The sequence below is a fragment of the Massilia aurea genome, from assembly GCF_014200505.1.
GTDB classification, from domain to species: domain Bacteria; phylum Pseudomonadota; class Gammaproteobacteria; order Burkholderiales; family Burkholderiaceae_D; genus Telluria; species Telluria aurea_B.
In genome coordinates this window covers 913,749-971,419 of the sequence record NZ_JACHBX010000002.1, presented here as the reverse complement: position 1 = coordinate 971,419, position 57,671 = coordinate 913,749, and the positions used below count along the sequence as shown (strand labels likewise).

The 57,671-nt window shown below is 63.6% G+C and carries 47 protein-coding genes, 1 pseudogene and 1 riboswitch (2 of these 49 cut by a window edge); of the genes and pseudogenes, 31 read left to right on the top strand and 17 right to left on the bottom strand.

Annotation, left to right across the window (positions count from 1 at the left end; all coding sequences use genetic code 11):
* The 8 genes from HD842_RS13665 to HD842_RS13630 all read left to right on the top strand — a co-directional run.
* Positions 1-273, top strand: the end of a protein-coding gene (locus HD842_RS13665; protein ID WP_183555224.1) for a DUF6701 domain-containing protein. Its footprint begins 2,466 nt before the window's first position; 273 of the gene's 2,739 nt are visible here — the last part of the coding sequence; the start codon falls outside the window, past its left edge; the stop codon is at positions 271-273.
* On the top strand, positions 270-743 hold the full coding sequence (locus HD842_RS13660; protein ID WP_267875174.1) for a pilus assembly FimT family protein: 474 nt from the start codon (positions 270-272) through the stop codon (positions 741-743). Before HD842_RS13665 ends, HD842_RS13660 begins: the two co-directional genes overlap by 4 nt.
* Positions 733-1,176 (top strand): type IV pilus modification PilV family protein, encoded by a 444-nt coding sequence (locus HD842_RS13655; RefSeq protein ID WP_183555222.1) that lies wholly within the window; start codon positions 733-735, stop codon positions 1,174-1,176. The genes HD842_RS13660 and HD842_RS13655 overlap by 11 nt, the downstream gene beginning before the upstream one ends.
* Positions 1,173-2,054 (top strand): prepilin-type N-terminal cleavage/methylation domain-containing protein, encoded by an 882-nt coding sequence (locus HD842_RS13650; RefSeq protein ID WP_183555221.1) that lies wholly within the window; start codon positions 1,173-1,175, stop codon positions 2,052-2,054. The genes HD842_RS13655 and HD842_RS13650 overlap by 4 nt, the downstream gene beginning before the upstream one ends.
* Positions 2,051-2,578, top strand: a complete 528-nt coding sequence (locus HD842_RS13645) for a pilus assembly PilX family protein (protein ID WP_183555220.1) — start codon at positions 2,051-2,053, stop codon at positions 2,576-2,578. The genes HD842_RS13650 and HD842_RS13645 overlap by 4 nt, the downstream gene beginning before the upstream one ends.
* A gap of 113 nt (positions 2,579-2,691) precedes the next feature.
* Entirely contained in the window at positions 2,692-3,606 is a 915-nt protein-coding gene (locus HD842_RS13640; protein WP_183555219.1) for an AraC family transcriptional regulator, read from the top strand.
* Positions 3,607-3,681: 75 nt separating this feature from the next.
* Complete coding sequence (locus HD842_RS13635; RefSeq protein WP_183555218.1) at positions 3,682-4,314, top strand: HAD hydrolase-like protein; 633 nt, start codon at positions 3,682-3,684, stop codon at positions 4,312-4,314.
* 77 nt (positions 4,315-4,391) lie between these two features.
* Complete coding sequence (locus tag HD842_RS13630) at positions 4,392-4,808, top strand: hypothetical protein (RefSeq protein ID WP_183555217.1); 417 nt, start codon at positions 4,392-4,394, stop codon at positions 4,806-4,808.
* Between the two features lie 52 nt (positions 4,809-4,860).
* Here the strand turns inward: HD842_RS13630 and HD842_RS13625 are convergent.
* Both HD842_RS13625 and folE read right to left on the bottom strand, forming a co-directional pair.
* Positions 4,861-5,136: pseudogene (locus HD842_RS13625) on the bottom strand (transposase); the annotation flags it as partial.
* Positions 5,137-5,223: 87 nt separating this feature from the next.
* Complete coding sequence (gene folE / locus HD842_RS13620; protein WP_183555215.1) at positions 5,224-5,790, bottom strand: GTP cyclohydrolase I FolE; 567 nt, start codon at positions 5,788-5,790, stop codon at positions 5,224-5,226.
* 143 nt (positions 5,791-5,933) lie between these two features.
* On the opposite strand from folE, the gene HD842_RS13615 reads away from it, so the two are divergent.
* Positions 5,934-6,794 carry a hypothetical protein gene (locus tag HD842_RS13615; protein ID WP_183555214.1) on the top strand — a complete coding sequence of 287 codons (861 nt, stop codon included), beginning with the start codon at positions 5,934-5,936 and terminating at the stop codon, positions 6,792-6,794.
* A gap of 14 nt (positions 6,795-6,808) precedes the next feature.
* On the opposite strand, the gene nudC is transcribed toward HD842_RS13615, so the two are convergent.
* On the bottom strand, positions 6,809-7,630 hold the full coding sequence (gene nudC, locus HD842_RS13610; RefSeq protein WP_183555213.1) for an NAD(+) diphosphatase: 822 nt from the start codon (positions 7,628-7,630) through the stop codon (positions 6,809-6,811).
* A 444-nt stretch (positions 7,631-8,074) separates the two neighbouring features.
* On the opposite strand from nudC, the gene HD842_RS13605 reads away from it, so the two are divergent.
* Positions 8,075-8,899 carry an AraC family transcriptional regulator gene (locus tag HD842_RS13605; RefSeq protein ID WP_183555212.1) on the top strand — a complete coding sequence of 275 codons (825 nt, stop codon included), beginning with the start codon at positions 8,075-8,077 and terminating at the stop codon, positions 8,897-8,899.
* A gap of 105 nt (positions 8,900-9,004) precedes the next feature.
* On the opposite strand, the gene HD842_RS13600 is transcribed toward HD842_RS13605, so the two are convergent.
* From HD842_RS13600 to HD842_RS13590, 3 genes are all read right to left on the bottom strand, one after another.
* Positions 9,005-10,165: an MFS transporter gene (locus tag HD842_RS13600; RefSeq protein WP_183555211.1), complete on the bottom strand. Its 1,161-nt coding sequence runs from the start codon at positions 10,163-10,165 to the stop codon at positions 9,005-9,007.
* A 587-nt stretch (positions 10,166-10,752) separates the two neighbouring features.
* On the bottom strand, positions 10,753-11,178 hold the full coding sequence (locus HD842_RS13595; RefSeq protein WP_183555210.1) for an organic hydroperoxide resistance protein: 426 nt from the start codon (positions 11,176-11,178) through the stop codon (positions 10,753-10,755).
* A gap of 213 nt (positions 11,179-11,391) precedes the next feature.
* Positions 11,392-12,402, bottom strand: a complete 1,011-nt coding sequence (locus HD842_RS13590) for a LacI family DNA-binding transcriptional regulator (RefSeq protein ID WP_183555209.1) — start codon at positions 12,400-12,402, stop codon at positions 11,392-11,394.
* 268 nt (positions 12,403-12,670) lie between these two features.
* On the opposite strand from HD842_RS13590, the gene HD842_RS13585 reads away from it, so the two are divergent.
* From HD842_RS13585 to HD842_RS13570, 4 genes are all read left to right on the top strand, one after another.
* Positions 12,671-15,094: a TonB-dependent receptor gene (locus tag HD842_RS13585; protein ID WP_183555208.1), complete on the top strand. Its 2,424-nt coding sequence runs from the start codon at positions 12,671-12,673 to the stop codon at positions 15,092-15,094.
* A gap of 86 nt (positions 15,095-15,180) precedes the next feature.
* Positions 15,181-16,524, top strand: a complete 1,344-nt coding sequence (locus HD842_RS13580) for a GH1 family beta-glucosidase (protein ID WP_183555207.1) — start codon at positions 15,181-15,183, stop codon at positions 16,522-16,524.
* Positions 16,525-16,539: 15 nt separating this feature from the next.
* On the top strand, positions 16,540-17,880 hold the full coding sequence (locus HD842_RS13575; RefSeq protein WP_183555206.1) for an MFS transporter: 1,341 nt from the start codon (positions 16,540-16,542) through the stop codon (positions 17,878-17,880).
* Positions 17,877-20,054, top strand: a complete 2,178-nt coding sequence (locus tag HD842_RS13570) for a heme-degrading domain-containing protein (RefSeq protein WP_183555205.1) — start codon at positions 17,877-17,879, stop codon at positions 20,052-20,054. Before HD842_RS13575 ends, HD842_RS13570 begins: the two co-directional genes overlap by 4 nt.
* On the opposite strand, the gene HD842_RS13565 is transcribed toward HD842_RS13570, so the two are convergent.
* Positions 20,030-20,284, bottom strand: a complete 255-nt coding sequence (locus tag HD842_RS13565; RefSeq protein WP_183555204.1) for a hypothetical protein — start codon at positions 20,282-20,284, stop codon at positions 20,030-20,032. The genes HD842_RS13570 and HD842_RS13565 overlap by 25 nt on opposite strands.
* A gap of 188 nt (positions 20,285-20,472) precedes the next feature.
* On the opposite strand from HD842_RS13565, the gene HD842_RS13560 reads away from it, so the two are divergent.
* The 8 genes from HD842_RS13560 to mnhG all read left to right on the top strand — a co-directional run bounded on the left by HD842_RS13560 (position 20,473) and on the right by mnhG (position 27,564).
* On the top strand, positions 20,473-21,060 hold the full coding sequence (locus tag HD842_RS13560; protein ID WP_183555203.1) for a hypothetical protein: 588 nt from the start codon (positions 20,473-20,475) through the stop codon (positions 21,058-21,060).
* A 130-nt stretch (positions 21,061-21,190) separates the two neighbouring features.
* Complete coding sequence (locus HD842_RS13555; RefSeq protein ID WP_183555202.1) at positions 21,191-21,472, top strand: hypothetical protein; 282 nt, start codon at positions 21,191-21,193, stop codon at positions 21,470-21,472.
* Positions 21,473-21,477: 5 nt separating this feature from the next.
* Positions 21,478-24,393: a monovalent cation/H+ antiporter subunit A gene (locus HD842_RS13550; protein ID WP_183555201.1), complete on the top strand. Its 2,916-nt coding sequence runs from the start codon at positions 21,478-21,480 to the stop codon at positions 24,391-24,393.
* Positions 24,393-24,737, top strand: a complete 345-nt coding sequence (locus HD842_RS13545) for a Na+/H+ antiporter subunit C (RefSeq protein ID WP_183555200.1) — start codon at positions 24,393-24,395, stop codon at positions 24,735-24,737. Before HD842_RS13550 ends, HD842_RS13545 begins: the two co-directional genes overlap by 1 nt.
* Positions 24,734-26,416: a monovalent cation/H+ antiporter subunit D gene (locus tag HD842_RS13540; protein ID WP_183555199.1), complete on the top strand. Its 1,683-nt coding sequence runs from the start codon at positions 24,734-24,736 to the stop codon at positions 26,414-26,416. The genes HD842_RS13545 and HD842_RS13540 overlap by 4 nt, the downstream gene beginning before the upstream one ends.
* Positions 26,413-26,931, top strand: coding sequence for a Na+/H+ antiporter subunit E (locus HD842_RS13535; protein ID WP_183555198.1), 519 nt, complete (start codon positions 26,413-26,415; stop codon positions 26,929-26,931). The genes HD842_RS13540 and HD842_RS13535 overlap by 4 nt, the downstream gene beginning before the upstream one ends.
* Positions 26,915-27,193 (top strand): K+/H+ antiporter subunit F, encoded by a 279-nt coding sequence (locus HD842_RS13530; protein WP_183555197.1) that lies wholly within the window; start codon positions 26,915-26,917, stop codon positions 27,191-27,193. Before HD842_RS13535 ends, HD842_RS13530 begins: the two co-directional genes overlap by 17 nt.
* A complete protein-coding gene (gene mnhG / locus HD842_RS13525; protein ID WP_183555196.1) occupies positions 27,190-27,564 on the top strand; it encodes a monovalent cation/H(+) antiporter subunit G in 375 nt (124 codons plus the stop codon). The genes HD842_RS13530 and mnhG overlap by 4 nt, the downstream gene beginning before the upstream one ends.
* Before the next feature lie 101 nt (positions 27,565-27,665).
* Here mnhG and HD842_RS13520 read toward each other — a convergent pair whose 3' ends face one another.
* The gene (locus HD842_RS13520) at positions 27,666-27,893 is read right to left on the bottom strand and encodes a hypothetical protein (RefSeq protein WP_183555323.1); all 228 of its coding nucleotides are present in this window, start codon (positions 27,891-27,893) and stop codon (positions 27,666-27,668) included.
* On the opposite strand from HD842_RS13520, the gene HD842_RS13515 reads away from it, so the two are divergent.
* The 5 genes from HD842_RS13515 to HD842_RS13495 all read left to right on the top strand — a co-directional run bounded on the left by HD842_RS13515 (position 27,892) and on the right by HD842_RS13495 (position 36,628).
* A complete protein-coding gene (locus HD842_RS13515; RefSeq protein ID WP_183555318.1) occupies positions 27,892-28,365 on the top strand; it encodes a gluconokinase in 474 nt (157 codons plus the stop codon). The genes HD842_RS13520 and HD842_RS13515 overlap by 2 nt on opposite strands.
* A 97-nt stretch (positions 28,366-28,462) precedes the next feature.
* Entirely contained in the window at positions 28,463-31,459 is a 2,997-nt protein-coding gene (locus HD842_RS13510) for a TonB-dependent receptor domain-containing protein (RefSeq protein WP_183555195.1), read from the top strand.
* 12 nt (positions 31,460-31,471) lie between these two features.
* On the top strand, positions 31,472-32,788 hold the full coding sequence (locus HD842_RS13505; protein ID WP_183555194.1) for a gluconate:H+ symporter: 1,317 nt from the start codon (positions 31,472-31,474) through the stop codon (positions 32,786-32,788).
* A gap of 20 nt (positions 32,789-32,808) precedes the next feature.
* Positions 32,809-35,850, top strand: coding sequence for a glycosyl hydrolase family 28-related protein (locus HD842_RS13500; RefSeq protein ID WP_183555193.1), 3,042 nt, complete (start codon positions 32,809-32,811; stop codon positions 35,848-35,850).
* 10 nt (positions 35,851-35,860) lie between these two features.
* Positions 35,861-36,628 (top strand): ThuA domain-containing protein, encoded by a 768-nt coding sequence (locus HD842_RS13495; protein ID WP_183555192.1) that lies wholly within the window; start codon positions 35,861-35,863, stop codon positions 36,626-36,628.
* A gap of 166 nt (positions 36,629-36,794) precedes the next feature.
* Here the strand turns inward: HD842_RS13495 and HD842_RS13490 are convergent, their stop codons facing one another.
* The 5 genes from HD842_RS13490 to HD842_RS13470 are packed head-to-tail and all read right to left on the bottom strand — an operon-like array spanning position 36,795 to position 45,502.
* On the bottom strand, positions 36,795-38,240 hold the full coding sequence (locus HD842_RS13490) for a PepSY domain-containing protein (protein WP_183555191.1): 1,446 nt from the start codon (positions 38,238-38,240) through the stop codon (positions 36,795-36,797).
* Between the two features lie 11 nt (positions 38,241-38,251).
* Positions 38,252-40,345, bottom strand: a complete 2,094-nt coding sequence (locus HD842_RS13485) for a TonB-dependent receptor (RefSeq protein WP_183555190.1) — start codon at positions 40,343-40,345, stop codon at positions 38,252-38,254.
* 8 nt (positions 40,346-40,353) lie between these two features.
* A complete protein-coding gene (locus HD842_RS13480) occupies positions 40,354-40,680 on the bottom strand; it encodes a DUF2149 domain-containing protein (RefSeq protein ID WP_183555189.1) in 327 nt (108 codons plus the stop codon).
* A complete protein-coding gene (locus HD842_RS13475) occupies positions 40,677-41,120 on the bottom strand; it encodes a MotA/TolQ/ExbB proton channel family protein (RefSeq protein WP_183555188.1) in 444 nt (147 codons plus the stop codon). The genes HD842_RS13480 and HD842_RS13475 overlap by 4 nt, the downstream gene beginning before the upstream one ends.
* The gene (locus HD842_RS13470) at positions 41,117-45,502 is read right to left on the bottom strand and encodes a cobaltochelatase subunit CobN (protein WP_183555187.1); all 4,386 of its coding nucleotides are present in this window, start codon (positions 45,500-45,502) and stop codon (positions 41,117-41,119) included. The genes HD842_RS13475 and HD842_RS13470 overlap by 4 nt, the downstream gene beginning before the upstream one ends.
* A 179-nt stretch (positions 45,503-45,681) precedes the next feature.
* Positions 45,682-45,900, bottom strand: a riboswitch (cobalamin riboswitch).
* A 272-nt stretch (positions 45,901-46,172) separates the two neighbouring features.
* Between HD842_RS13470 and kynU the strand changes: the two genes are divergently transcribed.
* From kynU to HD842_RS13455, 3 genes are read left to right on the top strand one after another with little or no spacing between them, the layout of a single operon-like run.
* On the top strand, positions 46,173-47,435 hold the full coding sequence (kynU, locus tag HD842_RS13465; RefSeq protein WP_183555186.1) for a kynureninase: 1,263 nt from the start codon (positions 46,173-46,175) through the stop codon (positions 47,433-47,435).
* Between the two features lie 19 nt (positions 47,436-47,454).
* Complete coding sequence (kynA, locus tag HD842_RS13460; protein ID WP_229424747.1) at positions 47,455-48,345, top strand: tryptophan 2,3-dioxygenase; 891 nt, start codon at positions 47,455-47,457, stop codon at positions 48,343-48,345.
* A gap of 26 nt (positions 48,346-48,371) precedes the next feature.
* Entirely contained in the window at positions 48,372-48,752 is a 381-nt protein-coding gene (locus HD842_RS13455) for a VOC family protein (RefSeq protein WP_183555185.1), read from the top strand.
* 396 nt (positions 48,753-49,148) lie between these two features.
* Here HD842_RS13455 and HD842_RS13450 read toward each other — a convergent pair whose 3' ends face one another.
* Both HD842_RS13450 and ssb read right to left on the bottom strand, forming a co-directional pair.
* The gene (locus HD842_RS13450; RefSeq protein ID WP_183555184.1) at positions 49,149-51,635 is read right to left on the bottom strand and encodes a DEAD/DEAH box helicase; all 2,487 of its coding nucleotides are present in this window, start codon (positions 51,633-51,635) and stop codon (positions 49,149-49,151) included.
* A 654-nt stretch (positions 51,636-52,289) separates the two neighbouring features.
* A complete protein-coding gene (ssb, locus tag HD842_RS13445) occupies positions 52,290-52,796 on the bottom strand; it encodes a single-stranded DNA-binding protein (protein WP_183555183.1) in 507 nt (168 codons plus the stop codon).
* Positions 52,797-53,265: 469 nt separating this feature from the next.
* Here ssb and uvrA point away from each other — a divergent pair, with 469 nt between their 5' ends.
* Positions 53,266-56,127 carry an excinuclease ABC subunit UvrA gene (uvrA, locus tag HD842_RS13440; RefSeq protein ID WP_183555182.1) on the top strand — a complete coding sequence of 954 codons (2,862 nt, stop codon included), beginning with the start codon at positions 53,266-53,268 and terminating at the stop codon, positions 56,125-56,127.
* Positions 56,128-56,188: 61 nt separating this feature from the next.
* Here uvrA and HD842_RS13435 read toward each other — a convergent pair whose 3' ends face one another.
* Positions 56,189-57,211, bottom strand: a complete 1,023-nt coding sequence (locus HD842_RS13435; RefSeq protein ID WP_183555181.1) for a MerR family transcriptional regulator — start codon at positions 57,209-57,211, stop codon at positions 56,189-56,191.
* A gap of 163 nt (positions 57,212-57,374) precedes the next feature.
* A protein-coding gene (locus HD842_RS13430) for a phosphoenolpyruvate carboxykinase (GTP) (RefSeq protein WP_183555180.1) crosses the window boundary here: on the bottom strand, positions 57,375-57,671 show its end. 1,569 nt of this gene lie beyond the right edge of the window; only the last 297 of its 1,866 coding nucleotides appear in the window; the start codon falls outside the window, past its right edge — the gene reads right to left on this strand; its stop codon occupies positions 57,375-57,377.

The following is a 57,671-nucleotide window of genomic DNA, read 5'->3' as shown; positions in this document are numbered from 1 at the left end:
GGCGCCGTCAAGAGTGCCGTGGTGCTGGCCAGTGGTCGCGGGCAAGTCGACCTGACGGGTGACCGGCCCGGCTGGATCGACCTGGCGATCAATCTGGGCAATGATACGCAGCCCCTGCCGTGCAACAACGCCGTGTATCCCAAGAACACCGGTGCTCGGCTGGCCTGGCTGCGCCTGCCCACGGGCTGCGCCGATCCATCGGCGCGCGCGACCTTTGGTGAGCAGTCGGCCGAAGAGCGTCGCATCATCCATGTGCGCCAGGTGTTCAATTGAGCCGCCAGCAGGGTTTCACGATGGTTGAACTGATCACGGTGATGGTGCTGATCGGCGTGCTGGCAGCCTTTGCCGTCCCGCGCCTGATGGGAGACAGCGCGACCGGTGCGGCCCTGTTTGGCGACCAGGTGGCCAGTGGACTGCGCATGGCCCAGAAAAGCGCGGTCGCGCGTCGCCGCACGGTATGCGTGACCACGACGGCAACGACGCTGATGCTGCGCGTGCGTACCGCCGTCGGCAACGGCCCCTGTGGCAACGTGCAGCTGCAGGGCATCACCGATGGTCTGTACGACAGCAAGGAAGCAAATATCGTCATGAGCGGCGCGCCCCCGCTGCTGCTGTTCCGGCCCGACGGCACCATCGATGACGGCAACGGCGTACGCCTGGGCAGGGTCGACATCGCCATCAAGGGTGCTGATGCCATCCGGCGCACCATCACGCTCGACGGAGGCACTGGCTATGTCCATTAAACGCATGGCAGGCACCACGCTGATCGAACTGATCGTCGCAATCGTGATCGTGGGCACCGCCCTGGCGGGACTCGTGGCTGCTTATAACCGCGCCAATATCGCCTCCACCGATCCCTTGATTACCCAGCAAATGCTGGCGATCGCCGAATCGATGATGGAAGAGGTCATGCAAAAGCCGTTTGTCGCCCAGCCGAATCAGGCAGGTCGCCTGTTTTTCAATGACCTCATGGACTACAACGGCTACGGGCCTGTCGCCGTCAGCAATGTCAACGGCGGCGCTGTCCCGGGCCTGGGACGCTATACCGTGCAGGTGCAGGTCAACCAGCAGGCCATCACCGGCGTGGCGGCTGCCGACGCCATGCGCGTCCAGGTCATCGTGCGCGCGCCCGGCGCCCAGGATCTGCGTCTGGTCGGCTGGAGGACGCGTCCATGAGCCATTCCATGCCCTACTCCATGCGCCATCGCGTGCAGCGCGATGGCGGCTTCACGCTGGTCGAGCTGATCCTGGTCATCGTCCTGATCGGCATCATCGGCGGCGTGCTCACGATGCAGCTGGCCCCGGCCATCCAGAGTTACCTCTTGATCAGCCAGCGCGCAGGCCTGACAAGTCAGGCTGACACCGCGCTGCGCAGAATCACCACCGAGGTGCGCGCCGCCGTGCCCAATTCGCTGCGCCTGAATAATCCGCAATGCCTGGACCTCGTGCCGACCCGCGATGGCGGCCGTTATCGAATGGGCCCCGACACGGTCAATCCCAACGACGCCCATATCAACGATGCCGAAACCGGTGCCGCGTTCGATGTGCTCACGCCGCTCAATGCGATGCCGACGCCAGGCGATGCGATCGTGATCGGCAACCGCAGTCCGGACGATGTGTATAACGACTCCAATGTCGGCACGGTCAGCGCGCTGGCCGGGCCATCGCCGAATGCGCAGGCCGGCATCACCCGCATCATGCTGAACGCGCCGATCCAGATTCCCCAAGGGTACGATGGCGGCCGCTTCCTGGTCGTGCCAGGAGCCGAGCGCGTCGTTACTTACGTCTGTACGCAGGGCGTCGACAAAGTAACTGGCAACGGCACAGGCTTCCTGACACGGTTTTCCCGCACCACGCCTGGCGCAACGACGTGCAATGCGCCGGCCGGCACACCGGCCATCGTGGCCACCCGGGTGTCGGCCTGCAGCTTCGTCGTCTACACCAACCAGGGCGCGACCCAGGACAGCGGCTTCGTACAGCTCCAGCTCACGCTGACCGAGCGCGGTGAATCGGTCCCGCTCACGATCGGCACCCACGTCGACAACCTGCCATGAGCCGCTTCCCCATCCTTCCCCGGCACCAGTCGGGCTTCGCCTATATTGCTGCTGTGATCTTCCTGGTGGTGATTGCCGGCATTGCGGTCGTGCTGTTGCGCCTGACCGAGACGCAGCAGAGCACCGTCAACCAGGCCTTGCTGGCCTCACGCGCCAGCCTGGCGGCGCGCGGCGGCATCGAATGGGTCTTCAACAACCCGGTGCAGCGCTGCTCCCAGGCCCCTCTGTCGACCAGCAATGCAGCGCCAGCGGGGGCGGTCAACCATCTCACTGACTTCCGTGCCGAGTCCGGATTCCTGGTCAGTGTCAGCTGTTCGTTTCGCGCCTATAACGAGGGCGAGGCGATCGATGCCAGCGGTAACTCGTCGCCGGTTGTCAAACGTATCTACCGGATCGACGCCGTGGCCTGCAATGGCACTGCCAACACCTGCCCGGACACCGGCAGCGTGCCACGCGCCGATTATGTCGAGCGCGCGCAAGTGGCCACCATCTGCCTGCTGACAGACGGCGCGCCTTGCGTGTGAGTGTTACCGTTGGCAACGGCTGCCCTGCCGGAGGATCGTGCAATCTTCCCGGACCATCGCACGCCCCGCCGGTGTTCTAATGACACGTTGTCCACCGACCCGAGAAACTGTTCATGCAAGCGATCCGCGACCTCGCCACCCAGATTGCGCAGCACGCCCCCGGCGACGGCATGCACCAGAGCCCGATCCCCGGCGTGTGGCTGATCCGCAGCGGCCAGACCACCGAACCGCTGCGTGTCGTGCACACGCCGGCAGTGTGCATCATCGCGCAGGGTGCCAAGCTGGTCTCGCTGGGCGGCACTGACTACCGCTACGACACGGCCAAGTTCCTGGTCGTGTCGGTCGACTTGCCGGTGACCGGCTGCGTGACGCTGGCGACGGAAGATGAACCCTATCTGTGCCTGCGGGTCGATCTCGACGCGCAGTTGCTCGCCGCGCTCGACCTCGAACTGCCAGCCCGGCCGGCCGCGCGCGGCACGCCCCCGGCGCGCGGGCTGTTCCTGAGCGAGACCACGCCCGCGCTGCTCGAGGTCGCCAACCGCCTCGTGCGCCTGCTCGATGCGCCGCACGACATCGCGGTGCTCGCGCCACTGCTGCTGAAGGAATTCCACTATCGCCTGCTCACCGGCGAGCATGCCGACACCGTGCGCCATTGCGCCCGCGGCGATGGCCGCATCGCGCAGGTCACCCGGGCCATCTGCTGGATCAAGGATCACTACAACCGGCCATTGAGCGTCGAGCGCCTGGCTGGCGAGGTGGGCATGAGTTCGTCGACGCTGCACGAGCACTTCAAGACCGTGACCTCGATGAGTCCGCTGCAGTATCAGAAGCAGCTGCGCCTGCAAGAGGCGCGGCGGCTGATGCTCGCCGGGTCGATCGACGCGGCGCGCGCGGGCCATGCGGTGGGCTACGAAAGTAGCTCACAGTTTTCGCGCGAATACGCGCGCTTCTTCGGCCTGTCGCCGGGGCGCGATGCGACGCGGCTGCGCCAGTCGCTGCAGGCGGGCGGCCTGCAGGGGATGCGCTGACAGGGGCGTGCCGGCGACGTGGCGGCGCCGCGGTCTCTATAATCGCCGCATGACTTCTACTCAACTGACCCGCGCATGAGCTATCGCCTGGCGATCTTCGACTTCGACGGCACGCTGGCCGACTCGTGGCCTTTCTTCATGAGCGTGTTCAACGAGATCGCCGACCAGCACGGTTTCCGGCGCGTCGACGCCGCGCAGGCCGAGCAGCTGCGCCACTACGGCCCGCGCGACATCATGCGCCATGTCGGCATGCCGGCCTGGAAGCTGCCGATCGCCTCGCGCTCGTTCATCGACCGCATGCGCGGCGCCACGGGCCGCATCGCGCTGTTCGACGGCATCGCCCACACGCTGCACGAGCTCGACCGCAATGGCGTGCGGCTGGCGGTGGTGTCGTCGAATGCCGAAGACAATGTGCGCCACGTGCTGGGGCCGGAACTGGCAGGCCTGATGGGGCAGTACGAATGCGGCATGTCGATCTTCGGCAAGGCGGCGCGCATCCGCAAGGTCGTGCGCCGTGCCACGGTGCCGGCGATCCAGGCGTTGTATGTCGGCGACCAGACCACCGATGGCGACGCCGCGCGCCGGGCCGGGATCGCGTTCGGGGCGGTCGGCTGGGGCTATGCGTCGATCGAAGCGCTGCGCCGGGTAGCCCCGGAGTGCGAGTTCGGCACGCCTGCGGATCTGCTGTCGCTCGCAAGCCAGGCATAAGCGCCACGGAATTGCCCGGACGCATAGGTCAGTTGCTATACTCGGCAGCAACTGCATCAATGAACAACGGACCTTTCATGCGCCTTCCACTCATCTTCCTGGCTCCGCTGCTGCTGAGCGGCTGCTTCATCGAGACATCGACGTATGTGATCGACCTGAATACCGATCATGCAATCACGCTGAAGGTGGAGAAGGACAATTTCTGGACGAAAGAAGGCACGCTGCGCGTCGTCATGTCGCGCCTGCCGGATTGCCAGCGCCAGTACGAGCTGGGCTCGGTGTGGCTGGCCGACTTGCAGGTCGAGCTGTTCGGCAACGGCAACAACGTCTATACGCTGCGCGCAGACGACCAGGCGTGGCAGATCGACACCACGACCTGTAGCGAACTGAAGGCGCCCGACCCCGATGCCGTTACCGGTCTGCCGCTGGGCATCTTCACGCTGGACAGCGACAACAAGCTCAGTTTCGAGAAGCCGGAAGCTGACAGCAAATAACAGCTCAATAGCGCTGGATCAGCGTGCGCAATCGCGCGAGCTCGATCTCACGGCCTGATTTTTCGAGCACGCTTTCGAGCAGCGACTGGCCGTTTTCACGTTGCATGGTCCACTGCGTGAAATACTCGTGCACCGTGCGCCACGGGGGAAAATCGGGTGGCATCGCGCGCCAGGTGGCGCCCGTGTGCAAAAAATACAACACGGCGCAAAACACGTCGTACAAATCGTGCTTGCGCGGGCGCGTCTTGCGGCGTGCCGCTTCAAGCATGGCGCGCACGCCCTCGAAGTGTTCGCGGGGTATATCGCTGGGGTAGACAGCTCGGTCCATGGGTGACCTCCAAAACAGCTTGGAGGCCCGGATCTGGAACAGGTTCCCTAGCTGTATTTACAGTCTACCCAAAATAATTGAACCTAGCTAGTCCCGCGTTAGCGCCAGGAACTCGGTTCGCAGTGCCAGGTTCGGCTGCAGCTCGCCCAGCAGGGTCGAGGTGATGGTTTCTTCGCCAATGGCGCGGATGCCACGGCTTTCCATGCACAGGTGGCGGCACTTGATGACCACGCCCACTGCTTTCGGTTCCAGCACTTCCATCAGCGCATTGGCGATCTGCATCGTCATGCGTTCCTGCACCTGCAGGCGCTTGGAAAAGATATCGACCAGGCGGGTCAGCTTCGACAGGCCGACGATTTTGCCGTTCGGCAGGTAGCCAACGGTGGCCTTGCCGAAGAACGGTGCCAGGTGGTGCTCGCAATGGCTGTAGACCGGGATGCCGCGCACGACGATCAGCTCGTTGTATTCTTCGGCGCCGTCTTCAAATGCCTTGAGCACTTCCACCGGATTCTGGTCGTAGCCCGACGTCCAGTGCTTCCAGGCCTTGGTCACGCGCGCAGGCGTTTCGATCAGGCCGGGACGGTCCGGATTTTCGCCCAGCGATGTCAGCAGACGACGCCAGTCGTGTTCGGTGAAAGCTTCTTTGTCAGACATGGTGCACCCTAAAATAACGATTGCCGCCAGTATATAGAAAACGTCTGGCCCCGGTCGGGGCTGCCCTATTCTTGCGCTAAATCATCTGCTGCATGCGACATATCTCATAACGTTGAATGCATTACCCGTTCACGGAGAGCGCCATGTTCAGCAGCGCGGTACTGGAAGTGGTCATCGGGCTGGCATTTTGCTACGCCTCCCTGGCGCTGACCGTCACGACCTTGCAAGAGGCCTTGTCGGCCATGTTCCGGCTACGCGCCGGCATGTTGCGCGCCTGTCTCCAGCGCATGCTGCACGACCCGGCTTTCACGGGCATCGCCCGCGCCTTGTACGCACATCCGTTGATCAGCACGCGCACCGACCTCACCGACCCGCACGCGCCGCAGCATCCCGGCCCATCCTACATCGAACCGGCCAACTTCGCGATTGCCCTGATCGACGCCATCCGCGGAGGCGGGGCCGCGCTCGACAGCGCCATTGCCGCCGTGCCCGATCCGCAACTGCGGCGCACGCTGAACACGCTGTACGTGCAAACGGGGGGCGACGTGCAGCGCTTCCAGGCGGCGCTTGGCGGCTGGTTCGACAGCACGATGGCGCGCCTGTCGGGCGCCTACAAGCGGCGCCAGCTGCTGGTGTCGTTCCTGCTGGCGCTGCTGCTGGCAATCCTGCTCAACATCGACAGCATCCACCTGTTCCAGACACTGTGGCGGCAGCCGGCCCTGGCTGCCGGCGTCCATGCCGTGCCTGCCGCGCTCGACGCGAAACTGGTGAACGATCTGGCAACGCTGCCGATCGGCTGGGCCAGCTTTCCGCCGGTGCTCGATGGCGCGTTTGCGCTGCAGGTCACCGGCTGGCTGATCACTGCCAGCACGACGCTGTTCGGCGCGCCGTTCTGGTTCGACATCCTGCAGCGCGCGATCAACCTGCGCAGCACCGGCGCCAAGCCGGCACCGGTGGAGGTCGGACAAGCCATGGCGCACCACGCCGGTCCGGCAGCGCCGTAGCGCCACCTCAGGTGTTACGTGCCGGGTGGCCGGTGCGCGTCGATCAGCACGCTCGAGATCGACATCTGCGGTATCCGCTCCGGCCACTCGTCACCCGGGCCGAACCAGCGCGCCTCGGCGATTTCAGCCGGGTCCACGCGGATCTCGCCGTCCAGATAATCGGCCGTGAACGCCAGCATCAGCGAATGCGGGAACGGCCACGACTGGCTGGCAAAGTAGCGCGGATTGTGCACCCGCAGTCCGACCTCCTCGAACACTTCGCGCGTGATGCATTCTTCGATCGACTCACCCGCTTCCAGAAAGCCCGCCAGCGGCACGAAGCGCTGCGTGGCATGCAGCACGTGCTTGGCCAGCAGCACCTGGTCGCCCTTGCGGATCAACACCATCATGGCCGGCGAGATGCGCGGATAGGCCATGTGACCGCACTGCGGACACTTGAAGCAGCGCTCACCAGTGGCCAGCACGGTGCCGCTGCCGCACACGCCGCAGAAGCGATGGGTGCGTGCCCATTCAGCCACCTGGGCGGCGCGCCCGGCCAGGCCCACCAGCGACTCGTCCATCACGCCAAACAGCGCGCGCAGGCCACGCCACGCATAGCCTGCCGGCAGCGCAGGTTCGGCATCGAGCCAGCCGGTCTGGCAATACCGGCCATCAAGCAGGCCAAGCGGCTGCAAGTGTTCGCGCACCGCGCCGACCTGTTCGAGCACAGCGACGTCGGGTAGCGCTGGCCCGTCTTCGCGCACCAGCAGTTGGCCCTTGTGGAACAGAAAGTTCAGTGGCGCCGGATCGGGATGCGGCGCAAACAGTGGCGTGAAGGAAGCAGGCGTATGCAGCATGATCGATGGGGTGGTCAATGAGATCGCTAAATGATACTGCCTTTCACGGTTCGGGATTCGGTGCGCCCCCTGCCCGTTGACCGGCCCGGCCAACGTGGTGGACGCAGGCCAGCGCGCCTTCAAAGAGGGGTTATTTCTGGTGATGGATGCTTTACATCGGCGTTGCCGGCAGGCGACGGGATCGTGTCTTGAACTGTTCTTGACCCGATGTCATTAACGAAATCGTCCTGGAAGTTGTCTAGTCAGGTTATGTTGCAATTTGCCCCCCCCGCGCTCTGACTTTTGCCTGCTTGGCTGTTGTGTAAGTCATTAATTTATTAGGGAAAATAGTTGGACCACGATATCCAGAAAGCGTTGTATTCGCGCTGAAAATGTCACCAATTTCCACACAGAAATAGCGCTTTTCGTCCAGAATAGATAGCTATCTATCTAAATCGTACTGTCATGGACAAACTGTCATCACTGGTCGGTCGCCATTCATTCAACGCCCGTATTTTCTATAACGGCGCGTTTTGCGATACCAATCAATTCACCGAAAACGGTGTCTCTGGTCAGCTGCACGTGGTGCGCGAAGGGCCGGTCGATTTCATCCATGACGATGGCGAGGTCATCACCGTGACCGAACCGTCGCTGCTGTTCTATCCGCGCGGCGCCAGCCACCGCTTGCACGTGCATCCCGGCCACACCGCCAACCTGCTTTGTGCGCACATCCAGTTCCAGGACGAGATGAGCAATCCGCTGTCGCGCGTGCTGCCCAACTGCCTGGTCATGCCGCTGAGCGAAATTGCCGGACTGCGCTCAACGCTCGACCTGCTGTTCAGCGAAGCCAGCCAGGCTGAGCCGGGCCGCGAAGTGATCCTGGATCGCCTGTGCGATGTGCTGCTGATTCAGGTGATCCGGCGCGAATTCGACAGCGGGCGCCTGTCGCTGGGCCTACTGGCCGGCCTGTCGGACCGCCAGTTGTCACTGGCACTGACGGCCATCCACGAGCGCCCGCATGAGCCCTGGAGCCTGCAATCGCTGGCCAAGGTGGCCTGCATGTCGCGCGCCGCATTCACCGAACGCTTCCGCGACGTGATGGGCATGCCGCCGGGCGAATACCTGACGCGCTGGCGTATCGGCGTCGGCAGCCGCCTGCTGCGCCAGGGCATGCCGGTCAAGCAGGTCAGCAGCCGCGCCGGCTATACCAGCCCATCCACGTTCACGCGCGCCTTCACGACCATGATGGGCGCCTCGCCGCGCGAGTGGCTCAAGCAAGCCGCGGGCTGATCCAGAAACGACAACGCAGACGGGCCTCGCGGCGCCGTCTGCGTTTGTGTTTCGTTTGTATTTTCAAGTCAGGCATGCGGCCATCCAGGCCGCAGCGCATTCAACTTATTTCAGCATGCGGGTACGGCAAGCGACCATCGCGATCACGATCGACAAGGCGCCGATGTAGGCAATGGCTGCCTGCATGCCGATGAAGTGCGCGACGGCGCCGATGGCTGGCGGGCCCATCAGGCTGCCGCTGTACGCCATGCTGGCCACCGCCGCCAGGGCTGCCGGGCCTTGTGCGCCGGCAGCGCTGAACACGAACGGGAACACCAGCGCCAGGCCAACGCCCGCAACAGCGAAACCGATCAGCGCCACATAGGCGTTCGGGGCCAGCACCGCGAAGAACAGGCCGGCAGCCGCGATCATGGCGCCGGTGCTCACCAGGCGCTTGGCGCCATGGCGTTCCTTCAGTTTGTCGCCGAACATGCGCGAGATCAGCATCATCACCGAGAAAGCCGACAGCGACAGCGGCGCCAGACCATCGGATGCACCGAAATGTTCTTTGAGGAACATGCCGCTCCAGTCGGCGATGCTGCCCTCGGCCATCGAACCGAAGAAGCCCAGTAGACCCAGTAGCACCAGCGGACCACGTGGCAGTGCAAACGATTTCTTCTCGACCTGAACGCCCACTTCATCCGCTTCCAGCACGCTGTAGGCCATCCACAGCACGACGGCCAATGGACCGGCCAGCATCAGGAAGTGGGTTGCCGGGGCAATCTTGAGGCTGGCCATCAGGCTGCCCAGCGTGGCGCCCACCAGACCGCCAGCGCAGCACAGACCGTGCAGGCGCGACATTTCCGACTTGCCGCTGACTTTTTCGCGGCGCGCTGCCGCCGAATTCATTGCCACATCAAAGATGCTGGCGGTCACGCCAAGCATCAGCACCGACATCATCAGGCGTGGCACGGTCGGCGCCATGCCGATCGACACGAGCACACTCAGCAACGCCAGGCCCGCGAGCAAGATGGTCTTGCGGGCGCCGAAGCGTTTCATCATGAACGACGAGACCGGATACGACAGCACGGCGCCCAGGCCGCCACAGACCAGCACCATCGACAGTGCCGCATGCGACACATTGACGCCGGCGGCCAGCGCAGGGATACGGCCAGCCCACGATCCCATGATCAGGCCGAACAGTGCGAAGACGAGTGGCAGGGAATATTGCTGGGCTTGTACAAGGACAAACGACGAACGACGCGGCGCAGAAACAGAGGTGTGCATGAAAGCGGTGAAATGTTAAATTTATTGAGGTGTCAAAGGATTGCCAAAGTGCTCTTCAGACGCCAGCCACGGGTGGAATATTTACTTGAGGCATCTGATGGACCGCAATTCTAAACACCTTTTTTCGCTATAGTTTTCTGAGCGGAAAAATATTTTCAACCGTTGTTTTGCACTCACACATAAGAGCCGGAACCGTTAGCTCGGATACATCGAGCGATAGCAATTACACATCAATCATCGAGCAAAAATCCCGTATTTTGCGGTAGATGTAACGATTTATTGCACCTCTTGCGTTACCGCAGCAATTTCAGTTTGCAGGCAGCTATTTGCTGCAGCGCACCAATAAGCGCTGTATTTTGCCGATTTTGTAGTGTCTGCATGCCCCGCTCGGAAAAGCAAACAGGTGCATGAAGCTTTTTCTCGCCAAATAAATTTTCTCTGTCTTATCAACCAGACCATACCCGCCTCAATTGTTAAATCTTGGCTTCAAACTACCGCATATTTTTCGTGCAGCGGCACAAAAAAAGGCTGCCCTCGGGCAGCCTTTTTCGTCATCGACACCATCCTGGTTTCCCAGGCAACGTGTCTTACACCAGTTGCAGCGTCACATCGATATTGCCGCGGGTCGCGTTCGAATACGGGCACACGATGTGCGCGCGGTCGATCAGCGTTTGCGCCTCATCGGCCGGCACGCCTGGCAGGCTGATCTTGAGCAGCACTTCGATACCGAAACCGGTCGGGATCGGGCCGATGCCGACGGTGCCTTCCACCGCGACGTCCGGCGAAATCTTCAGCTTGTCGCGGTTGGCGACGAATTTCATCGCGCCCAAGAAGCAGGCCGAGTAGCCGGCAGCGAACAATTGCTCAGGGTTCGTGCCAGCCAAGCCATTACCACCGAGTTCTTTTGGGGTGGTCAGCTTCACATCCAGTGCGCTGTCCGACGACACGGCGCGGCCTTCGCGGCCACCCGTTGCGGTGGCGTTGGCGCGGTAGAGAACGTTTTCGATTGCCATGATGAGACTCCTTGAAAGGGTGGCGGATGCCCGCCGAACTGTTTAACGCTATTAGATAGCGCGCTATTTAAATGGTTTGCTGCCTTGGCCCGCCGACCCGCTCGCCCGTTCCGGGGTACGTTCGGCGCTGCCATGAACAGCATATTACATAGCTCGCTATTTAATAGCAAGCGATTTTTATGATACGACTTGAGCAAGCCGACTACATGGCGCTCACACCAGCCGCACCGACTCCCGCACGACCAGACTCAACCCCGGAACGTCGGCCGCCGGCTGCTGATGCCCCAGCATCGCCAGCATGCGGCGCCCGATCCCGGTGCCGACTTCATACAGCGGCTGGCGCACGGTGGTCAGCGGCGGCGTCGTGTACATCGAGCTTTCCAGATCGTCGAACCCGACCAGCGAAATGTCTTCGGGTACGCGGATATTGCGGCGGTACAGGGCCAGGCGCGCGCCATAGGCGGTCAAGTCGTTGGCCGCGAAGATCGCGCTGAAACGGACATTGGCCACCAGCAGGCTGTTCAGCGCCAGCAGGCCACTGGATTCGCTGAAGTCGCCCGTCACGACCAGCCGTGGGTCGCTTGGGATGCCGTGTTTGGCCAGCGTGTCGTTGTAGCCTGCCAGGCGCTCGCGCGCGTCGCGATGATCGGGTGGCCCGGCGATATGGGCAATGCGCCGGTGTCCCTGGCTGATCAGGTATTCCACCGCTTCGCAGGCGCCGCCGTAATTGTCCAGGCAAAACGCCTGCGTGCGCTCGCCCTGCACTTCGCGCCCGAACGCCACGATCGGTACGCGGCGCGAAAAGTCGAGGATCTGCTTGTCGCTCATATTGCCGGTCAGAATCGCCACGCCATCGACGCGGCGCCCGATCAACAGTTCGACCCGCTCGGCTTCTTCATCGGCATGCCAGTGGCCACTCATGATCAACAGCGCATAGCCGGAGGCCTTGACCGCATCCTCGATGCCGACCATGGCGCGGTTGAAGTAACCGCTCTCGAGCGACTGGGTCAGCACGCCGATGGTGTTGGTGCTGCCCATCTTGAGGCTTTGCGCCAGACGGTTGGGTTTGTAGTTGAGCTCATCGATGACGCGCTCGATCGTGCGCCGCTTGTCGTCCGACACCTTGGCGGTGCCGTTCAGGAAACGCGAGACCGTGGCCGGCGACACGCCTGCCCTGCTGGCGACCTGGTACAGCGTGGTGATACCGCTCTCGATGTTTTTCATGAAGCGTTCTGGACAGGTCCGGGGCAATTTGTTGCTTGAAGTATATCACGCAGCTTTCCGATAAAACGGCCGCTGAACGATGCTTATGAAACGCTTTCATAAACAATCCGTCGTTGAGCTGCAACAAACCCGCTACTCCCTATCATAAATACTAATTGACATTTTTTTACCGTTGAAATTACTATGAAACCGTTTTCAAGATTGATGAAACCGATTTCTTATCAGTCCTAACGCAAGCAGTACCCATAAAACTATATCGGAGACAAGCATGACAACCATGACGCCCCAACTGGCAGGGGTCCGTACGCCCTCGTCCGCCCCTATCCGCCTGGCCATCCTGACGCTGCTCGCCAGCATCGGTACAGCTCACGCACAATCGGCTTCGGATCCGGCGTCGCCTGCCGCCGCCACCCCGGCAGCAGTCGTCGACAATGGCCGCATCGCCGAAGTGGTCGTGACCGCCACCAAGCGCTCGACCTCGCTGCAGCGCACCCCGATCGCGGTCACCGCGCTGACCGCCGCCACGCTGGCCGACAACCATGTCCAGACCCTGCTCGACGTCGTCGCACTGGTCCCGGGCTTCCAGGCCACGGCCCAGGGTGACCACGGCGTGACCACGATGACGCTGCGCGGCATCGGCAACGACAGCGCCAAGACCGAGTACGCCGATCCTGAAGTCGCTTCGTTCGTCGACAACGTGTATTCGCCACGCGCCGAAGGCGCCACTGCCCTGCTGTTCGACGTCGAAGGCATCGAAGTGCTGCGCGGCCCGCAAGGCACGCTGTGGGGCCGCAACTCCACCGTCGGCGCGGTCAATATCCAGACCGTCAAGCCAGAGCTGAACAGCCGCTCGGGCTATGTTGAAGGTGGTATTGGCGACTACAACCGCATCGGTACGCGCGGCGCGGTCAATGTGCCGCTGTCCGAAACGGCAGCACTGCGCTTTGCCGTCGTGCACGAGCGTCATGATGGCTATGTCGATTACCAGCAATTCCCGAACCCGTCGATCGCGCAACAGCGCGCTGCCTACCTGGCCGCTGGCGGCGCCGCTGCCGGCTTCCGCCCGATCAATCCGAACAACTACGTCTCTGGCGGCGACAAGTACAGCGCCCAGGACCAGACTGCTGCGCGCCTGTCGCTGCTGTGGCAACTGGCGCCGAACCTGCGCTGGAACATCGCCTACGAAAAATTCATCGACCGCGGCACCCCAAGCGCCAACCTGATGCAGACGCCGCGCCCTGGCCAGGACCACTGGTCGACCCTGTCCGACTCGTCGCCGTGGGTCAACCGTGACAGCGACAACGTGCGCAGCCGCCTGAGCTGGGACATCAGCCCTGACCTCGCGCTGCAATACGTGGCCGGCTGGTCCAAGTACAGCGGCGACATGCGTTTCGACCAGGACGGCGGCACGATCGTCCCGACCTCGATCATCTCGGGTGGCAAGTTCCAGGAACACACCACGACCGACTCCAACTACCGCAGCTTCAGCCACGAAGTCCTGCTGCAGTCGGTCGGCACGCGCGCCATCGACTGGCAGGTCGGCGCCTACTACGGCAAGGAAAAGAACAATATCCGCTTCGACATCGGCGGCATGAACGGCACCGAAGATGGCACCGTGGCATGGCAGGGCTCGTTCATCCAGCCGGACCAGACCGTGGAAAACTCGGCCGTCTTCGGCCAGGCCACGTGGAACCTCACCGACGCCTGGCACCTGACCGGCGGCGTGCGCTACACCCACGACAAGCGCGTCCACATCGGTGGCCGCGGCTACACCTGGGCGTACGACGCCAGCGCGCCACAACTGCCACTCAATCCGCAGATCGATCCACGCGATCCGGTCAACGGCTACCAGTCCGGCGTACCGAACGATGGCCGCTACAGCGACAACAAGGCCACCGGCCTGCTGCGCGTGAACTACGACATCGACCGCAGCAACATGGTGTATGCAAGCGTGTCGACCGGCTACAAGGCGGGCGGCGTGCAGGATCGCGGCTTGCCGTACCAGCCAGAGACGCTGACCAACTTCGAGATCGGTTCGAAGAGCACCTTCATGGATGGCGCACTGCGTATCAACAACGCGCTGTTCTACATGGACTTCAAGGACTTCCAGTTCAATTCGCCGGTCAGCTTCTCCGACGGCAGCCGTGGCCTGGCCATCGAAAACGCCGATGGCGCCAAGGTCATGGGCCTGGAAACCGAGATCGCCGCCCGCATCGCAAAAGACGGCCGCCTGTCGATCGCGCTGGCCGTGCTCGACACCAAGCTCGGTCACCTGGTCGCCGGCTCGAACGACTACGCGCTGCCACCGTGCACGGTCGACACCCGCATCGAGACCTGCCTGGACGTGAGCGGTCACAAGCTGCCGCACGCACCGAAGTTCTCGACCACGGTGCAGTACCAGCACACGTTCCGCCTGGCCGATGGTGCTACCCTGGTGCCGCGCATCACGGCGCGCTATGAGGATGACGTCAGCCTGAGCGTGTTCGACCTGGGTCCGGAAGACCGCCAGAAAGCCTACGCCAGCGCCGACCTTGGCCTGCGCTACGCGAAGGACAAATGGTGGGTCGACGCCTTCGTGCGCAACGTCGGCGACAAGAAGATCAAGACCAGCGCCTTCAACGGCTTCGGCCCTTGGCTGGCGCAGTACAAGCCACCCCGTACGGTTGGCGTGAATACCGGCTTTGATTTCTAAAAGCTGAAGCATGGCAAGCGCGCCCGGTGGGCGCGCTGCTTTTTTTGTTTGACCTGAATCTGCCCCAGCAGTGATCCGAGAGTTCCATGACCAACAGCCCCGACTTCGACTTCCGCAACAACTTTCCTTCCGACTTCACCTGGGGCGTGGCCACCAGTTCCTTCCAGATCGAGGGCGCTGCCGCCGTCGATGGCAAGGGGCCGTCGATCTGGGACACCTTCTGCCTGGACCAGAACAATATCAAGGACGGCAGCGACGGCATTGTCGCCTGCGACCACTATCACCGCTACCAGGAAGACGTCGGCATCATGGCCTCGATGGGCGTGGACGCCTACCGCTTCTCGTTCGCCTGGGCGCGCGTGCAGCCGGATGGCAAGGGCGCCTGGAACGAAGCAGGCTTCGATTTCTATGACCGCCTGCTGACCGAACTGGAAAGCAAAGGCATCCGCGCGCACGCGACCCTGTACCACTGGGACCTGCCGCAAGGCCTGCAGGACGATGGCGGCTGGCTCAATCGCGAGACCGCCTACCGCTTCGCCGATTACGCCCGCGAGATCGCGCGCCGCTTCGGCAACCGGATCGAGGCAATCGCCACCCACAACGAGCCGTGGTGCACGGCCAACCTGGGTTACGGCAATGCGCAGTTCGCGCCCGGCGTGGCCGACCTGAAGCAATCGATCCAGGTCTCGCACCACCTGCTGCTGTCGCACGGGCTGGCCATGAGCGCGATGCGCGAAGTCGGCAGCAGTGCGCAGCTGGGCATCGTGCTGAACCAGTGGACCGCCGATGCGGCCACCGATTCGCAGGCCGACCGCGACATGGCCGAATTCGAGTACGCACGCTCGGTGCAGTGGTTCATGGACCCGATCTTCAAGGGCCGCTATCCGGAACTGGCGCTGCGCGGCCATGGCGAGAACGCCCCCGTCGTTGCTGACGGCGACCTGGCCATCATCCACCAGAAGATCGACTTCCTCGGCTCGAACTACTACTTCCGCTCGTGGTGCAGCGCCAGCACGCCGCCCGTGCCGGCACCGGCGCGCCACGGCGTGACCGACATGGGCTGGGAAATCTTCCCTGAGGGCTTATCCGAACTGCTGCTGAAACTCAAGGCCGAGTATCCCGACCTGCCGCCCGTATACATTACCGAAAACGGCATGGCCAATCCGGACGTGCTGGAAAACGGCCGCGTGCACGATGCGGCGCGCATCGCCTACGTGCGCAGCCACCTGGCCGCGCTCAAGGACGCGATGGATGCGGGTGTCGACGTGCGCGGCTACTTTTTGTGGAGCCTGCTCGACAACTTCGAGTGGAATTCGGGCTACGCCAAGCGCTTCGGCATCGTGCACGTGGACTATGCAAGCCAAGAACGCACGCTGAAAGACAGCGCGCTGTGGTACCGCGAATTCATCGCCAGCCGCATCAAGGCTTGATCAACGGGATCGATCATGCGCCCTGCCAAAACCGTATCACCGCTGTTGTGGGTCCCGACCGGCTACTTCACGATGGCGCTCGGCTACGTGATGCTCACCAGCGTCACCGCCATCATGTTCAAGAATCTGGGCATGGACAACGGCCGCGCGGCCCAGTATTCGAGCCTGTTGATCCTGGCCTATACGGTCAAGCCGCTGTTCGCGCCGTTCGTCGAGATGTACCGCACCAAGAAGTTCTTTGTCCTGTGTTCGCAGCTCGCCATCGGCGCCGGCTTTGCCGGTGTGGCGCTGCTGATGGAACTGCCTGGCTACATGACCTTTTTGATGGCGATCTTCTTTGCGCTGTCGTTCATCGGCGCGACGCAAGACATCGCCAGCGACGGCGTATATGTCACCTCGCTCGACGCTCGCGCGCAGTCGCTGTACTGCGGCATCCAGAGCCTGTCGTGGAATATCGGCCCGATCGTCGCCGCCGGCGGCATGGTCTACCTGAGCGGCTACCTGCACACGCACGTGTTCGGCCATGATCCGGGCGTGTTCGGCCCGGACTGGATCGACGCCTGGCGCATCATCTTCCTGCTCGTCGGCGGTCTGACGCTGTTGATGGCGCTGTGGCACTGGCGCTTCATGCCTGAAGGCGCACGCGCCGCCGATACGCCATCGAGCGCGAAGGACGCCGGCCGCATCCTGGTCGACGCCTTCGTCACGCTGTTCCAGAAGCGCGGCGTGTGGCGCATGATCGCGTTCGCATTTCTGTTTCGCTTCAGCGTCGGCCTGCTGGAAAAGATCGGCCCGTTCTTCATGGTCGACCCGGCCTCGAAAGGCGGCCTCGGTCTGTCCAACGAGATGCTGGGCCTGATCTACGGCACCTATGGCCTGGCCGCGGTGCTGGTCGGCTCGCTGCTGGGCGGCCTGTATGTCGCCAAGCGCGGCCTGAAGTCGACGCTGTTCGTGCTGTGCTGCGCGATCAACATCCCGAACGTCGCGTTCCTGGTCATGAGCATCTACACGCCATCGAGCCTGGTGCTGATCACGCTGGGCGTGGCCATCGAAAAGTTCTTCTTCGGCTTCGGCGCGGTCGGCTTCATGATCTACCTGATGCAGCAGCTCGCACCGGGCAAGTACACGACTACCCACTACGCGTTCGGCACTGGCCTGATGGGCCTGTGCGGCATGGTCACGGGCGTCATCAGCGGCCACCTGCAGGAGATGATGGGCTACGTCGCCTACTTCGGCCTGGTGATGGTCGCGACCATCCCGTCGTTCATCGCCACCTGGTACGCGCCGTTCTATCACGATGACGGCAGTACGCCGGCGGCAGGCATCGACACGGACGGCAAGACGGTGCCGGCATGAAGCGCACCGTGCTCGCCACGGCGCTGCTGACGCTTGCTGCCGGCGCCGGGTCTGCGGAAATCAAGGTCAATGCGGTGGGCTTCCTGCCGCAATCGCACAAGCTGGCCGTGATCCCGCAGGCGCTCGGTGCAAACCGGTTCGAGGTCGTCGACGCTGACGGCAAGGTCGTGCTGGATGGCGCGCTGAGCGCGGCGAGCCGCTGGGCGCCGTCGGACGAAACCGTGCGCGTGGCCGACTTCAGCGCGCTGACGCAGACCGGCGCCTATCGCGTGCGCGTCGGCAGCCTGGTCTCCGATCCGTTCACGGTCGCCCAGGATGGCTACCGTGCGCTGGGCGACGCGGCCCTGAAGGCGTTCTACTTCAACCGCAGCGCGCTTGCCCTCACACCGCAATTTGCCGGCGCGTGGGCGCGGCCCGCCGGCCATCCGGACGACAAGGTGCTCGTGCATGCGTCGGCGGCATCCAAAGCCCGCCCGCAAGGCACGGTCATCGCCAGTCCCAAGGGCTGGTACGACGCCGGCGACTACAACAAATACGTGGTCAACTCGGGTATCTCGACCTACACGCTGCTGGCCGCGCTCGAGCACTTCCCCGATGTCTTCAAGCGCGACATCGGCATTCCTGAATCCGGCAACGGCGTGCCCGACATCCTCGACGAGGCGCTGTGGAACCTCGACTGGCTGCTGACGATGCAGGACCCGGCCGATGGCGGCGTGTACCACAAGCTCACCAACCTGCGCTTCGACGGGATCGTGATGCCGCACGCGGCATCGACCACCCCGCGCTACGTGGTGGCCAAGAGCACGGCAGCGGCGCTCGATTTCGCCGCCACGATGGCCACCGCCAGCCGCGTGCTGGCGCCGTACGATGCGAAGTGGCCCGGCCTGTCGCAGCGCATGCTGGCGGCGGCGCAGGCTGCGTGGCGCTGGGCTGAGGCGCATCCGAATGTCGTTTTCAAGAACCCGAAGGATGTCGTCACCGGCGAATACGGCGACGCGCAGCTGGCCGACGAATTCGCCTGGGCGGCGGCCGAACTGTTCATCGCGACCGGGCAGAATAACTATGCACAGGCCTTCATGCGCCGTGACGCCGCGCTCACCACACCGGCCTGGGGCGATGTGGCCGCGCTGGGCTGGATGTCGCTGGCGCACCACCGCGACCGCCTGAAACCCGGCATCGACCGCGCACTGATCGAACGCCGCATCGACGCGCTGGCCAGCCAGCTCGCGAAACATGCCGATGGCGGCTACCGGGTGCCGCTGGCATCAAAAGACATTGTCTGGGGCAGCAATGCGGTGATCCTGAACCAGGGCATGATGCTGCTGCAGGCCTATCGCATCAACGGCACGCCGGCCTATCTGCAGGCGGCGCAGTCGAGTCTCGACTATGTATTGGGCCGCAACGCCACCGGCTACACGTTCGTGACGGGCTTTGGCGCGCACCCGGTCATGCATCCGCACCACCGGCCGTCGATGGCCGATGGCGTGGCTGCGCCGGTGCCGGGCTGGCTGGCCGGCGGCCCCAATCCGGGCCAGCAGGACGCCAAGGATTGCCCGCCGTATCCGAGCAAGCTGCCGGCGCTGTCCTATCTCGACCACGCATGCAGCTACGCCGCCAACGAGGTCGCCATCAACTGGAACGCGCCGCTGGTGTACGTGACCGCGGCGCTGTCCGCGCTCACGCCCCATGTCATGACCGACACTGCCACCGTTTCGCTTGCCACGCTGCTGCGCGAAGAACAGCAACTGCAATTTGACCGCTTCGACGATGCCACCGCGCGCGCCGTCGGTGCGCAGCTGGTTGCGCGCGCCGAGCGCGAACGCAAGACGGTGACGATCCAGGTCACGCGTGGCGACACTGTGCTGTTCAAACAGGCGATGCCGGGCGCGTCGCCGGATCACGCCGACTGGATCCGCCGCAAGAACAACCTGGTGGGCCGCACCGGCCACAGCTCGTTCTATACCCACAACGAAGTGCGCCAGGGCGGGGGCGACCATGATGCGCTGCCGGGCCTGGACATGCGCGACTATGCGGCCCACGGCGGCGCGTTCCCCGTGATCGTACGGGGCCAGGGTGTGGTCGGCACGGTCACCGTGTCCGGACTGCCGGGGCCGGACGACCATGCGCTGGTGGTTGCGGCGCTGAAGGACTACCTGGCGCCCGGTTCGCCGTAACGGCGCGCGGCGTCCTCGCGGTACCACTGCCACGCAAAGCGCCACGCCACCACGGTGAGGATCACCAGCTTGCTCCAGATGAACAACCAGACCGGGGTGGGCAGGTCGATGCCAAGGTTGGTCCAGCGCACGACGCCGGTGGCGATCATGATCAGCACGATCGGCGCCAGCGCCAGCAGTAGCGGACGCACCAGCTGGCGCCGCGTGCGGATACAGGGAGACGTCATCATGGCGGGGACAGGGTTGGTTGAATCGGCCATGCAGGATTGACCGCGACGAGTCTGACATCCTACCAGCCCTCGTATCAAACCGGGACGACTACCTGCAGGCCAGCTTTACGCCGCTTTACATTTGCCGCCCTGTTGCGCAGTCAGTCTCAAGCCGTTAAAGAGATACGATTCGCCACAGGACAAACATCATGGTTTCCAGCATCAGCAGCAGCACCGCAACCCAGGCCACCTACGCACCGGCGGCCAGGAAAACGCCCGACGAGATGGTTGCCACCCCTGGCCCGGCCCCCACGGCGGACGACCAGGACAGCGCTGCACCGCCGACCCAGAGCGCCGAATCGGCCGCCAGCGCGCGCCTGGGCGACCAGCTGAATGCCCAGGCCGATGCGTCGCGCGTGCAGCGCGCGGTAGCCGAAGCAGGCACGGAAAGCGACACGACAACGGCAACCGGGAGTGAAGCGTCGAGCGAGGCAGCCACAGGGGCAGCAGCAGCCCCGACCGGCGGCGCGGCACCCGCTGCATCAACGTCCACGTCCGCCACGTCTTCAACGACCAACGACTACGTCGCCGAGGCCGACACCAATTCGGACAAGACCGTCAGCGACGACGAGCAAGCCGCCTACGACACCAAGCTGCGCCAGCAGGCCGAAGCGGCTGCCGCGACGAAGGCGGCGGCGGCAAAAGAAGCCGCGCCACAGGACGCGCTGACCGCCGAAGTGCGCGCCACGTATGGCGTCGATGAAGCCGCCGAACCGGTGCTGAACATCACGGCTTGATGCCCGAATTTGTTGCGCTGCACCCGAAGTTACAAGCAGTAAAATCGAAATAAACGACGAAACGCGTTGTAGTCAGGTCGTCAACTACGGTAGAGTGTCGCATTCCGAGAAGTATTTTACGAGGCGGCGCATGCCAGAACTTAGCCCAACTACGCCCCCCGGATCGTTGATTGCCAACCATCTGCACGCCTGCTTTGCCAGGCTGCCGGATGCCATCTGGCGCCCAACCAACCAACAATCACCCTCGCTGGTGACCACGCCGGTACGTAACGTATCCGTGGCGCCGGCGACGCACGCCCATGGCGCGGCGCATGCAGTACGCACGCGCGCGCCGGAGAACACCATGAACCAGCACCAACCTGCCCTGCGCCTGTGCGCACGCCGTTACATGTCGCACTGCCCCGAAGGATGATGTCGATGACCTCACTGCCACTGATCCTCCTCGTCCTTCTCCCCTTCGCAGGCGCCATCATTTCCGCCTGCCTGCCCAACACATCGCGCAACCGGCCCGCTGCCGCTGCCGGCGTGTTCACCCTGGCAGCGCTCATCATCGCCATTTCCAAATTCGACGAACTCGGCGCCGGCCAGGTGGTATTGGAGCGCTATGAGTGGCTGCCGCTGTTCGGCCTGGACTTCATCGTGCGCATGGACGGCCTGGCCTGGCTGTTCTCGATCATGGTGCTCGGCATTGGCCTCCTGGTGATCCTGTACGCGCGCTACTACATGTCCAAGCAGGATCCGGTGGCGCGCTTCTATGCCTACATGCTGGCATTCATGGGCTCGATGATGGGCGTGGTCCTGTCCGGCAACCTGATCCAGCTGGTGGTGTTCTGGGAACTCACCAGCCTCACGTCCTTCCTCTTGATCGGCTACTGGCAGGACAGTAACGACGCCCGCCGCGGCGCGCGCATGGCGTTCACCGTCACCACCGCCGGCGGCCTGTGCCTGCTTACCGGCGTGCTGATCTTGGGCCACATCGTTGGCAGCTACGAGCTCGATGCGGTGCTCGCCGCCGGCGACCAGATCCGCGCCCATTCGCTGTACCTGCCGGCCCTGATCCTGGTGGCGCTGGGCGCGCTGACCAAGAGCGCGCAGTTTCCGTTCCACTTCTGGCTGCCCCACGCGATGGCCGCGCCCACGCCGGTGTCGGCGTATCTGCACTCGGCCACGATGGTCAAGGCCGGCGTATTTCTGCTGATCCGCCTGTGGCCAGCGCTGGGCGGCACGCCCGAATGGACCTGGCTGATCGGCGGGGCCGGCGTCATCACGCTGCTGCTCGGTTCCTTCTTCGCGATCTTCCAGAACGACATGAAAGGGCTGCTGGCCTACTCGACCATCAGCCACCTGGGCCTGATCACGGTGTTGCTGGGCATCGGCTCGCCGCTGTCGGTGGTGGCGGCGATCTTCCACGTCATGAACCACGCGATCTTCAAGGCCTCGCTGTTTATGGCTGTCGGCATCATCGACCATGAGACGGGCACCCGCGACATGCGCGTGCTGCGCGGCCTGCGCCGCGCGATGCCCGTTACAGCCGCGCTGGCGATCGTCGCATCGGCCTCGATGGCCGGTGTGCCGCTGCTGAACGGCTTCCTGTCGAAAGAGATGTTCTTTGCCGAAACCGCGCATGTGGGCGGCACCGAAGACTGGAAGATGTCGTATGCGGCCGTGGCGATGGGCATCTTCAGCGTGGCGTATTCACTACGCTTCATCAGCGTGTTCTTCGGCCAGCTGGCCAAGGACCTGCCGCAGGAACCGCACGAGCCAGTACGCTGGATGCGCTTCCCGGTCGAATGCCTGGTGGTGCTGTGCATCGCCGTGGGCGTGATGCCCGAGCGCGTGGTGGGCGACATCCTGGCCGTGGCCTCGAGCTCCGTGCTGGGCGCGGCCATGCCGGCCTACGACCTGGCGATCTGGCACGGCTTCAACCTGGCGCTTGGCATGAGTGGCGCGGCGCTGGTACTGGGCGCCCTGCTGTACTGGGTGCTGCTGCGCCGTCACGATCTGCGCGAACGCACGCGGGTGCCGGTGCTGCACCGCCTGAAAGGCGCGCAAGCCTACGAGAGCACGATGCTGGCGCTGTCGCTGGGCGCGACCTGGATCATCCGCCTGACGGGCACCCGGCGCCTGCAGCCGCAGCTGCTGGTGCTGATGTCGTTCATGATTGTCGTGCCGCTGCTGCTGGTCGATCCGTGGTTCAGCCTGCCACCCGTGAACCTGCTGAATATCGAACCGCTGTTCGCCGTGCTGTGGCTGATCGGCGCCGCCTGCGCCGCCGGCGCAGCCTACAAGGCCAAGTACCACCGCCTGGCGGCGCTGAGCATGGTTGGCGGCACCGGCATCGTCACCGCGATCACCTTCGTCTGGCTGTCGGCGCCCGACCTGGCGCTGACCCAGCTGATGGTCGAAACGGTGACCACGGTGCTGATCCTGCTTGGCCTGCGCTGGCTGCCGCCGCGCCTCGTGCCGAAGGTGCTCAAACTGACGAAGGCGCCGCCAAGCACCTGGTTCCGGCGCTCGCGCGACAGCCTGATCGCCGTCGGCGGCGGCCTGGGCATTGCTGCGGCCAGCTATGCGGTGCTGATGCGCAGCCCGCCGCCGTCGATCGGCGAATTCTTCGTGCTGCGCGCCCTCACCGAAGGCGGCGGTTCGAACGTGGTCAACGTGCTGCTGGTTGACTTCCGCGGTTTCGATACGCTGGGCGAAGTGACCGTGCTGTCGGCCGTCGCGCTGACCGTGTATGCGCTGCTGCGCCGCTTCCGCCCTGCCACCGAATCGATTGCGATTCCCGTGCAGCAGGCCAGCGACGTCGATCCGACCAAGGACCAGGCGCCGGCCGCGCAGGCGCGCCACGGCTACCTGATGATCCCGGCCGTCTACCTGCGCCTGCTGCTGCCGGTGATGGGCGTGATGGCGGCCTACTTCTTCATGCGCGGCCACAACCTGCCCGGTGGCGGCTTCGTCGCCGGCCTGATCTTTGCCACCGCGTTGATCGTGCAGTACATGGTTGCCGGCACCGACTGGGTCGAATCGCACCTGCGCCTGCGCCCGCACCGCTGGATTTCGTGGGGCCTGTTCTGCGCCTGCTTCACCGGCATCGGCGCCTGGTTCCTCGGCTACCCGTTCCTGACCAGCCACACGGCCCACCTCGACCTGCCCGTGCTGGGCGAACTGCACGCGCCGAGCGCGTTCATGTTCGACCTGGGCGTGTTCCTGGTCGTCGTCGGGTCGACCATGCTCACGCTCGTCGCGCTGGCCCACCAGTCGCTGCGCAGCCACCGCCTGGCCGCCGACGCCACGCGCGTCACCATTCCACCTGCCAAGGAGATCCTCTGATGGAGCTTGTTCTTTCGCTTGCCATCGGCATCGTGTTCGCCTCCGGCATCTGGCTTGTCCTGCGTCCGCGCAGCTTCCAGGTGCTGTGCGGCCTGATGCTGATGTCGTACGCCGTCAACCTGTTCATCTTCGCGATGGGCCGCCTGTGGATCGACGCGCCGCCGCTTACCCCGGCCGGCACGCTGCCCAACCCGGCGATCTTGGCCGACCCGCTGCCACAGGCGCTGGTCCTGACCGCGATCGTGATCGGCTTTGCCACTACCGCGCTGTACCTGGTGGTGATGATCGGTTCGCGCGGCCTGACCGGCACCGACCACGTTGACGGTCAGGAGCCCGATTTATGAGTCTGCACTGGACACAGCACCTGATCCTGGTGCCGGTAATACTGCCGCTGCTGGCCGGCGCCGCGCTGGTACCGCTCACGCAGGGCTGGCACCGCCTGAAGTTCTGGCTCAGCTACGCCTCGATCCTCGGCCTCGTGGCCAATGCACTGGCGCTGATCCACATGACCGACGGCGGCGCCTGGCAAGACGGCATGGGCATCTACCTGGCCGCCAACTGGAGCGCGCCGTTCGGCATTGCGCTGCTGGCCGATCGCCTGAGCAGCATCATGCTGCTGCTCACCGCCCTACTGGGCCTGGCCTCGCTGCACTTCTCCAAGCAGCGCTGGGGCCGGATCGGCGTGCACTTCCACGCGCTGTTCCAGTTCCTGCTGATGGGCATCAACGGCGCCTTCCTGACGCACGACCTGTTCAACCTGTTCGTGTTCTTCGAAGTGATGCTGGCCGCCTCGTACGGCTTGGTGCTGCACGGGTATAACGCCGAGCGCATCCGCGCCAGCATGCAGTACATCGCGATCAACCTGGCCGCCGCGCTGCTGTTCCTGCTCGGCCTGGCGCTGATCTACGCGACCACCGGCACACTGAACATGGCCGACGTGGCCGGCCGCGTACCGCTGCTGGCAGGCGACGATCTGGCGCTGTTCAAGATCGGCGCAACGATGATGGCGCTGACCTTCCTGACCAAGAGCGCGATGTGGCCGCTGGGCTTCTGGCTGCCGACCACCTACGCTGCTGCATCGCCGCCGGTGGCGGCCATGCTGGTGCTGATGACCAAGGTCGGCGCGTATGTCGTGCTGCGCCTGTGGCTGCTGATCTTCTCGGACGACGCCGGCGCCGCTGCCGGCTTCGGCCAGGATGCACTGCTGTACGGCGGCATGGCCACCATCGTGTTCGGCGCCGCCGGCATGCTCTCGACCGACACGGCCGGGCGCATGGCGGGTTATGCCGCAATCATCTCGTCCGGCACGCTGCTGGCGGTGATCGGCTACGGCCAGCCGAACCTCGTCACCGCAGGTATCTACTACCTGATCGGCTCGACGCTGGCGGTGGCCGCGTTCCTGCTGTTGATCGAGCTGATCGACCGCATCCGCACGCCGCGCTCGGCGATGCTGGCGCTGACCATGGAAGCCTACGCGGTCGAAGACGCACCGGTCGAACCGGTCGGGCGCGGCGTGCCGGCCGTCATGGCGTTCCTGTCGCTGGCGTTCGCCGCATGCGCACTGATGATCGCCGGGTTGCCACCGCTGCCAGGCTTCATCGCCAAGTTCGGCATGTTCCATGCGGTGCTCCATCCGCAGGTCGTGGCCACGGCCGCGAACGGCGTCATGACGGGGCCGACGACGATCCCGACCGCCGGCTGGGTGCTGATCGCGCTGATCGTGCTGTCGGGCCTGATCGCCGTGATCTCGATGATGCGCTTCGGCGTGCGCACCTTCTGGGCCAGCGGCGTGCTGGTGCCGCCCAAGCTGCACCGCACCGAAGTGATGCCGATTATCTTCCTGCTGGGACTGGCGATCGGGATGACGATCCAGGCCAACGCGCTGTTTGGCTACCTGGCACGCGCCAGCGACGCGATCCATCGCCCGGCAACCTATATCGGCCGCGTGCTGTCCGAACCGACCCTGCCCGGGCCGGCCTCGTCGCCCGCGCCCACCATCAACCTGACACCGGAGGCGCCATGAAGCGCTGGCTCCCCCACCCCGTCGTCTCGCTCCTGCTGTGCGGCCTGTGGCTGCTGCTGAACCAGACGTTCTACCCGGGCCACGTCCTGCTCGGCGCCCTGCTCGGCATCGCCGCGCCGATCCTGACGCGGCATCTCAACCCGCTCGGCTACCCGCGCATGCGCGCACCCGTCGTGGCGCTGCGCCTGCTCGGCTTCGCGTCGGTCGAGGTCGTGCGCTCGTGCTTCAACGTCAGCCGCGTGATCCTGTTTGCCGATTACGCCAATCTCAAATCGGAGTTCATCCGCGTGCCGCTGACGATGCGCGACGAGTACGGCCTGGCCGCGCTGTCGTGCCTGATCAACATGACGCCGGGCACGGTATGGACCGAGATCCAGCCCGACACCCATGAGCTGGTCCTGCACGTGTTCGACCTGCACGATGCAGCCTGGTGGGTCGACACCATCCAGACCCGCTACGAGCAACCCCTGATTGAAATCTTCGAGAAGAAAGGCCCCCATGGCGACCCTGCTTGAACTGTCGATCGGCTACGCCCTCGTGTGCGCCATGGCGGCAATGCTGCTGTGCGCGATACGCCTGCTGATCGGGCCCTCGGCCCACGACCGCGTGCTGGCGCTCGATACCCTGTGGATGTGCGGCATGCTGCTCGCGCTGGTGCTGGGTATCCGCTTCGGCACGCAAATCTATTTTGAGGTGGCGATGCTCATCGTGCTGGTCGGCTTCGTTTCGACCATCGCGATCGCCAAGTTCCTGATGCGCGGGGAGATCATCGAATGAATGGCATCGAACACTTGCCCGACTGGGCTGCCCTTGTCGTCTCGCTGCTGCTGATCGTGGGCGCGAGCATCGTGCTGATCGGCGCGCTGGGCCTGCTGCGCCTGCGTACCTTCTACCAGCGCATCCACGGCCCGGCCATCACGGTCACGATCGGCGCCGGCAGCCTGCTGCTGGCCTCCATGCTGTACTTCACGGTCGCGCAATCGCGGCCCGTCGTGCATGAAGTGATCATCACGCTGTTCATCCTGCTCACGGCACCGGTGGTGTCGATGATGATCATGCGCGCCGCCGTCTACCGCGACCTGCGGGCCCGCCGGCCCGATGCCGGCGCCACCGCCGGCGACGTCTACTCGATCGTCGACGAAGAATAAGTCACGGGCCGGGGCCGATACGCGCCCCGGCTTGCCTCTCCCGTAGAGTAAATACAACACTCCTGTCATGACGTTGGCGCATCGCAGCAATGATAGCGCTATCAAATCACGCCTTTGCGCGTCGAGTCAGCGGCCCTTCGCAACCTCGAAATTTCCTGCGAGACACCGACGCCACGCCGCAAGATTGCATTGCGTTGCAACATCGATATCTGGTTTACAAATTTCATAGGCTCGACAACACTGAAAAAAAGCGCGATGTTAGCGCTAACGAATTGAGGAGATACGATGTCGGCAAGCAGCACATCCCCGGCTCTGCGCTGGGTTGTCATGGGGGTCAGTGGATCGGGCAAAAGCACGGTGGGGGCCATGCTGGCCGCCCATGACGGCGTCCCGTTCCTCGAAGGCGATGCCTATCATCCGCCCGCCAACGTCAGCAAGATGAGCGCCGGCATCCCGCTCGACGACGATGACCGCGCCGGCTGGCTCGCCAGCCTGGCCGGCGAAATCCGCACCGCGCGTGAACAGGGTCATGGCCTGGTGCTGTCCTGCTCATCGCTGAAGCGGCGCTACCGCGACCTGCTGCGTGACGCCGATCCGGCCCTGCGCTTCGTCCACCTGGCCGGCCCGCGCGAGCTGATCGCCACGCGCATGACAAGCCGCCCCGGCCACTACATGCCGCCGTCGCTGCTCGAGAGCCAGTTGCGGATCCTCGAGCCTCTCGAGCCGGACGAAACCGGGCTGACCCTCGACATCACACTGGCGCCGCAGGCGCTGGTAGAACGCATCACGGCCAGCGCCTGATCGTCAGCGCAGCCCTTACCGATTTGCCAGCAGGCGCAGCCACCCACCCATAGAGGCGGCGCGCTTTCAACCAACGAGCATCGAGGAGACAACCATCATGCGCACACCCGTTCAACGCACTCTCATCAGCCTGGCCGTGGCCAGCGCCTGCTGGATGGTCGGCGCCGCCGCCCACGCCCAGCAAGCGCAAACCGAGCCTGCCACCGACACCACACCCGAGGCGACCGCGCCCGAGGCCAGCCTGGATGGCCCAGCGACACCCGCAGCGGCAGAACCGGCCTCCACGTCCGTGGTGCGCATCTCGGGCTCACGCATCGCCGCGCGCGGCTTTTCCCAGCCGACGCCCACCACGAGCCTGAGCGCCGCCGACCTCGAAAAGGCCGCCAAGCCGAACCTGTTCAACACGCTGACCGAACTGCCGGCGCTGCAGGGCAGTACGGGCCGCACGACCAGCACCAACAGCACCAGCAGCGGTATCCAGGGCCTGAGCTCCCTGAGCCTGCGCGGCCTGGGCACCATCCGGACCCTGACGCTGCTGGACGGCCAGCGCGTCGTCGGCGCCAACGTCACGGGCGTGACGGACGTGAGCCAGTTCCCGCAACTGCTGGTCAAGCGCGTCGACGTGGTGACCGGCGGCGCCTCGGCGTCGTACGGTTCGGACGCGGTCGGCGGCGTGGTCAACTTCGTCACCGATAAAACCTTCACCGGCTTCAAGTCGAACGTCCAGGTAGGCCAGACCAAATACGACGACGACCGCGGCGCCACGGTGCAGGCAGCCTGGGGCCGGGCCTTCCTCGACAACCGCCTGCACGTGACGGCCAGCGGCGAATTCACCAAAGAAAACGGGATCGAGTCGCCCGGCATTGGCGGCGTGGGGCCGAACGGCCGCACCTGGTACCAGAACCCGGCCTATTCGGTGCGGCCCCTGAACCAGACCGGCGACGGCCTGCCGCAATACCGCGTGATCTCGAACGCGCAGCAGTACCAGTATTCGAAATACGGCCTGATCACGAACGGCCCACTGCAGGGCACTGCATTCGGCGACGGCGGCGTGCCGTACCAGTTCCAGTATGGCTCCAACGGCCGCCCCACTGGCACGGGCGCGGTCACCAATTGCGTCAATCCGTTCTGCATCGGCGGCGACTTGAGCGGCAGCGTGGGCTCGGGCACCAACCTGGCCATGAACTTCAAGCGCCAGGTGGCCTACACTCGCGTCTCGTACGACCTCGATGCGAATAACCAGGTCTACTTCACTGCCAACTACGGCCAGGTCGCCTCGCGCTTCTCGCCCAACCCGGGCGCGGCCAAGAACGCCAACCTGACCGTCCAGTGCTCGAACCCGTTCCTGCCGGCGTCGATCCTGGCCGCCTGCGCGCAGAACAACATCACGAGCTTCCAGTACGGCACGGCGAACGCGATCTTCCCCGAAAACATCGACGTGCAGCCAACCCGTACCCAGCGCCGCTTCGTCATTGGGGCCGAAGGCCGGTTCGACCTGTTCGGCAAATCGTGGGCGTACGATGCGTATGTCACGCATGGCGAGAACAAGACCAATCTCGACGCGAACAACATGACGATCAACCGTCGCTACAACGCCGCGATCGACGCCGTGCGGGCGCCGAACGGGCAGATCGTCTGCCGCAATCCGGTGGCCGCCGCGTCGGGCTGCGTGCCGCTCAATATCATCGGCAACAACCCGGTGGATCCGGCCGCCTGGGCCTACATCGCGCCAGAAAACGGCCCGCGCCAGCGCACCACGCAAAGCCAGGACGTCGGCAGCTTCAACGTCAATGGCGAATTGTTCGACGGCTGGGCCGGTCCGGTGTCGGTGGCCACGGGCGCCGAATACCGCCGCGAGAAGTACCGCGTGCGCGGCGACGCCTACGGCAACGGCGTGTCGCCTGCGTCGCCGAACAACGCCATGTATCCGGTCGACCCGCTGCTCGACACCACGGTCGGCAACAACTGGTACGCCGGTAACTTCCACAACGGCGACGGCAGCTACAACGTGCGTGAAGCCTACGTCGAGCTGAACATCCCGCTGTTCAAATCGGCCACCTGGGGCGAAGCGAACCTGAACCTGGCCGACCGCGAAACCAAGTACAGCACCGCCGGCAGCGTGGGCAGCTGGAAGATGGGCGCCACCTGGCAAACACCGATCGACGGCCTGCGCCTGCGCGGCGTGACGTCGAAGGACGTACGCGCACCGAACCTGAGCGAACTGTATGCCGCGCCGGTCGTGGTCAACAACGTCGTGCAGTACCAGGGCAACACGATCAGCGTCCAGGAGCGCACCGTCGGCAACACGGCGCTGCGGCCCGAGATCGCCCGCAACAATTCGTTCGGCATCGTCCTGAGTCAGCCAACGTGGGCGCCCGGCTTCTCGGTGTCGCTCGACTACTTCGACATCAAGGTCAAGGGCGTCATCGCCGCGCTGACAATCCAGCAGGAAGTCGACCTGTGCGTGGCCGGCAACCAGGAAATCTGCGCGGCGATGGTGCTCAACAGCCCCGGCAACAACTACGTCACGCTGCAGAACTTCAACCTCGCTTCACTGCAGACCAAGGGCTTCGATATCGAGACCTCGTACAGAACAGGACTCGAACGCCTGAACCTGCCGGGACGCTTCACGTTCCGCGCGCTGGGCACGCGCAACCTGCACTTCATCACCGACACGGGCGTGGTTGGCACGATCCCGGTGGACGCCGCCGGCTCGAACATGAGCAACACGCCGAAGTGGAAAGTGCTGGCGCAGCAAACCTGGGAGCACGACAAGCTCAGTCTGACGCTGACCGAGCGCTGGGTCAGCGACGGCACCTACCGCAACGACTTCATCGAGTGCCAGACCGGTTGCCCGGTGTCGACGCTGATCCACCCGACCATCTACAACAACCGGATGAAGGGCGCGACCTACTTCGACCTGGGCGGCAGCTACAACGTGTCCAAGCAGTTGCAGCTCTACTTCAAGATCGACAACCTGGCCGACAAGGACCCGGAACCGGTGCCGCAGACCAATGCCAGCTACGGCATCAACCCGGCGCTGTATGACGTGGTCGGGCGCACGTACCGGGCCGGCCTGCGCTACGGCTTCTGACCGGCCGGCGGCATGCTCGATATCGTCTCGGTACTGCTGGCGGTGGGCCTGCTCACGCTCTTGATCGCGTGGGGCAAGGTCCAGCCGCTGCTGGCCTTCGTGGCGGCGTCGCTGCTGGCGGCGCTGCTGCTGGGAGTGCCGCTGGCGCGCATCCCCGGCGCCATCGAAAAAGGCATCGGCGACCTGATCGGCTCCCTGGTGGTGATCATCTGCCTGGGCGCCGTGTTCGGCAAACTGATCGCCGACAGCGGCGCGGCGCGCCGCATCGCCACCTGCCTGGTCGATGCGCTGGGGCCGCGCCGCCTGCCGATCGCCTTGACGATCACCGGCTTCGTGGTCGGCATTCCGCTGTACTACAACGTCGGCTTCGTGCTGCTGGTGCCGCTGATCTTCTCGCTCGTCTACAGCTCGGGGCGTCCGGCCGTGGCGCTCGCAATCCCGCTGCTGGCGGGCCTGTCGATCGCGCACGGCTTCCTGCCGCCGCACCCGTCGCCGGTGGCGCTGGTGGCGGCGATCCACGCCGACATGGGCACCACGCTGCTGTACGGGATCCTGGTGGCGGTGCCGACCCTGATCATCGCCGGGCCGGTGTTCGCCATGACGCTCACGCGCATCCAGGCCAAACCGGCCGCCATCTTCCAGGAGAGCCAGCAGGCGCCGATTGCGCAGTTGCCCGGTGCGTTCAACAGCTTCGCCACTGCGCTGCTGCCGGTGCTGCTGCTGGGCGCGACAACGCTGCTGACGATGGCGCGGCCCGACCTCAATGGCGTGCTGGCGTTCTTTGCCAATCCGCTGGTCGTGATGCTCGTGTCGTATGCCGTGGCGATCGTCTCGCTCGGCCTGGCGCAGGGCCGCTCGTTCGTCACTGTGATGCAGGGTCCGGCCGAGGCGATGCGCGAGATCGCGCCGATCCTCCTGATCATCGCCGGTGCCGGCGCGCTCAAGCAGGTGCTGGTCGAATCGGGCGTGAGCGCCGATCTCGGCGCGCTGCTCTCGGGCTTGCCGGTGTCGCCGCTGGTGCTGGGCTGGCTGGTGGCGACCGTGATCCGCATCTGCCTGGGCTCGGCCACCGTGGCCGGCGTGACGGCCGGCGGCATCGTCGCCCCGCTCGTCCAGAGTTCGGGCGTCGACCCGAACCTGATGGTGCTGGCCATCGGCGCCGGAAGCCTGATGTGCAGCCACGTCAACGACTCCGGCTTCTGGATGTTCAAGGAATATTTTGGCCTGTCGCTGCAGGACACGTTCCGCTCCTGGACGCTGATGGAAACGCTGGTCGGTGTCTTCGGCCTGCTGTTTGTCCTGCTGCTGTCCCAACTTTTATCGCTGTGATCCGTTTCAAGGAAACCACCATGATGACAAGGCTGTTTGTACTGTCGCGCGCCCTCGCGTTTTTGCTGCTTCTCTCCACCACCGCATCCGCCGCGTCACTGTCGGCTTACCCTGCCATGCCGGTCGACCCGCGCGCGATTGTCGTGCGCGCCACCGGCGACGGCGTCACCGACGACAGCGCCGCGCTGCAGGCAGCGATCAACAGCGCGGCCAACGGGGGCCAGGGCGGCGTGGTGTTCCTGCCATCCGGACGCTATCGCGTCACGCGCTCGATTCTGATTCCGCTGGCGGTGCGCGTGTATGGCGTGGGGCCGACACGTCCCGTGTTCGTGCTGGCTGAGAACACGCCCGGCTTCCAGAAGGGCGTCGCGAACATGGTGATCTTCACCGGCGGCGACCAGTACAGCGTGGGCAAGGTACCGATGCCGGTGCCGAGCGCCGTGCCGTTCAGCGCGGAAGACGGCAAGGCGGTGCGCAACGCCAATTCATCGACCTTCTATTCGGCCCTGTCGAACGTCGACTTCGAGATCAAGGACGGCAACCCGGCTGCTGCCGCCGTGCGCATGCACACGGCGCAGCACTCGAACCTGAGCCACATCGATTTCCATATCGGCTCGGGCCTGGCAGGTGTCTACCAGGTGGGCAACGTGGCCTACAACCTGAACTTTCACGGTGGCCGCTACGGCATCCTGAGCGAGAAGACCTCGCCCGCCTGGCAGTTCACGCTGCTCGATTCGACGTTTGACGGCCAGCGCGACGCTGCGATCCGCGAGCATGAAGCCAGCCTCACGCTGGTCAATGTCGACATCCGCAATACGCCTGTCGGGGTCGAGATCAACCGCGGTTATGGCGACTGGTTGTGGGGCAAGGACGTGCACTTCGAGAACGTAAGCCGCGCTGCGCTCATCGTCAGCAACGAGAACAATGTGTACACGCAGGTCGGCATGGAAAACGCCAGCGCGCGCAACGTGCCGACGTTCGTGCGCTTTCGCGACAGCGGCAAGACGCTGGCCGGCAAGGGCCGCGACTACCTGGTGAAGGAATTCAACTACGGCCTGTTCATCAAGCAGATGGGTGAGCCTGGGCAGTTCTCGACCAACTACAAGACGGCAGCGCTGCCGGCCAGTGCGGCGCCCGCACGCGCACTGCGCGCGCTGCCGGCATCGAATGACTGGGCCAATGTCCTGGAGTACGGCGCCAAGGGCGACGGCAGCACCGACGACACGGTGGCGCTCCAGAAAGCCATCGACAGCAAGCGCACGGTGTACCTGCCGCTGGGCTTCTACGTCGTCAACGACACGATCCGCATGAAGCCGGACACGGTGCTCATCGCGCTGCACCCGGGCCTGACGCAACTCGTGATTCCGAATGGCTCGCCGCAGTACCAGGGCATCGGCAGCCCGAAGGCGCTGCTCGAAAGTGCGCGCGGCGGCGACGGCATCGTCTCGGGCCTGGGTCTGGCCACCGGTGAAGTCAACAACCGCGCCGTGGCGCTGCTGTGGCGTGCGGGCGAACAGTCGCTGGTGGACGACGTGCGCATCCAGGGCGGCCACGGCACGCGCCTGTACGACGGTAGCCGCGCCGACCCGTACAAGAAGGACGCCAAATTCGACACCACCGCGCACTGGGACCGCCAGTATCCAAGCGTCTGGGTGACCGACGGCGGTGGCGGCACGTTCTCAGGTATCTGGTCGCCCAGCGGCTATGCGCAGGCCGGCTTCTACGTCACCAATACGACGACGCCCGGCAAGGTCTACGAGCTCTCGGCCGAGCACCACATCCGCGCCGAGATCGTGCTGGACAATGTGCAGAACTGGGAATTTTTGGCACCGCAGACCGAGGAAGAAGTGCGCGACGGGGCCGATGCCGTGTCGGTCGAGATCCGCAACTCGAAGAACATCCTGTTTGCGAACTACCACGGCTACCGCGTGACGCGTTCGTACAAGCCGATGCCGGCCGCGATCCTGATCACCAATTCCAGCGACATCCGTTTTCGTAATGTGCATGTGAACGGCGAGAGCGGCTTTGCCAGCTGCGACGATGCCGGCTGCGCGACCTATCTGCGCGCCAGCAAGTTCGCCTACGAAAACGCGATCCGCGACGTCTCCAACAAGCTCGATGTGCGCGAACGCGAGTTCGCCGTGTTCGACTACAGCGGCATGCAGCGCAAGGCGCCTGCGCCGCTCGGCAAGGTGGCCAAGCTCGAAGGTGGCTTCTATTCGATCGCCGGCGGCGCCGTCGATGCGCAGGGCAAGCTGTACTTCGTGGACCGTCACTGGAAACGCATCTTCAGTTGGACCAGGGATGAGGGCCTGGTCGTCGTGCGCGATGCGCCGCTCGACCCGGTCAACCTGGCGATCGACAACAGCGGCAACCTGATGGTGCTGTCGTCGTATGGCCCGCAGGCGAGCGTATATGCGTTCGATCCGCGCAAGCCTGGCCTGGACATGACGATGATCCAGCCGACGCCGGTGGCGGCGCGCAGCATTGCGTCGAGTCGTGGGCGCATCGCGGTGCCCGTCAACTTCTGGCAGAACGGCGAATTCAAGGACCAGCTCAATCCCGAGACCTACGAATTCACGACGTTGGCAGAGATGTTCGCGCGCGACGTCGCGCTCCCGAAAGCCAACCAATACGTCTCGCCCGACGGCAGCCTGGCACTGCCGGCCTACCGCGTGCTGCGCCAGGGCGCGGCAGACCACCTGGGCTGGCGCTGGGCCGATTCGCTGCAGACGCACGGTTTCGTCACGGCCCCGGTGGGCGGCCGCGTGGTGTTTACCAACGGCTCGGAAAACCGCACCTTCAGCGGCGTAGTGGGTGCTGGCGGCGGGATCACTGACCTCAAGCTCGTGGCCAACCGCGGCGGCGAAGGCGCGGCAGTCGCGCCGAATGGCGACGTGTACGTGGCCAATGGCCAGGTCTTCATCTACGGCAAAGACGGCAAGCAAAAGGGGCGCATCGACGTGCCGGAGCGCCCGCTGCAACTGCTGTTTGGCGGCGCAAACAAGCGCACGCTGTTCATCCTGACCCACCACGCGCTGTACGCAACGCAGATCAACTGAGGACACCGATATGAGACGCATCACCAGGGCGCTGGGCGCAGCGCTGCTGCTGGCAGCGGCAGCGGACGGCATGGCCGAGGACCAGTTCAAGCTGCTGGTGCTGGCCATGCCCGGCAAATACCACTACGAGTACATCCCGATCGCACGTGACAGCCTGGAGCGCATGGCCAAGCTGCACGCGTTCGAACTGACCTATACCAACAAGCCGCAGGTGTTCGAAGGCGACCTGACGCAGTACGCGGCCGTGATGTTCCTGAATACGCCGGGCGAAGAGCTGAACGCGGCGCAGCGCGCGAAGTTCGAGGCATACATGCGCGGCGGGGGCAACGCGATCGTCGTGCACCGCGCCGCGATCACGCCGCCAAACGACTGGGTCTGGTACGAAAAAATGGTGGGCCGCTCGGTCGGCCCGCACCCGAAGCTGCAGACGGGCGTGGTGACGGTCGTCGACCAGAACTTCCCCGCGACCTTCGGCCTGCCGGCACGCTGGATCTGGAGCGACGAGTTCTACGTCACGACCAATCCGTACCAGGTGAAGATCGACACGGTGCTGAGCGTGGACGAGTCGAGCTACGACACGACGAAGATCTGGCCGGGGCAAACGGTCAAGGGCATGGGCAAGGACCACCCGATCGCCTGGCACCACCGGCACGAACAGGGGCGCGTATTCGTCACCACGCTGGGCCACAATGGTGAGATGTACCGCGATCCGCAGTACCTGAATCATCTGTTGGGCGGGATTTACTGGAGTGCGACGGGGTTGGGGCAGAAGCGCTGATCGGGTGTGCAAGCCAATCGCGCTTTGTGGTGCAGTGACGACCGTTGGACGCGTGGATGGCATAGCCATCCACCCTACGCTTCAATGTAGGGTGGGCGGCTATGCCGTCCACGCGTTCAAATCAACTTCGCTCAATCGCGTACTACGCACGTCAGCGTGTGCCTGGTCACGCCACGCGCGTGCGCTTGCGCAGACGCTTCCAGCCCAGCACCAGCCCCGTCGACGTCAACGCAGCCCCCAGCGTGCACAGGGCAATCACGGCCACATCCCATACGGGCCGGTTGCGCAGGAATGCAAAATCCATTTGGTGCATGCCGTTGAACAGCCAGCGGTTCCAGCGCGTGTCGCGGTCGACGAAACCGGCCACGCGACCATGCACCGCATCGATGTAGAACACCGGCGCGTCCGGCAGGGCAAAACGGGTGCGCAGCACCGGAAAGGACGCCTGTCGATGATGACCGTAGTAATAGTCGTCAGCGTCGCTCAGCATTGTCGTCGTCATTGCCACACCAGGCCGAATGGCTTGCGCGCTGCGCAGCAGCAGCGCTTGCGGCAGCACGCTGGACACGGCGCCATCCTGCGCGCGCAGCAGCGTGCGCACGGTGCGGCCCAGGGCGCTCAGGTACAGCGTGCCGCCCACGCGGCGCCATTCCAGTTCGAGCGTGCCGGGATGCGCGCGCAGCAATGCGGCCGCGTCGATTGCCAGGTCGTCGCTGGCCAGCGCCCCGCCTGCGAATGCAAGGCGATCCTGCGCGGTCGCGCCAGGGTCGGACGGAAAGCCGAAAGGACCGACCGACAGCCAGCCGCTGAACAGCCAGGTGATGACGAGCACACCGCCGCTCAGGCCCAGCCAGTGGTGCCAGCCCTGCCAGCCTTTGTACGGCGACATGCGCCCGCCCGCGTAACGGCGTTGCACGCGCAGCCGCTGGACGCCCAGCACCATGCCGGTCACGGCCAGCAGCAGTGCGACGCCGGACGTCGACATCACGGCCAGGCGCCATGCTTCGTTCTGCTTGCGCAGTGGCGTGACGTAGATCCAGTGGACGACGGCGCCAACCCAGTTCCAGGCGCGCTCGCTGCGTATCGTGTCGCGCACCAATTCGCCGGTGCGGCTCGAGACGTACACCACGCTGCCAACGTCATCGTCGGCCGTGACGCGCAGCAGCGGCTGGTGCACGCGCACCGCGCCGAACGTCCACTGGTCCACGTCGATCGCTTCGAACGACAGCGAACGCGCATCCGGCGCCGCGCTGCGTGCACTGCTCGACGCTACCTGCTCGTCGACCACGAGCACGGCGCCGTTGTCGGCCCACACCGAGTTCCAGGTGCCGTCATGGCCAAAATGCCAGGCCGGGCGGCCCGCGACCGTATTCAGGCGCACCGCATCGGGCATGCCCTGCAATGCCGTCTCGCGCCACGCCGCATCTGCGCTCACCTGGACCCGCGTCGGATCGAGCGGCGCAAGCCAGATGCGGCGCTCCGCCTCAGTGAGCTCGGGATACGGGACGTACATCATCACGATGCCCGAGCCAAACCACAGCAGCACGAGCACGCCGATACCGATCCCAAGCCAGCGATGCCACAGGTGCAGCTGGCGCTTCATCGAAGCCATCGCAATCCCGATCAGTAGCGCCAGTGGACCGTCAGCTCGGCATGCCGCTCGTCACCCAGCAGCGACTGGGTCGGGCCATAGCTCGTGATCGCATACAGGCGGTCGGTCAGGTTGCGCAGATTGAGCTGCACCTGCACATTGCGGTTGACGGTCCAGCCGATCGACGCGTCGAGCGTCGTGTACGCCGGCAGCGTCTGCGTATTGGCGTTGCTGATGAAGCGCTCGCCCACGTAACGCAGGCCGGTGCTCGTGCGCCAACCTGCAGTGCGGTACGTCAGCCACAGGTTGGATGACAGCTTCGGTACGTCGGCAGGCCGGTTGCCGGCGCGCGAGATGCTGCTTCCCCCTGCGCCCGACTCAAGCAGCGCATCGAATTTGGCCTGCGTGTACGCCAGATTGCCCTCGATCCGCCAGGCCTGCGCCAGGCGCACACTGGCGCTGACTTCCGCACCCTGCGACGTTTGCGACCCGCCCTGCCTGGAGATGGCAGCGTTGTCCGGGTCGCGCGTGATGATGTCGTCCTTCTCGATGCGGTACAGCGCCGCAGTCCATTCGGCCGCACCGCCATCCAGCACACCCTTGATTCCCGCCTCAACCTGGCGCGCGTCGGTGAGCTTGAAGCGGCTGTTGGCCAGGTTCATCGACAGGAGGCTCGTGACCGGGTCGCTGCCGGTGCTGACCTGGCCGTACAGCGACGTGGACGGATCCAGCTTCCAGCTAGCGCCCAGACGCACGGCGGTCGAGCGCAGCGTCGCGTTGTGATTGCCGCTTGCAGCACGCAAGTCTTGAAAGTCAACCTTGTAGCGGTCATGGCGCGCACCGGCCGTGAGCAGCAGGCGTTCGTTCACGCGGTAGGCGTCTTCCACGTAGAACGCGTGCGTCAGCGTGTCGGTCGCGAAGTTCGGCACGAAGGCATCGGTCGTGTCGCTGAAACTGCCCGGATCGAAGCCGGTCGGCGCGACGGTCGACGCGCCGCCGTACGGCGCATTGTTCGTGTGCCGGAAGTTGATCGTCGAGACTTCCCAGCCGGCGACGATCTGGTTGGCGCCGTGCTGGTAACGCGCTTCCAGGCGGTTTGCGGTCTGCTCCTGATTGTGGCGGATGCCGATGTAGTCGCTGCGGTCGACCACATTGCGCACCGGGTCATAGGCATACGATTCGATATTGCGCCAGTCGCGACGCGCCTTGAAGTACGCCAGCTCGTTGCTGATGGCAAGGTTTGGGGCCGCTTGCCAGTCCAGGCGCGCAACGGCCTTGTCGTCGACGTAGCGCAGCACGGCGTCGCCTGCATTGTAGTTCTCGTCGCGCAGCTGTTCGGCCAGGGCGCCGTTCACCAGCGGCGTGCCAAAGTAGCGCACTGGTTCCTGCTCGGCGTGATCGAGTTGCGCCGACAGCGTCACGCCTGGCGCGAGCGTCGTGGTCATGCTGGTCAGGATCTTGCCGTGGCGCGCCTCGCCGCGTTCGATGAAGCCGTCGCTGCGGCCGGCATAGGCATCGATGCGGAATGCACCCTGCTCGCCCAGCGCGCCGGTGGCGCCCACGCCGGCGCGCAGCGCCTGGCCACCGCCAACGCCGCCCATCACTTCAAGTGATGCTTCACGGCGCGGCGCCTTGCGCACCGCATTGATGATGGCGCCGGTCGTGCCGCTGCCATGGACCACCGAACCGGGGCCGCGCAATACCTCGATGGTGTCGTAACCCCATGGGTCGGACGGATAGGTGGCGGTGCCGGAACCGACCAGCAGGCGCTGGCCGTTTTCCAGCAGCGCGACCGAGCTGTTGCCATTGAAGCCGCGCGCCGAATAGCTGATGCCACTGCCGGGCGAGCTGCTGTCGGTCAGGCCGGTGGTGCGGGTCACGGCGTCCTTGACCGACAGGTCGCCGCGCGCCGCGATCGTCGCGGCGTTGAGGGTCTCGGCGCTGGCCGGCAGGTCGAGCGTGCTGATATCCAGGCGGCTGCCGGTGCTGTTGGGGCGGTCGAGCGCCAGGCCGCCGTCGCCCGCGCCGGCGTGGATGGTGACGGTGGGGACGGCCTGGGCGAAGGCGCCGGTGGCGCACAGCAGGCCGATGGTGGCCGGCAGCGCGCGCAACAAGGTGGTTTTCATTATTTTCTTTATTTTTTTGCGGGGGTTGCCGTGGGCTCGATCAGCACCAGCTTGCCGGTCTTGGGATCGCGATAGACTTCGCCGACGCGGTCGTAACCGCTGCCGTCCTGCGTGACGCCGCTGGCGGGGCGCTCGATCTGGCGGCCCTTCTCGACCGGTTGCGGCGGTTTGATGGCCCCTTGCGAGCCGGCGATCGCCGCGATCAGGCCGCAGGCAAAGACCAGCATCACGTCGACCAGGTTGACCAGGCTCGCGCGCGGGTCTTCGTCGCTCTGGTCGAAGCGCGCATCGAGATGGCGGTACAGGCGCAGACGGCCACGTGCCGGGGCGCTCATGCCAGCGGCTCCATCGCGTCCAGCGTCTCTTCGTACCAGCGGCGGCGCAGCTTGCCGATCACCAGACCGGCGATGCCGGCAATGAGGCCCAGCACGGTCGCATCGAAGGCAACCGTCACGGCGCTGGCCAGCTTGGCCGGATCGCCTTCACCCAGCGCGGCCAGGCCAGGCCCGAGCGGAATGATGGTGGCCATCAGGCCGAGCATCGGCGGGATGCGCGCCAGCAGGTCGGCGCGCTCCAGACGGTGACGGGCCAGCTTCTGCACGTGCTCGATGTTGCCGGACGCGCGCAACCGGGCCAGCCCGTGAAAGCGCTCGCCGACGGCGATGCCGGATTCGACCAGCGCAATGGCGCAGCCGGCCAGCAGCGCCACCAGCGAAGGCGTGAGCAGCCAGCTGACGGCGTCGTGCAGCCAGGCATAGGACAAGTGATCGATCATGAGGTACTCCTTACAGGTTGAGGGGTGCTGCGGCCGCGCCACAGGCCGAGCGCAAACAGGGCAAAGCAGGCGGCCAGGATGACCAGGACCTGCACGATGCGCAGGCCAGGAAGCGGCGCGGGTTCGGGTTGCTGGTTGAGTTCATACACGCGCATGGCTGGCGGGGCCGCCGGTGCGGGCGCGGAAGGCGCCTGCCCCTGCTGCGCGTCGGCGCGTGGTGGCGCCGCGGCCGGTGATACCGCCGCTGTCGGCGCACCAGCAGGTGCCGGGACCGCAAGCGCCGGCAGCATCTCGCCGCGCGCCTTCGCCAGCGTCACGCCAAGCTGCTGCGCATCGCCGCGATCGAGCTGCGGCGCCAGCCAGCCCCACATCGGGTGATCGGGCGACGTGTGGCCGCTGCCCGGCAAGCCGTTGGCGGCCACCAGGCGCGCCAGCTCGCCGCCCATCGTGCGGATCGTTTCCGGGTCGGTCTTCCAGAAGCCTTTTTCGGCGGCCACCATGAACACGGCCAGCATGTGCGCCTTGACGTGCGCGTTGTGGCGCTGGCCCAGAAATTCGGGCAGGCCGAGCTTGTGCGCATCGTCGAAGTAGACCGCCTTGACTTCGTCCCAGGCCCAGTTCTTCACGAGGTCCGGGCGCGTGACCTGCCAGCCCCACAGGTTCTCGATGAATTCCTGGCCCATCGTGCGTGCGCCCGAGTAGCCGTTGTCCATCAATGGACGCAGCCACGCAGGGTTCAAAAAGCGCCCGCGCAATTCGCCCAGCAGCGCGGTGGCCAGCGGCTCGACGTCGGCCTGGCCCGGTCGCCCGTGCTGCAGGATCAATGCGTCCGGCACGCGGCCGGTGCGCGTCTCGACGGCCAGCGACAGGCCGCCCAGATAGTCGAAGGCGTCATTGTTGTCGAGCAGGCCGTACAGATTGCTGGCGCGGCCGTGGTAGGTGCGGTGGATGCCGTCCAGCGCGACGTCAAAGGCGCGGTGCTGCGCATCGCCGTCGGCATCCAGACCGTACGCGTGGCCCATGCGGTTGCGATAGGCACGGCCGATTTCCTCGCGCTCGCGCCAGGCGCCCGAGCGCTCGGTCAGGCGGTTCACGCCCGTGCCGTACGCGCCCGGCGCATCGCCGAACACGCGCAGCGCGGCGCCCTGCCCCGCTTCGATGGTCGATGCGCCGCCCGCGACCAGCGCGCGCTGGCGCACCAGCCATTCGCGCGCGACCCGGTTGTCCTGCACGGCTTCACTGCCCCAGGCGGCGCCCTGGAGCGGCGCCAGCGCGGCTTGCAAGGCTTCGCGCAGGGCCGGGTCTTGCCGCGCCATCGTCTCGGCGGACGCCGCCAGCGCCAGCCGGCCGGCGCGGTCGATCAGGCGGATCAGGTTCGGGTACAAATCGCGGAACAGGCCAGACGTGGTCACCAGCGCATCGCGCCGCACGGCACCCGGCACCAGGCGCACGTCGGTGACGATGCCGCGCGCATTCCAGACCGGCTCCGCGCCCATCATGGCCAGCGCGAAGCCGACCATCACGCCCTCGTCGCGCACCGCGTCCGAGGCCCACAGGATGATGCCTTCACTGCCCTGCTCCCGCGCAGCATCGCCCCGGCTGCGCGCCATCGCCTTGGCCGCCATCTTTTGCGCCAGCCCGAAACCCAGGCGCGTGGGCAGGATGTCGCCATCGACCGCATGGAAGTTGCGGCCCGTCGGCAGCGCCTCGGGCGAGCGCAATGGATCGTTGCCCTTGCCCGGCTCGATGTAGCGGCCATCCAGGCCCGCCAGCAAACCAGCCATTTCACGCCGCGGCGAGTCGCGCAGCTTGTCGGCGATGGAGGGATCATCGATGCCGCTCTTGGTCATCGAATCGAGCATCAGGTCGAGGGACTTCTGGTCCCACGGCCGGCCAAACACGTGCAGGCCGAACGGCATGAATTTCTCTTGCAGCTTGGTCAGGTAGTGGCCGACCTCGTGCGCCAGCAAATCGTCGTCGGCGGCATCGAAGCCGATGCCGCGCACTTCGAGCACGTCGGACATCGACGCTTCGAGTTCGGCACGCAGGTTCAGCGCCACGACGCGCTCGCGCATCAGTTGTGCGGCCTGCGTCTTGAGCGACTCGGACGACGCAGCTTCGAAGCTCTCGACGATCTGGCGCAGCGACAGCAGTTCGTCGTACAGCGGCGTCGTTGCCAGCGGGGGCGTGAGGTGGTCGACGATGATCGCCAGGCCGCGGCGCTTGGCCTGCGTGCCTTCGCCCACGCCGTCGACGATGTACGGGTAGATGCCCGGCAGGTCGCCCGCGATCAGGCTGGGATAATCGTCGCTCGACAGGCCCACCGCTTTACCGGGCAAAAATTCAAACGTCGAGTGGCGTCCCACGTGCACGACGGCGTCGGCCTTGAAGCGGTCGCGGATCCAGTGGTAGAAGGCCAGGTACTGGTGCGGCGGCGTGATGCTGGTATTCGCGTGCAGCAATTCTTCATCGACTTCCCAGCCGCGCGGCGGCTGCGGGCCGATGAACACATTGCCAAACGTGAGGCCCGGCACCAGCAGCTTGCCGCTGTCGACCATCACCTTGCCCGGCGCCGGGCCCCAGCCGCGCATGCCTTCGATGCCGTAGCCGATCAGGCGCCGATACAGTGGCGCGAGCGCCTTGCACGGACTGGGTTTGCTGTCGTCGAGGCAGGCGCGGTAGCCGTCTTCGAGCGCATGCAGGTCGCGCGTGGCCTGCACGCGCTGCGGATGGTCGACACCTTCGACCAGGTGCAGCAATTCCTTGATGATCGTCTCGGCCTGCTTGCGGCCCGGCGCGCGCTCGCCCTGCGCTTCGGCGACCAGCACGTCGGCATGCAGGCGGCCCAGCATGCCGTCCTTCATCTCGCCCTGCACGCGCGGTGCAAGCGTGGCGAACCAGCGCGCGTAGTCGTCCGCGCTGACGCTATTGACGGTGGCGCTCATCTCGCGCAGCGCGGCGCGGTCTTCCGGCAGGTTCACGCCGTGCGCCATGATCATGTCGAGCAGCGCTTCGGGCGTGGCCGGCAGATCGCCAACCGTGTAGCCGGCAGCCTTGAGCGCATGCAGCATGTCGAACAGCGACGCCGGCACATTCAGGTTGTCGGCGCCGATGTTCTGGCGGCCCGGCGGGTGGTTGTAATAGACCATCGCGACGCGCTTGTCGGCGTTGCGCTTGGCACGCAGCGCCAGCCAGCGGCTCACGCGCGCCGTCATGCGATCGACTTCGGCCGGCAGCAGCACCGGCGGGCGGTTCTCGATGCCGGTCAGGCGGTCGCGCTGCGACCCGCCCAGCGCCGCCACCACCATCGGCTGGCCAATGCCCTGCAGCTCGGGCAGCGCGACGCGGTACTGCACCGAATCGGGCGGCAGGCCATCGGGCGAAAGCTGCCACTGCATGGCGGTGCGGTCCGACAGGCGGATCGCCTTGAATACGGGGATATCGAGGCGCTTGAAGGCTTCGCTGACAACTTCACGGCCTTCGGCGGCGCCGACGACGAAGTCCTGCAGCACCACCAGCGCTGCAGGCTTCGCTGGCGCGATCAGCTCGGGCAGGCGCACCAGCGCTTCGCGCGAGGCGCCGCCCCAGCGCGTGAGCAGCTGCACGCAGGCCTGGCCCTGTTCTTCGATGCGGCGGCACAGCGCAGCCGGTACCATGCCATCCATGTTCGCCAGGTCGAGCACGACGACGGTCGGGCGGTCCTTCAGACCCAGCTTGGCGGCGTTGCCCCATGCGGCAGCATCCTGCAGCTCGTTCTGGCCGACGCGCAGGCGCAGCGTCGGTTCTGGCAGCGGAGGGCCGAGCGCTGTCGATGGATGCAGCAAGTGGGCGATGAGGGCCGTGGTGTTGTCCGCGCCGCCCGCTTGCCAGACGCGCCGCGCCGCGAGCCAGTGGCGCGCGGCGGGATTGGCTTCTGCCGCCTGCAGTGCGGCGGGCGCCGGCGCTTCGGCCGCCAGTTCGCGCAGCAGTTCGGGCGCGAAGCCGGCCAGGCTGCCGTGCGCCGCGCGCGTCATCAGGTTCAGGCTTGCTTCGCCATTGAACGCCAGCACCGCGGTGTTTGGCTTTGCATGGCGTGCCAGCGCATCCTTCATGCGGCGCGCCGGATCGCCGAACAGCGACACCGCCAGCACCGTGTCGGCGCCGGCGATCCACTGGCCTACCTCGCGTTCGCTGGCAGCCATCAACTGGGCCGGTGTGCGTAGCTGGATCCGGTCGCGCGGGTGGCTGGCCAGATGGCGGTGCGCGGCCTCGATCGCGCCCGGCGCGGCGCGCTCGGTGACCACGGCGAACATGGTGGCGGCGTGGCTGTGGGCACAGGCAAGCAGGGACGCGAGCAGAAGCACCAGCGCAGTACAGGCGCGGGCAAGCGAATCAGTGTTCATGTGAACGTCGACCTTTTCAGCTGCGCGCCAGGGCGCGCATGACAACGGGCAGACGTCTTCCTTCCACGCTGGGCGTGACAGGCCATGCGCACGCGTACGTGCGAACGCCTGCGCGAACGCATTGGCAACACAGAAGGAACGACGAACTACCAACAGGCACGCCCACACCCCGGGACGTACGCAATGCATCGTGATTGGCCGGTCTTCTGGCTTGCCGTCATCCTTCCCGGGTCCTGCCTTCCCGTGCACGGGGCACAGTGGCGTTCGACGAGGGTCGTCAGGCATACAGCAGCGGGGGCTGCGCCGGACTGGCGTGCGATGGATTCGCACACGTCACCGGCTTCCCGTTTCACCTTCCTGCAGACGAGCAGGACGGCACCATTCACTTGATTGGGCGCGATTCTACAGCCAGGGTGCGCCACTGTCACCGCATTCTTTGGCCTCTAGGGAAGCACTGATTAATTCATGGAGGCGGACTTGGCACGGAAAATAGCCACCTTGCGGCGTTGCAAATTCTCGCAATAGCTCGCTATTGCTGCGATTTGCGCCTTGCATGGCGGCTTTTTCCGCAGCCAATTCCATCCCCCAGAATAAATCAGTGCTTCCCTAGCCTAGAATGGCGGTATCGTCCGGCCAGGCCGGCACCCACTACTTCTTCGCGACCGTTCATATGATCACACGACAAGACTGCCTGGCCCTCGACGCGGCCGACCCGCTGGCTCCCCAGCGCAATGCCTTTGCGCTGCCGGACGGCGTGATTTACCTCGATGGCAATTCGCTCGGCGCCCGCCCCCGCGCGGCCCTGCAACGCGCACAGGACGTGATCGCCGCCGAATGGGGCAATGACCTGATCCGCAGCTGGAACACGGCCGGCTGGTACGACCTGCCACAGCGCCTGGGCACCCTGATCGCGCCGCTGATCGGCGCTGCCGCCGATGAAGTGGTGGTCACCGATTCGACGTCGGTGAACCTGTTCAAGGCGCTGGCTGCGTCACTGAAGATGCAGGCAGACGCACCGGCCCACGCGGCCCGCCGCATCATCCTCACCGAGCGCGATAACTTCCCGAGCGACATCTACATGGCCGAAGGCCTGATCGGCTGGCTCGAGCGCGGCTACGAGCTGCGCCTGCTCGACAGCTGGGCCGACCTGCCGGCCGCCCTCGAAGGCGATGCCGGCGCCCAGGTGGCGGTGGTGATGCTCACGCACGTGAACTACCGCACCGGGCGCATGCTCGACATGAAAACGATCACGGCGCAGATCCACGCCGCCGGCGCGCTGGCGATCTGGGACCTGGCCCATTCGGCTGGCGCAGTGGAGGTCGACCTGAATGGCGCAAACGCCGACTTCGCGGTGGGCTGCACCTACAAATTCCTCAACGGCGGACCGGGCGCGCCGGCATTCATCTGGGTGCCGCAGCGCCATCATGCGCAGTTCACGCAGCCGCTCACCGGTTGGTGGGCGCACCGCCAGCCGTTCGCGATGCAGCCGGCGTTTGCGCCGGTGGCCGGCATCAAGCGCGCGATGTGCGGCACGCAGCCGGTGGTGGCGCTGGCACTGATCGAATGCGGGCTGGCCGTGTTCCAGGACGTGACGATGGCGGCGCTGCGCAAGAAGTCGCTGGCGCTGTCGGACCTGTTCCTGGCGCTGCTCGAACAGGAATGCGCTGCGCATCCGCTGGAGCTGATCACGCCGCGCAATCATGCGGACCGTGGCAGCCAGGTGAGCGTGACGCACCCGCATGGCTACGCGGTGATGCAGGCCCTGATCGCGCGCGGCGTGATCGGCGACTATCGCGAGCCGCAGGTGATGCGCTTTGGCTTCACGCCGCTGTACACGGGGTATGACGATGTGTGGCAGGCGGTGATGGTGCTCAAGGATATCCTGGACCGCAGCGACTATCAGGTCGATGCCAAGCGCACTGCGGTGACCTGAGCGATTTCCTAGAGAGGACATGATGCCCTGCCCAGTCAATCCGGATTCGTCCAACAACAATGTGGATGCGGGCAGCTGCCCGGTATCGCAGCCCGGCTACCACGGCGCCAAGCTCGATTTCAGCAAGGACATGAGCTACGGCGACTACCTGTCGCTCGACACGATCCTCAACGCCCAGCATCCGCTGTCGCCCGAGCACAACGAGCTGCTGTTCATCGTCCAGCACCAGACCAGCGAACTGTGGATGAAGCTGATGCTGCACGAGCTGCACGGTGCGCGTGACAACATCGCGCGGGGCCAGCTGCCGGCGGCGATGAAGATGCTGGCGCGCGTGGCCGCGATCATGAACCAGCTCGTGCATGCATGGGATGTGCTGGCGACGATGACGCCGCCCGAGTACACGGCGATCCGCCCGTACCTGGGCGCGTCGTCGGGGTTCCAGTCGCACCAGTATCGCGAGATCGAATTCATCCTGGGGAACAAGAACGTCACGCATTTGCAGGTGCATCAGCACAAGCCTGACGCGCATGCGACGCTGCAGGGCGTGCTCGATAAACCGTCGCTGTATGACGAAGCGATCATGGTGATGGCGCGCAGTGGATTGGCCCTGGATGCGGCGCGGCTTGCCGGGCCGTGGCATCAGGCGACGCAGTCGGATCCGTCGGTGAAAGCGGCGTGGATGGTCGTGTATCGCGATACTGACCAGTACTGGCCGCTGTATGAGCTGGGTGAGAAGCTCGTGGATATCGAGACGGCGTTTCGCTTGTGGCGCTTCCGGCATGTGACGACCGTGCAGCGCGTCATCGGTTTTAAAACCGGCACGGGCGGTACGGACGGCGTGGGGTATTTGCGCAAGATGCTGGATGTCGTGCTGTTCCCGGAGTTGTTCGAGTTGCGCACCGAGCTGTAATCATCTTCATTCAAGGACCGCCTGCTATGATTTCCCATCTCGACCATCTGGTGCTGACCTGCACCGATCTCGATGCGACGAAGCATTTTTATACGGAAGTCATGGGCATGCGCCTGGAAACCTTTGGCGCGGGTCGCATCGCCTTCAAATTCGGCAACCAGAAGATCAACCTACACCAGCGCGGCGCCGAGTTCGAGCCGAAGGCGCACCTGCCGGTGCCGGGGGCGCTGGATCTGTGTTTCATTGCGTCAGTGCCGCTTGATCAAGTGATTGCGCATCTGGGCAGCTGCGACTGGCCTATTGTCGAAGGGCCGGTCGAGCGGACTGGGGCCACCGGCAAGATCCGCTCGGTGTATGTGCGTGATCCGGATCTGAATCTGATTGAGATTTCAGAAATGGTTGGCTAGTCTAGTCGAACTCGACTAAGAAAACTAGCTAAGCATGACTTCCCTCTTGGCGACCAGGAGCAATGATTGATTACATTCAGGTCGATAGTGCTTCGGCCTAGGTTGACGAGGTTGGCCCATAGATTGATGACTGAATTAGATCAGCAGTCTGGGCTTGGACTGATAGTTAAAAGTCGGACATGATCAAAAAATTGGGCTTAGCAATTTAATTCTTTCATGCGTGACAAGATTACTTATCCCGATATAGCGTCCCAGCACATGTAAATAGTAAAGTGCCAATACACTTGGACGCAGATTTTTCCACATGAAATAATTAATATAGTGATCACGACCAAATAGGAATGCGAAGGTCTTAAAATAAATTAAGAGATCTTCGCTCCATGTCTTTTACTTAGACTAACTCCTCGGCTCTTCGGTGAAATTGGCGACTAATAGGGCTGGGGTTAGCTTGAAGTAGTCGAGGAGTCGCTGTACCTCAGCAGCATCGATAATATCAATAGAAGCCGCGAGCGCTTTCGCAAAATTGGACACTGCGTCTTTGAGGAGAGGCAAAGTTTTTGCTGTGATGATTCTAGCAGTAGGATGAGGAGTGGCGGCATGCTCAAAAGAACGCGAAGGATGCACTAAAATCGCGGTGGCTTTGCATGTTTGGTCATAGCGTTTTCCGAACCAGTTCATCGAGCCACTAAGTTGGTTTGCGTACGTTTTGGTGATCTTCTCTACAACCGCACCGCTTTTGCACTCTATTACGAAATACTGCAAGCTGCCCACAGACCAGAGTACATCGGGACCACTGCTATATTCAACCTCCGGGCGCTGTGAGAGAAATCCGAGGAAATCGCCAAGTTGCTCCATTGCCACTTCAAAAATTGTGGCGTTGTCCGGCACAAAGTCGAGGTCATCTAAAATACCATTCACCTGTATAAGCAAGTTATTCGGCTTGCCTGCATAGCTTTTGAGTTTCCATGCAATTTCCCTGGCTTGGGAGAGGTCCTTGCCATTTAGCTTTTGATACCCCATGCCATCAATGGGACGAGTTAAACGACGATTGAGCTGCAAGGCTGCCTTTAATATTTGCTGAGCCTGTACTGGGTCGGTAAGCTGCATATACTCAGCCAACTGCCATTTAAGCCAACCTTGTACATTGTCTGACTCAGTTACAGCTTCACGAACAGCTGCCTGCATAACACGCTGAGCTTCGCCATAATCTCGAATTGATGCATTGTCGAATGCCTGCCGCTGCGCCACCGCAACCGATCGTACCGATCCTTTCGCAGGGTAGACGATATTTGCAAGCGCCTCACGCGCCACCTTCTTCCATTCTGGATTTCTAGAAAGGCAGTAGTCCATTGCGCTATCCAGTTCTGCAATACCATCGGCAAGTTGACTGGCTACCTGCAAAGACTTCTCAAACTGGGCGCGCGTCGCTGGCGAGAATCGCTGTTTCGCACCTATAAGGAACATGGTTTTGATCAGCGACGGCCCCATGAGTAGAACAGCACAGTGGTCGTCATTCCCCCTAATTCCACGGCCCATTCCTTGCTCAATCCGTTGAATCTGCCGGGAGATAATGTGTTCGCTTCCCGCCAAGAAATTTGTTTCAACACGCTCGTAAAGCCTTCTTGTTTGGGGCAGCCCATCAAGCACCAGGATACGGCACGCGTTTCCGGGGAGATCAATGCCATCGTACTTGTTGACCATAACAACGAGGCCAACGTGCTGCATCTTCAATCTCTCAACTGCTTTTTCAAGATTTTCTGCCGTCACAGTCAGGTCGGCCACATCTTTCCAAAATGTCAGCCGGTAGTCTGACGGAACTATGACCACTGTGTTGTAAATTTTCGATTTTTCTTTTAAGTAATTTTTGAGATCAATATCCGTTAAGTTCGGATCGATTTCTTGAGGAACTAATATCATCCTGTCGCCAATATCATTCGCTACATTTGGCGTAATATGATCAACCACCGTTTGGGGCCGTGCGTTGAAGTCCGACACAAGAACCGAGTCATCTGCAAGTGTCGCTGTCAGAAAGACCCTACGCTTTGCTTCAACAAATGATGGAATTGCTTCGATTGGGAGGCATTTAGGGCTGATCTCAAGGCGATGCCCAGAGAATACACAGCGGCACTGATCCAGATGGTTTTTTACTAAAGGCCAATTAAATTTGATCTCATCATCGTTTCGATACTCTGTCAAAATCTTGGCAACTTGAGTGGCTTTAGCCTGCCATGCCCAGAATGGCACAATCATTTCCAGCTCACCAGCGCCATCCTCCATCTCAAGCAACTTTGTCTCGTTCTGATCGGCAAGTGTGGGACGAAATAACTGCAGCATAGCTGCATACAGTTCATGAGTCGCTCCAGCTTTCAGAGTGAACTGCGCCTCGGTCGTAGCAAGACAAGCATGTGCATCGTCAATCAAAAGAGCGCCAACTGGAATTTTCACACCTGTATCTGTGGTTCCAAAAACCGACAATCCATTAACTAAATGGTAAATATTCGTTACCAAAATCGCCTTACCCTGCAAAAAATCTGCGCCTTGGTGATCCGTAGTAGCGTGGACACCAAGATCTGCGGCTTCTTTCAATACTTGGCGCACCAAGTACTTGTCCGGTGCCACGTACACTGCAGGACCAACTCCCTCGTTTAGACTGCTCTTCAACATAAGGAGACCAACGATAGTTTTACCGCCGCCGGTATTCATTTTCACCACTAGATCGCGTTCGTTTCGACGTGCCATCCATCGGTCCCACACCTGCGACTGGACGTCACGTGGATATTTATATTTCTCGTCCTTCTCAGCAAGAAGGTTGAAAATTTCTCTAGGGTTGACCTCTGTATCGATCAGTGGTTTACCGCCGAGAAGAGACAAGTTAATTGGCATATATTCTTTCATTAGCAATGAAGCGAGACATTTACTTGCGTCGGATATGAACTGATTGGGACACAAGCAGACTTGTTGCGGACTTTAGCGATACCCCAAGACAATACCAGCTGAAGTAAGCGAAATACAACCCAAGGTAGCTTTATTACAGTAACAAGAAATAATATATTAATCAACTGCAATTTTGAATTATTTTTTGTAAATACAGAAGGTGAAATAGATAATTAAATACCAAGATTGCCGTGGCTACGTCCGATCTATAACATCGGGCTTAGGAAGAACATATGAGTGGAAAATGGGGCGAATACGTGGAACAAGAAAAGAAGAAAAATAAGATTTATTTGATTACATTGCATCTTTTGCAACTCAGAAATCGGCACAGCTTCAGCAATAACTTGTCGTTATTCCGAAGTAGAAATTAATATTTCAAGCGGCTCGATCGTGCCTAATTAATTCATAACAACTCACAGGATCGCGCTTATAGTCGGAAGCAGGATACTATTTACAATGAACTTCTTCATTACCCACTTTTTTTGCAAAATAAGTAATCAGTAAATACCACCGAATTAAACAGCAGTGTGTTGATAAAGGAAAAGCCCGCCACCTTTCGGTATGCGGGCTTTTTACCAACAAAAAAATTGATGGAAGGAAGTTCTAGAACGGAATGTCGTCATCCATATCCGAGAAGTTCGGTGCCGGCTTCGGCTGCGGGCGTGCTGCCGGTGCCGGTGGCGCCTGGCGTGGTGCTTGCTGGCGTGGCTGCTGTGGCGCCGAGTAGTCGTCGTCCATGCCTCCACCCATGCCGCCGCCGTCGCCGCCCATGCCCTGGCGACCGCCCAGCATCTGCATGTTTTCAGCGATGACGTCGGTTGCGTAGCGCTCGATGCCGTCCTTGTCGGTGTACTTGCGGGTCTGCAGGCGGCCTTCGACGTAGACCGACGAACCTTTCTTCAGGTATTGCGCGACGATCTCGGCCAGGCGGCCGAAGAACGAAATACGGTGCCACTCGGTCAGCTCTTTTTGCTCGCCGGTGTTGCGGTCTTTGGATTTGTACGAGGTGGCGACTGCGATGTTCGCGATGGCGTCGCCGCTCGGCATGTAGCGCACTTCCGGGTCGCGGCCGAGGTTGCCAACGATGATGACCTTGTTAACTGATGCCATTTGATTACTCCTGCTGGGTATGATCAGCCCTGACTCTGCATGCTTCTAGGCGTCAGGGAACGTGGTGGTACAGCGCACTATTATGAGGCCGGCGCCCGGATTTGCCACAACAATTTGTTGTCACCCATCAGCCGTAACGCCGCGTCATCCCGTCGATTTTGTTGTCAATCCGACCTCATCCATAGCTCAGCAGAGAAATTTATTTTGCGAATCTGAACGCTTTGTCATTGAACCGTTCAGAGGGCGACCCACATACGGCGGACATGTCGTTGTCCAGGCCATCGCGCCACCCGGATGCGCTTGCCGATCCGGCAATGCGCACATTAGAACCACTGGACAAATATACAGCCGTAACAAAAACCAGCTACACTAACGGGTTCTCCCCGATTGGCCCGCTGACCCGGTCGCTTAGCGTTCGCGGCTCCGCCACGGTGGCCCACATAAACTAATAGAAAGTCTGCCCAACTTAATGGAAGAAATTCGCATTCGTGGTGCCCGCACGCACAATCTGAAGAACATCAACCTCGATCTGCCGCGCAACAAGCTGATCGTGATCACGGGTTTGTCGGGCTCCGGCAAGTCGTCGCTCGCTTTCGATACCTTGTATGCCGAAGGCCAGCGCCGCTACGTCGAGTCGCTGTCGGCCTACGCGCGCCAGTTCCTGCAGCTGATGGAAAAGCCCGATGTCGACCTGATCGAGGGCCTGTCCCCGGCCATCTCCATCGAGCAGAAGGCGACCTCGCACAATCCACGCTCGACCGTCGGCACCGTTACCGAAATTCACGATTACCTGCGCCTGCTGTATGCGCGCGTCGGCACGCCGTATTGCCCGCAGCACCCGCACCATCCGCTGGCCGCGCAAACCGTGTCGCAGATGGTCGACTCGGTGCTGGCCATGCCGGAAGGCACCAAGCTGATGATCCTGGCGCCGGTCGTGGCCGGCCGCAAGGGCGAGCATGGCGATCTGTTCCTGGCAATGCAAGCCCAGGGCTTCGTGCGTTTCCGTATCGCCAGCGGCGTGGCTGCGGCCAAGATCTACGAGATCGACGAGCTGCCCAAGCTGAAAAAGACGGAGAAGCACACGATCGACGTCGTGATCGACCGCATCAAGGTCAATCCGGACATCAAGCAGCGCCTGGCCGAGAGTTTCGAGACCGCACTGCGCCTGGCCGATGGCCGCGCGGTTGCGTACGAAATGGACACCGAGAACATGACGGTGTTCTCGAACAAGTTCGCCTGTAATGTCTGCGGCTACTCATTGCAAGAGCTGGAACCGCGCCTGTTCTCGTTCAACAACCCAATGGGCGCCTGCCAGGAATGCGATGGCCTGGGCCACATCGAATTCTTCGATCCGAAACGGGTCGTGGCCTTCCCGCACCTGTCGCTGGCGTCCGGCGCCGTGAAGGGCTGGGATCGCCGCAACCAGTTCTACTTCCAGATGCTGCAGAACCTGGCGTCGCATTACGATTTCGACCTCGACATACCGTTCGACAAATTGCCGGCGGCATCGCAGGATGCCGTGCTGTTCGGCTCGGGCAAGACGGCGATCCCGTTCAGCTATGTGAACGAACGCGGCCGCACCGTGATTCGCGAGCACACGTTCGAAGGCGTCGTGAACAACCTGCAGCGCCGTTATCGCGAAACCGATTCGATGGCCGTCAAGGAAGAGCTGGCGAAGTTCATCAATGAGAAGAAGTGCCCGTCGTGCGAAGGCGCGCGTCTGCGCACCGAGGCGCGGTACGTGAAAATCGGTCAGGGCGCCCAGCAGCGCGCGATCTATGAAGTGTCCGACAAGCCGCTGCGCGATACGCTCGAGTTCTTCGAAACGCTGGAACTGACCGGCGCCAAGAAGGACATCGCCGAGCGTGTGATCAAAGAGATCATTTCGCGCCTCAAGTTCCTGAACAACGTGGGCCTGGATTACCTGTCGCTCGACCGCAGCGCGGACACGTTGTCCGGCGGCGAAGCGCAGCGCATCCGCCTGGCGTCGCAGATCGGCTCGGGCCTGACGGGCGTCATGTACGTGCTCGACGAGCCGTCGATCGGCCTGCACCAGCGCGACAACGATCGCCTGATCGCGACACTGAAACACCTGCGCGACATCGGCAACAGCGTGCTGGTCGTCGAGCACGACGAAGATGCAATCCGCACTGCCGACTACATCGTCGACATGGGGCCGGGCGCGGGCGTGCACGGCGGGCAGATCATCGCCGAAGGCACGCTCGAGCAGATCATGAAGAACGAGCATTCGGTGACGGCCCAGTACCTCGACGGTCGGCGCCGGATCGAAGTACCGAAGAAGCGCACCAAGGCCGACCCGGCGCGTCAGCTGGTGATCACGGGCGCCAAGGGCAACAACCTGAAGGACGTGACGCTGACGCTGCCAGTAGGCTTGATGACCTGCATTTCGGGCGTCTCGGGTTCGGGCAAGTCGACCTTGATCAACGACACGCTGTATCCGGCACTGTCGCGTCACCTGTACGGCTCGCAGACCGAGCCGGCCGAGCACACGTCGATCCACGGCCTGGAACACTTCGACAAGGTGATCTCGGTCGACCAGGCACCGATCGGTCGCACGCCGCGCTCGAATCCGGCGACGTACACGGGCCTGTTCACGCCAATCCGCGATCTGTTCTCGACGGTGCCGACGGCCAAGGAACGCGGCTACAGCGCAGGCCGCTTCTCGTTCAACGTCAAGGGCGGACGCTGCGAAGCGTGCCAGGGCGATGGCGTGATCAAGGTCGAGATGCACTTCCTCCCGGACGTGTATGTGCCGTGCGACGTCTGCCATGGCAAGCGCTACAACCGCGAAACGCTGGAAGTCAATTACAAGGGCAAGAACATCACCGAGGTGCTGGAAATGACCGTCGAGGATGCGCACGAGTTCTTCAAGCCGGTGCCGGTGATTGCGCGCAAGCTGCAGACGCTGCTGGACGTGGGCCTCGGCTACATCAAGCTGGGGCAGAGTGCGACGACCTTGTCGGGCGGTGAAGCGCAGCGTGTCAAGCTCTCGCTCGAGCTGTCAAAGCGCGACACGGGTCGCACGCTGTATATCCTGGATGAGCCGACGACCGGCCTGCACTTTGCCGACATCGACCTGCTGCTGAAGGTGATCCACCGCCTGCGCGACCAGGGCAATACGCTGGCGATCATCGAGCACAACCTGGACGTCATCAAGACGGCGGACTGGGTGGTCGACCTGGGGCCGGAAGGCGGCGCCGGCGGCGGCGTCATCGTGGCAACGGGTACGCCGGAAGACGTGGCCAAGAACAAGGGCAGCGCCACCGGCAAGTATCTGAAGCCGTTGTTGAAAGCGCCAGCGAAGGCATAACGCGCCGCTTCAGGCAGCACGATCAAACAGGGGCAACGCCAGCGGCGCTGCCCCTGTTTTTTTATGCGCGCAAGGCCTGCATTGCCGCGCCGATGAACGCGCGCATGCGCTCGTCGACCATCCCGGATTGCCGCAGTGCCGGCTCATCCTGCAAGGCTTGCCGGATCTTTTGCTGGGTTGCAGGCTGGTCGCCGGCAAACGAGCGGAACAGATCGAACCACGCCAGCGCCAGCGCGCGTGCCTGTGGCGAGTCGGGCGCATGGCCTTCGTCCATCGCCGTGCGGACCTGCGCCACGAGCGGCGGCCACTCGGCGTCGCGCTTGCCGAAGTTGGCGCGCATGAAGGCAAATTCGTCGTCGTCGAGATAATTCCGGTAGATCGACAACTGGTGCGCTTTCGATGCCGTCAGGATGAACGTCATCATCTGCAGAGAAATACCCGTACGCTCCTGCACGCTGGGCTCGTGTTCGTGCATCGCGTTCAGCTTGGCGAACAGGATCGGATTGTTCCCCGTGTCGCGCCTGACCATCGCCATCCACTGCGTCGCCAGAACCTGCGCCTGCGAATCACCAGGGTCAGTACCGGCATCCATCAGCGCCTGCACCTGCGCTACCAGTGCCTGCCACTCGGGTTCGACATCATCGGCCTGGGTATAGATCGGTAATTGCGTGAGTTCTTCCTGCGAAAAATATTTGTCGTACATGGTCATGTGCTCCAGCGTTGTCAGCCAATCGGCCAGATCCGGTTCCTGTCCGTCGGCCAGCTGACCCTGCAGTTGGGACAAGCGGCTGCGCAAGGCTTTGGCCTGCTGGATCTGCTCGGTCAGCAGGCCGATCTGGCGCGCGACGACCGTGGCCAGCGACAGGTCGGCTCTGGTGAGGGTAGTTCCGATGTCGGCCAGCGCCAGCCCGAACCTGCGCAATGCCAGAATGCGGTGCAGGCGGGCGATGTCGGCTTCGTTGTACAGCCGGTAGCCGGCGTCGGAACGCGCAGAAGGCGATAGCAACCCGATCGCGTCGTAGTGGTGCAAGGCACGGACCGTCAAGCCAGTGCGCTTTGCCAGTTCCCCAATTTTCAGCAGCATCGTTTCACCCTTTCTTCATGCGTGAAGACAGGATGGAGCCTCACGCCACGTGAGGGTCAAGCCTACAATGAATCAGGGGCAGCGCCACCGGCGCTGCCCCTGTTCTTTTTTTTATATTTTCACCGTCGCGAAGACGGCGCCTCCCCCACCAGGCAGCTTAAGCTCAAGCAGCCAGTTGTTTCTCCAGCCGGTCACGCGTGGCCACCAGCTCTTGCGGCAGGTGGTAGGCCAGTTTCTCGAACAGCTCGGTATGCAGTTTCAGTTCTTCGCGCCAGGCATCCTTGTCGATCGACGTGATCTGCGCAAATTGCTGCTCGCTGAAGTCCACGCCTTCCCAGTTCAGGTCGGTGTAGTTCGGCGTGGTGCCGAACAGGTGCTCGGTGCCGCCGGTGGCGCCGGCGGTGCGGTCCAGGATCCACTTCAGCACGCGCATATTATCACCGTAACCTGGCCACACGAA

Coding starts and splice junctions, on each gene's coding strand:
- HD842_RS13655 (WP_183555222.1), top strand. CDS start 733: ATGTCCATTAAACGCATGGCAGGCACCACGCTGATCGAACTGATCGTC.
- HD842_RS13650 (WP_183555221.1), top strand. CDS start 1,173: ATGAGCCATTCCATGCCCTACTCCATGCGCCATCGCGTGCAGCGCGAT.
- HD842_RS13645 (WP_183555220.1), top strand. CDS start 2,051: ATGAGCCGCTTCCCCATCCTTCCCCGGCACCAGTCGGGCTTCGCCTAT.
- HD842_RS13640 (WP_183555219.1), top strand. CDS start 2,692: ATGCAAGCGATCCGCGACCTCGCCACCCAGATTGCGCAGCACGCCCCC.
- HD842_RS13635 (WP_183555218.1), top strand. CDS start 3,682: ATGAGCTATCGCCTGGCGATCTTCGACTTCGACGGCACGCTGGCCGAC.
- HD842_RS13630 (WP_183555217.1), top strand. CDS start 4,392: ATGCGCCTTCCACTCATCTTCCTGGCTCCGCTGCTGCTGAGCGGCTGC.
- folE (WP_183555215.1), bottom strand. CDS start 5,790: ATGTCTGACAAAGAAGCTTTCACCGAACACGACTGGCGTCGTCTGCTG.
- HD842_RS13615 (WP_183555214.1), top strand. CDS start 5,934: ATGTTCAGCAGCGCGGTACTGGAAGTGGTCATCGGGCTGGCATTTTGC.
- nudC (WP_183555213.1), bottom strand. CDS start 7,630: ATGCTGCATACGCCTGCTTCCTTCACGCCACTGTTTGCGCCGCATCCC.
- HD842_RS13605 (WP_183555212.1), top strand. CDS start 8,075: ATGGACAAACTGTCATCACTGGTCGGTCGCCATTCATTCAACGCCCGT.
- HD842_RS13600 (WP_183555211.1), bottom strand. CDS start 10,165: ATGCACACCTCTGTTTCTGCGCCGCGTCGTTCGTCGTTTGTCCTTGTA.
- HD842_RS13595 (WP_183555210.1), bottom strand. CDS start 11,178: ATGGCAATCGAAAACGTTCTCTACCGCGCCAACGCCACCGCAACGGGT.
- HD842_RS13590 (WP_183555209.1), bottom strand. CDS start 12,402: ATGAAAAACATCGAGAGCGGTATCACCACGCTGTACCAGGTCGCCAGC.
- HD842_RS13585 (WP_183555208.1), top strand. CDS start 12,671: ATGACAACCATGACGCCCCAACTGGCAGGGGTCCGTACGCCCTCGTCC.
- HD842_RS13580 (WP_183555207.1), top strand. CDS start 15,181: ATGACCAACAGCCCCGACTTCGACTTCCGCAACAACTTTCCTTCCGAC.
- HD842_RS13575 (WP_183555206.1), top strand. CDS start 16,540: ATGCGCCCTGCCAAAACCGTATCACCGCTGTTGTGGGTCCCGACCGGC.
- HD842_RS13570 (WP_183555205.1), top strand. CDS start 17,877: ATGAAGCGCACCGTGCTCGCCACGGCGCTGCTGACGCTTGCTGCCGGC.
- HD842_RS13565 (WP_183555204.1), bottom strand. CDS start 20,284: ATGATGACGTCTCCCTGTATCCGCACGCGGCGCCAGCTGGTGCGTCCG.
- HD842_RS13560 (WP_183555203.1), top strand. CDS start 20,473: ATGGTTTCCAGCATCAGCAGCAGCACCGCAACCCAGGCCACCTACGCA.
- HD842_RS13555 (WP_183555202.1), top strand. CDS start 21,191: ATGCCAGAACTTAGCCCAACTACGCCCCCCGGATCGTTGATTGCCAAC.
- HD842_RS13550 (WP_183555201.1), top strand. CDS start 21,478: ATGACCTCACTGCCACTGATCCTCCTCGTCCTTCTCCCCTTCGCAGGC.
- HD842_RS13545 (WP_183555200.1), top strand. CDS start 24,393: ATGGAGCTTGTTCTTTCGCTTGCCATCGGCATCGTGTTCGCCTCCGGC.
- HD842_RS13540 (WP_183555199.1), top strand. CDS start 24,734: ATGAGTCTGCACTGGACACAGCACCTGATCCTGGTGCCGGTAATACTG.
- HD842_RS13535 (WP_183555198.1), top strand. CDS start 26,413: ATGAAGCGCTGGCTCCCCCACCCCGTCGTCTCGCTCCTGCTGTGCGGC.
- HD842_RS13530 (WP_183555197.1), top strand. CDS start 26,915: ATGGCGACCCTGCTTGAACTGTCGATCGGCTACGCCCTCGTGTGCGCC.
- mnhG (WP_183555196.1), top strand. CDS start 27,190: ATGAATGGCATCGAACACTTGCCCGACTGGGCTGCCCTTGTCGTCTCG.
- HD842_RS13515 (WP_183555318.1), top strand. CDS start 27,892: ATGGGGGTCAGTGGATCGGGCAAAAGCACGGTGGGGGCCATGCTGGCC.
- HD842_RS13520 (WP_183555323.1), bottom strand. CDS start 27,893: ATGACAACCCAGCGCAGAGCCGGGGATGTGCTGCTTGCCGACATCGTA.
- HD842_RS13510 (WP_183555195.1), top strand. CDS start 28,463: ATGCGCACACCCGTTCAACGCACTCTCATCAGCCTGGCCGTGGCCAGC.
- HD842_RS13505 (WP_183555194.1), top strand. CDS start 31,472: ATGCTCGATATCGTCTCGGTACTGCTGGCGGTGGGCCTGCTCACGCTC.
- HD842_RS13500 (WP_183555193.1), top strand. CDS start 32,809: ATGATGACAAGGCTGTTTGTACTGTCGCGCGCCCTCGCGTTTTTGCTG.
- HD842_RS13495 (WP_183555192.1), top strand. CDS start 35,861: ATGAGACGCATCACCAGGGCGCTGGGCGCAGCGCTGCTGCTGGCAGCG.
- HD842_RS13490 (WP_183555191.1), bottom strand. CDS start 38,240: ATGGCTTCGATGAAGCGCCAGCTGCACCTGTGGCATCGCTGGCTTGGG.
- HD842_RS13485 (WP_183555190.1), bottom strand. CDS start 40,345: ATGAAAACCACCTTGTTGCGCGCGCTGCCGGCCACCATCGGCCTGCTG.
- HD842_RS13480 (WP_183555189.1), bottom strand. CDS start 40,680: ATGAGCGCCCCGGCACGTGGCCGTCTGCGCCTGTACCGCCATCTCGAT.
- HD842_RS13475 (WP_183555188.1), bottom strand. CDS start 41,120: ATGATCGATCACTTGTCCTATGCCTGGCTGCACGACGCCGTCAGCTGG.
- HD842_RS13470 (WP_183555187.1), bottom strand. CDS start 45,502: ATGAACACTGATTCGCTTGCCCGCGCCTGTACTGCGCTGGTGCTTCTG.
- kynU (WP_183555186.1), top strand. CDS start 46,173: ATGATCACACGACAAGACTGCCTGGCCCTCGACGCGGCCGACCCGCTG.
- kynA (WP_229424747.1), top strand. CDS start 47,455: ATGATGCCCTGCCCAGTCAATCCGGATTCGTCCAACAACAATGTGGAT.
- HD842_RS13455 (WP_183555185.1), top strand. CDS start 48,372: ATGATTTCCCATCTCGACCATCTGGTGCTGACCTGCACCGATCTCGAT.
- HD842_RS13450 (WP_183555184.1), bottom strand. CDS start 51,635: ATGCCAATTAACTTGTCTCTTCTCGGCGGTAAACCACTGATCGATACA.
- ssb (WP_183555183.1), bottom strand. CDS start 52,796: ATGGCATCAGTTAACAAGGTCATCATCGTTGGCAACCTCGGCCGCGAC.
- uvrA (WP_183555182.1), top strand. CDS start 53,266: ATGGAAGAAATTCGCATTCGTGGTGCCCGCACGCACAATCTGAAGAAC.
- HD842_RS13435 (WP_183555181.1), bottom strand. CDS start 57,211: ATGCTGCTGAAAATTGGGGAACTGGCAAAGCGCACTGGCTTGACGGTC.